The organism is Pseudobutyrivibrio sp. UC1225, from assembly GCF_900115215.1.
Classification (GTDB): Bacteria; Bacillota; Clostridia; order Lachnospirales; family Lachnospiraceae; genus Pseudobutyrivibrio.
In genome coordinates, this window is the sequence record NZ_FOVQ01000018.1 from 1 (window position 1) to 43,300 (window position 43,300).

General features: G+C 39.3%; 40 protein-coding genes. 4 read left to right on the forward strand and 36 right to left on the reverse strand.

Going from position 1 to position 43,300, the window contains the following annotated elements; all coding sequences use genetic code 11:
* The first annotated feature begins 154 nt into the window (after positions 1-154).
* Complete coding sequence (gene istA, locus BMZ41_RS14420; protein ID WP_090529170.1) at positions 155-1,720, forward strand: IS21 family transposase; 1,566 nt, start codon at positions 155-157, stop codon at positions 1,718-1,720.
* Positions 1,721-1,734: 14 nt separating this feature from the next.
* A complete protein-coding gene (gene istB, locus BMZ41_RS14425; protein WP_177184204.1) occupies positions 1,735-2,526 on the forward strand; it encodes an IS21-like element helper ATPase IstB in 792 nt (263 codons plus the stop codon).
* A gap of 44 nt (positions 2,527-2,570) precedes the next feature.
* Here the strand turns inward: istB and BMZ41_RS14430 are convergent, their stop codons facing one another.
* Genes BMZ41_RS14430 through BMZ41_RS14450 form a run of 5 tightly spaced genes read right to left on the reverse strand, consistent with a single transcriptional unit; the run spans position 2,571 to position 6,162 of the window.
* Entirely contained in the window at positions 2,571-2,795 is a 225-nt protein-coding gene (locus BMZ41_RS14430) for a PqqD family peptide modification chaperone (protein ID WP_090530938.1), read from the reverse strand.
* Between the two features lie 16 nt (positions 2,796-2,811).
* Positions 2,812-3,612, reverse strand: a complete 801-nt coding sequence (locus BMZ41_RS14435; protein WP_177184255.1) for an ABC transporter permease — start codon at positions 3,610-3,612, stop codon at positions 2,812-2,814.
* A complete protein-coding gene (locus BMZ41_RS14440; protein ID WP_090530943.1) occupies positions 3,612-4,577 on the reverse strand; it encodes an ABC transporter ATP-binding protein in 966 nt (321 codons plus the stop codon). The genes BMZ41_RS14435 and BMZ41_RS14440 overlap by 1 nt, the downstream gene beginning before the upstream one ends.
* Before the next feature lie 15 nt (positions 4,578-4,592).
* Positions 4,593-5,426, reverse strand: a complete 834-nt coding sequence (locus BMZ41_RS14445; protein ID WP_177184256.1) for an ABC transporter permease — start codon at positions 5,424-5,426, stop codon at positions 4,593-4,595.
* The gene (locus tag BMZ41_RS14450) at positions 5,413-6,162 is read right to left on the reverse strand and encodes a CPBP family intramembrane glutamic endopeptidase (protein ID WP_090530949.1); all 750 of its coding nucleotides are present in this window, start codon (positions 6,160-6,162) and stop codon (positions 5,413-5,415) included. Before BMZ41_RS14450 ends, BMZ41_RS14445 begins: the two co-directional genes overlap by 14 nt.
* Positions 6,163-6,410: 248 nt before the next feature.
* Here BMZ41_RS14450 and BMZ41_RS14455 point away from each other — a divergent pair, with 248 nt between their 5' ends.
* A complete protein-coding gene (locus tag BMZ41_RS14455) occupies positions 6,411-6,866 on the forward strand; it encodes a CYTH domain-containing protein (protein ID WP_090530951.1) in 456 nt (151 codons plus the stop codon).
* 52 nt (positions 6,867-6,918) lie between these two features.
* On the opposite strand, the gene BMZ41_RS14460 is transcribed toward BMZ41_RS14455, so the two are convergent.
* The 4 genes from BMZ41_RS14460 to BMZ41_RS14475 all read right to left on the reverse strand — a co-directional run bounded on the left by BMZ41_RS14460 (position 6,919) and on the right by BMZ41_RS14475 (position 11,341).
* A complete protein-coding gene (locus BMZ41_RS14460) occupies positions 6,919-7,935 on the reverse strand; it encodes a substrate-binding domain-containing protein (protein WP_090530953.1) in 1,017 nt (338 codons plus the stop codon).
* Positions 7,925-9,946, reverse strand: coding sequence for a methyl-accepting chemotaxis protein (locus tag BMZ41_RS14465; protein ID WP_090170704.1), 2,022 nt, complete (start codon positions 9,944-9,946; stop codon positions 7,925-7,927). The genes BMZ41_RS14460 and BMZ41_RS14465 overlap by 11 nt, the downstream gene beginning before the upstream one ends.
* 113 nt (positions 9,947-10,059) lie before the next feature.
* A complete protein-coding gene (locus BMZ41_RS14470) occupies positions 10,060-10,308 on the reverse strand; it encodes a hypothetical protein (protein ID WP_090170710.1) in 249 nt (82 codons plus the stop codon).
* A 19-nt stretch (positions 10,309-10,327) separates the two neighbouring features.
* Positions 10,328-11,341 carry a phosphatidylinositol-specific phospholipase C domain-containing protein gene (locus tag BMZ41_RS14475; RefSeq protein ID WP_090530956.1) on the reverse strand — a complete coding sequence of 338 codons (1,014 nt, stop codon included), beginning with the start codon at positions 11,339-11,341 and terminating at the stop codon, positions 10,328-10,330.
* A gap of 125 nt (positions 11,342-11,466) precedes the next feature.
* Here BMZ41_RS14475 and BMZ41_RS14480 point away from each other — a divergent pair, with 125 nt between their 5' ends.
* Complete coding sequence (locus BMZ41_RS14480; protein ID WP_090170718.1) at positions 11,467-11,727, forward strand: hypothetical protein; 261 nt, start codon at positions 11,467-11,469, stop codon at positions 11,725-11,727.
* On the opposite strand, the gene BMZ41_RS14485 is transcribed toward BMZ41_RS14480, so the two are convergent.
* The 27 genes from BMZ41_RS14485 to BMZ41_RS14615 form a co-directional block, all read right to left on the reverse strand.
* The gene (locus tag BMZ41_RS14485) at positions 11,724-13,325 is read right to left on the reverse strand and encodes a GGDEF domain-containing protein (protein ID WP_090530959.1); all 1,602 of its coding nucleotides are present in this window, start codon (positions 13,323-13,325) and stop codon (positions 11,724-11,726) included. The two genes, BMZ41_RS14480 and BMZ41_RS14485, sit on opposite strands and share 4 nt — an antisense overlap.
* A 114-nt stretch (positions 13,326-13,439) precedes the next feature.
* A complete protein-coding gene (locus tag BMZ41_RS14490; RefSeq protein ID WP_090170723.1) occupies positions 13,440-14,099 on the reverse strand; it encodes an alpha/beta fold hydrolase in 660 nt (219 codons plus the stop codon).
* An 18-nt stretch (positions 14,100-14,117) separates the two neighbouring features.
* On the reverse strand, positions 14,118-14,879 hold the full coding sequence (dapB, locus tag BMZ41_RS14495; RefSeq protein WP_090170726.1) for a 4-hydroxy-tetrahydrodipicolinate reductase: 762 nt from the start codon (positions 14,877-14,879) through the stop codon (positions 14,118-14,120).
* Between the two features lie 101 nt (positions 14,880-14,980).
* On the reverse strand, positions 14,981-15,460 hold the full coding sequence (locus tag BMZ41_RS14500; RefSeq protein ID WP_090170729.1) for a cob(I)yrinic acid a,c-diamide adenosyltransferase: 480 nt from the start codon (positions 15,458-15,460) through the stop codon (positions 14,981-14,983).
* 8 nt (positions 15,461-15,468) lie between these two features.
* The gene (gene typA, locus BMZ41_RS14505) at positions 15,469-17,301 is read right to left on the reverse strand and encodes a translational GTPase TypA (protein WP_090170732.1); all 1,833 of its coding nucleotides are present in this window, start codon (positions 17,299-17,301) and stop codon (positions 15,469-15,471) included.
* A gap of 101 nt (positions 17,302-17,402) precedes the next feature.
* Complete coding sequence (serS, locus tag BMZ41_RS14510) at positions 17,403-18,692, reverse strand: serine--tRNA ligase (protein ID WP_090530962.1); 1,290 nt, start codon at positions 18,690-18,692, stop codon at positions 17,403-17,405.
* Between the two features lie 22 nt (positions 18,693-18,714).
* Positions 18,715-20,985, reverse strand: a complete 2,271-nt coding sequence (gene secD / locus BMZ41_RS14515; protein WP_090170738.1) for a protein translocase subunit SecD — start codon at positions 20,983-20,985, stop codon at positions 18,715-18,717.
* Positions 20,986-21,036: 51 nt separating this feature from the next.
* Positions 21,037-22,422: a thioether cross-link-forming SCIFF peptide maturase gene (scfB, locus tag BMZ41_RS14520; protein ID WP_090530964.1), complete on the reverse strand. Its 1,386-nt coding sequence runs from the start codon at positions 22,420-22,422 to the stop codon at positions 21,037-21,039.
* Between the two features lie 98 nt (positions 22,423-22,520).
* On the reverse strand, positions 22,521-22,664 hold the full coding sequence (gene scfA / locus BMZ41_RS14525; protein ID WP_015548727.1) for a six-cysteine ranthipeptide SCIFF: 144 nt from the start codon (positions 22,662-22,664) through the stop codon (positions 22,521-22,523).
* A gap of 95 nt (positions 22,665-22,759) precedes the next feature.
* Positions 22,760-23,932, reverse strand: a complete 1,173-nt coding sequence (locus BMZ41_RS14530) for an FKBP-type peptidyl-prolyl cis-trans isomerase (protein WP_090170743.1) — start codon at positions 23,930-23,932, stop codon at positions 22,760-22,762.
* 73 nt (positions 23,933-24,005) lie between these two features.
* On the reverse strand, positions 24,006-25,520 hold the full coding sequence (gene malQ, locus BMZ41_RS14535; RefSeq protein WP_090530966.1) for a 4-alpha-glucanotransferase: 1,515 nt from the start codon (positions 25,518-25,520) through the stop codon (positions 24,006-24,008).
* A gap of 19 nt (positions 25,521-25,539) precedes the next feature.
* Entirely contained in the window at positions 25,540-26,382 is an 843-nt protein-coding gene (locus tag BMZ41_RS14540; protein ID WP_090530971.1) for a carbohydrate ABC transporter permease, read from the reverse strand.
* Positions 26,382-27,233: a carbohydrate ABC transporter permease gene (locus BMZ41_RS14545; RefSeq protein ID WP_090170751.1), complete on the reverse strand. Its 852-nt coding sequence runs from the start codon at positions 27,231-27,233 to the stop codon at positions 26,382-26,384. Before BMZ41_RS14545 ends, BMZ41_RS14540 begins: the two co-directional genes overlap by 1 nt.
* 189 nt (positions 27,234-27,422) lie before the next feature.
* Positions 27,423-28,733, reverse strand: a complete 1,311-nt coding sequence (locus BMZ41_RS14550; RefSeq protein ID WP_090530974.1) for an ABC transporter substrate-binding protein — start codon at positions 28,731-28,733, stop codon at positions 27,423-27,425.
* A gap of 78 nt (positions 28,734-28,811) precedes the next feature.
* Positions 28,812-29,822 (reverse strand): LacI family DNA-binding transcriptional regulator, encoded by a 1,011-nt coding sequence (locus BMZ41_RS14555; protein ID WP_176754578.1) that lies wholly within the window; start codon positions 29,820-29,822, stop codon positions 28,812-28,814.
* 196 nt (positions 29,823-30,018) lie between these two features.
* Entirely contained in the window at positions 30,019-31,608 is a 1,590-nt protein-coding gene (locus BMZ41_RS14560; RefSeq protein WP_090170761.1) for a DUF5722 domain-containing protein, read from the reverse strand.
* A gap of 90 nt (positions 31,609-31,698) precedes the next feature.
* Positions 31,699-33,234 carry a DUF5722 domain-containing protein gene (locus BMZ41_RS14565; RefSeq protein ID WP_090530977.1) on the reverse strand — a complete coding sequence of 512 codons (1,536 nt, stop codon included), beginning with the start codon at positions 33,232-33,234 and terminating at the stop codon, positions 31,699-31,701.
* A gap of 231 nt (positions 33,235-33,465) precedes the next feature.
* Positions 33,466-34,137: a hydrogenase nickel incorporation protein HypB gene (hypB, locus tag BMZ41_RS14570; protein ID WP_090530980.1), complete on the reverse strand. Its 672-nt coding sequence runs from the start codon at positions 34,135-34,137 to the stop codon at positions 33,466-33,468.
* A gap of 386 nt (positions 34,138-34,523) precedes the next feature.
* Positions 34,524-35,288, reverse strand: a complete 765-nt coding sequence (locus tag BMZ41_RS14575; RefSeq protein ID WP_090170772.1) for a class I SAM-dependent methyltransferase — start codon at positions 35,286-35,288, stop codon at positions 34,524-34,526.
* Positions 35,289-35,290: 2 nt separating this feature from the next.
* Positions 35,291-36,094 (reverse strand): class I SAM-dependent methyltransferase, encoded by an 804-nt coding sequence (locus tag BMZ41_RS14580; protein WP_242942078.1) that lies wholly within the window; start codon positions 36,092-36,094, stop codon positions 35,291-35,293.
* Between the two features lie 15 nt (positions 36,095-36,109).
* Positions 36,110-36,868: an ABC transporter ATP-binding protein gene (locus BMZ41_RS14585; protein WP_090530984.1), complete on the reverse strand. Its 759-nt coding sequence runs from the start codon at positions 36,866-36,868 to the stop codon at positions 36,110-36,112.
* The gene (locus BMZ41_RS14590; RefSeq protein WP_090170778.1) at positions 36,868-37,662 is read right to left on the reverse strand and encodes an ABC transporter ATP-binding protein; all 795 of its coding nucleotides are present in this window, start codon (positions 37,660-37,662) and stop codon (positions 36,868-36,870) included. Before BMZ41_RS14590 ends, BMZ41_RS14585 begins: the two co-directional genes overlap by 1 nt.
* Before the next feature lies 1 nt (position 37,663).
* Positions 37,664-39,238, reverse strand: coding sequence for an ABC transporter substrate-binding protein (locus BMZ41_RS14595; protein WP_090530988.1), 1,575 nt, complete (start codon positions 39,236-39,238; stop codon positions 37,664-37,666).
* Positions 39,239-39,268: 30 nt separating this feature from the next.
* Positions 39,269-40,075: a nickel transporter permease gene (gene nikC, locus BMZ41_RS14600; protein WP_090530991.1), complete on the reverse strand. Its 807-nt coding sequence runs from the start codon at positions 40,073-40,075 to the stop codon at positions 39,269-39,271.
* Entirely contained in the window at positions 40,068-41,012 is a 945-nt protein-coding gene (gene nikB / locus BMZ41_RS14605; protein WP_176754579.1) for a nickel ABC transporter permease, read from the reverse strand. Before nikB ends, nikC begins: the two co-directional genes overlap by 8 nt.
* 128 nt (positions 41,013-41,140) lie before the next feature.
* Positions 41,141-42,826, reverse strand: a complete 1,686-nt coding sequence (locus BMZ41_RS14610) for a DUF2207 domain-containing protein (RefSeq protein ID WP_090530994.1) — start codon at positions 42,824-42,826, stop codon at positions 41,141-41,143.
* A 213-nt stretch (positions 42,827-43,039) separates the two neighbouring features.
* The coding region (locus tag BMZ41_RS14615; RefSeq protein WP_442960249.1) for a transposase at positions 43,040-43,300 on the reverse strand (261 nt) is incomplete at its 5' end.

Genomic DNA, 43,300 nt, shown 5'->3' on the forward strand with positions numbered 1-43,300 from the left:
ATGATGATTCTTGTAACACTCGGACAGCATTCCTGTAACTCCCGGACAGCGTTCCTATAACACTCGGACAAGGTTCCTGAAACATCCGGACAAATGACATCGCAATTCTACTCACTTAGAATGTATGTAAATACATTCTAAGGAGGGTAATGAAATGAGGTGTCTACCAATGATGACTATTACTGAAATCCTTCGCTTGAAGGAAGAAATTCATCTAACTTGTCGTGAGATTGGAGAAGCAGCTGGCTGTTCAAAATCAACTGTTTCTGAAATTTTGTCACGCTGCAAAAAATGTGGGCTCACATACCAAGATGCTTTACAATTATCTCCTGCTAGAATTAATGAGCTCATTTATCCTGACGCTTTTGGGCGTAAGCAAACCAAAGAAGAACCTGACTGGGAGGTTTATCACAAGGAGTTACTTGATAATCCAAGAAGAAACCTCCAATACATTTGGCAGGAAGAATACCGTCCTGAGTATCCTGATGGATACAGTTACAGCAGATTCTGTGCCAAGTACAATGAGTGGAAAGACAACACTGGTAAAAATGTTGTCATGCCTCAGGAAAGAGAGCCAGGCAAGGAACTATTTATCGACTGGATTGGCGATACGCTTCCTTGTGTCGTGGATAACATCACAGGTGAAAAACATGAAGCTCATTTCTTTGTTACAACACTTGGTGACAGTTCGTATCCATTTGTTGAAGCTTTTCCTGATGAAACACAGCTTAACTGGAATCAGGCTCACATAGATGCCTTTGAGTGGTATGGTGGTTTGCCACGCATACTTGTTCCAGATAATTGCAAGACAGCTGTTGTGCATACAAACCTTTATGATCCAAAGATTAATGAGGCATACAATGCATTGGCTCGTCATTATCAGGTCGCTATTATCCCAGCAAGAGTGCGTAAGCCTCGTGATAAAGCCTCTGTTGAATCCGGTGTTGGCTGGCTTGAAACCTGGCTTCTAGAATGGCTTAAGGGACGAATCTATTACAGCTTTGAAGCTCTTAATCACGACATAAGAGAACGTGTCCTAGAGCTTGTTGAAGTAAAATTTAAGCATCGTCCTGGAACAAGAAAAAGTAACTTTATTGCTATAGATAAGCCAGCACTCAGGCCATTACCACAGGACCGTTTTGAAGCCTTTACAACTAGGAAAGTAAGCAAGGTGCCAAACAATTATCATGTAAAATTTGCTGATTTTTATTATTCTGTTCCGTATAGCTACTATAAGCGTAGTGTTGTAATTCATGCCTATGCTAAGAAGATTGAAATCTTCGATAGCGTTGGAAACAGAATCGCTATACACCAAAGAAGGTACGCAGGTCAGCGCTATGTAACCACTACAGAGCATATGCCTGATAATCATAAAGCCATTGCTGAATTCAATGGATTAAATGGTACTTACTACAAGCAAAAGGCTTTTAGGATTGGTCCAAACACCTTTAACTTTGTTGATAAGCTTTTAGCCTCTTATGAGTTTGAAGAGCAGGCTTATAAATCCTGCATGGCTGTAATAAACTTCAGCCATACTTATGGTGATACCAGAGTCGAGAATGCCTGTGAAAAAGCACTTAGTCTTAACTCTGTCACATATACAACCCTGAAAAACATTCTTAAGAATGGTCAGGATATGTTACCAATTAAGCAAAGCAGTTCCGATGCGGACACTCCAACTCCACACCATGAAAATCTCCGTATCGGAGAATGGATGTAAAGGAGGTGCCCATCATGAATTATCAAACTGCCGAGCAATTATCAGCCATGAAGCTGCATGCAATGCGTCTTGAGTATGCAAGACAGGATGAGTTACCAGCATCAGAAGATTTACCTTTTGATGAGAGGATGGCAATGATTGTCACTGCTCAGTACGACGCAAGGCAACGGGCAAAAACTGACAGACTTATAAAACTAGCTTCTCTCAGAGAGCCAACGGCAACGCTAGAGAACATCGATTTTGATTCCATCAGAAAACTCAAGAAAGCTGATGTGGCAAGGCTGTCTGATTGCCAGTGGATTAAAAATGGCAATAACCTAATAATCACAGGCGCCACTGGTGTGGGTAAGACCTACTTGTTATCAGCCTTTGGTAGAGCGGCCTGCATCTTTGGCTATTCGGTTAGATGTTATAGAACTACAAGACTTCTAACTGACTTAACCATAGGCAAGGGCGATGGCTCCTACAATAAGCTGATGCGTGACTTGGTAAAACCTGATTTGCTCATTCTGGATGATTTTGGAATGAAACAACTGGACTTGCCAATGACTCAGGATTTCCTTGAGGTTGTAGAAGAACGTTACCATCATCAAAGAGCTATCGCTATTTCAGCACAGCTTCCAGTGAAGGAGTGGCCTTCGGTTTTCAAGGATCCAACTATTGCAGATGCGGTACTTGACAGAATAGTGCGAAACGCATATCGTTTCGACCTAAAAGGTCCATCAAGAAGACCTACGGTGGAACATCAGCCAGCTGACGCTGGAGATGACAGTTCCAACGCAAACAATTATACTGAAGGAAAATAGATGTCATCTTGTCAACTTGGTACAGGAATCCTGTCCGGATGTTATTAGAACCGTTGTCCGGATAATACAGGAACCATTGTCCGAATGTTACAGGATGCTTGTACCAAATTGGCAAGAATAATCATAGAATTCTTCCCATTACATAAATCCAAAATCCTAGCGCCTATTTCATTCATTTCGTATGTATTGTAATCATACACAACGTAATATTTACCTTCGATTCTATCTAATAAAACCCCTGTGTTTTTTTTTAAATATTTTTTTTCCATAATTGCCTCCTAACAACTAATATAATTGTAAATTTCCCGTTTCCCTATTATTTATTTCTCCCTTTCGTAAGATTAAGATTGTTATTGCTACAACAATCAAATTGACTATTATATATTTAATACATGCCGACACACTTAATTCATCTTCATAAATAATAATCCCCCTTATTAAATCTAGACAAAATGTTAGCGGAAATATTACAGATAACCACCTAATGCAAACAGGTATTACCGAAATAGGCATTGACACTCCTGATAAAAATTTCATTGGATCCTCACATAATGTAAACCAAAACCCAATATCTCTAGATAAAGTGAATATTGCATTAATCAACCCGCCCCATATAGTTGAACTTATAATAATAATTAAATAAACCAACGGAAGTTTTATTATTGTTATTATTATTTTTTCTTTTTCAAGTAAAAACAAAACAACAGAATATAATAATATTATCCATGTACTTTGAAATAACGCCCCCAGGGCTCTTCCGTACATTATCGCTAAACGAGGTGCTGGTGATAGAAAGACCGTTTCTAATGTTCCATTCTCTCTTTCTGAATGCATAAATAGACCGCTTTGCACCATTGTAAAAAAGCAATTAAAACATAAAAAACCAGTTATAATAAATACAGATAAATCATTTCTACTATTAATCCCATAAATTTTTAATGGTTCGATATCAAAACTCTTATATGAATAAATACATGTTATAATTGTCAAAATTGGCCATATTAATAGCGAAATATATGTCGAAATGGAATTAAAATAGTTTAATCTTTGCTTTGTAATTTCTCCAATACATACTTTAAAAAACACTATGATACCCCTTCCAGCATTTCATATAATGCATCTTCAAGCGTAAACTCACTTTTACCAATTGATTCTATCTTTATATTATTTATATTCAATACTTCCATTATTTCATTAAAATCAAGATTATCTGCCTTTATATTTAACCCATCCATATCATTAGCCAGCTTTACTTCAGCCTTTCCATCATAAATTCTCTGGATGGCATTTATTTGGTTTTCTTCTAATTCTGTAGTTTTTATGTTATATACTTGCTTATGTGTATAGAGTTCTTTAATTTGTTCAGATGTCCCTTCCGCAATAATCCTACCATGATCAATCACGTAAATATAATCACATATATCCTCCGCTTCATGAATGTAATGTGTTGTTATTAAAATGCCTTTATTCTCTTCATGCGCTAGTTTTTTTATATATTCATGAATACTTTTTGTTATCATAATATCCAAGCCCAGCGTAGGTTCATCCATAAATAAATAATCAGGATTATTAATTAAACCTCTTGCAATTTGGAGTCTCTGCTTCATTCCTTTTGAATATTTTTCTACTGGTATATCTTTAACATCTTCGAGATCAACAATTTTTAGCACTTTCTCTACTTGATTATTTAAATCTATTTTTGAAAGCCCATACAAACTTCCAAAATAATTTAAATTTTCTTTTGCTGATAATCTCCAATAAATATTACGTTCTCCACCAGTGATAAGATTTATTTTCTTTTTAGCCTCCATATGCTTATCAATAGCATTCACTTCATCTATAAGAATTGATCCATGTGTTGGAGATAACATAGTTGTAAGCATTTTAATTGTCGTTGTCTTGCCAGCTCCATTTACTCCAAGCAATCCCACAATAGAGCCCTTCTTGATATTTAAAGAAACATCATTAACTGCTATTTTCTTATCATATTTTTTTTTCAATATACCTCTTTTTAAGATATATTCTTTATATAAATTGTTTGCTATTATCATTTTTTCTCCTATTATTTACGCCAAAACATCTTCAATTAGTTTTTTTTCATGTATTCTAAAACCGTAGTACCCTAATAAAAAGTATAGGAAACTTAGAGCAACCAACTTCACTATTGGGTCAAAATATGCCTGAATTTGTATTATTCCAAGCGAACAAAGTCTTGTTATTTTTATCGCATATGTTAACGGGAATATATCAGAGAGCAACTGCAACCCTTTTGGAAGATATTCAATAGGAAAAGCCACTCCACATATACAGCTCATTAATAAATAAAATGTATTTTGTACTAAATATGTATCCCTAGTGTATATCATGATAGTAGAAACCATAATGGACATTGAAAAAAAGGTTAGTGAAGAAAAAAATATACAAAGAAGAATAATCGGGATTGAATCAAATGGTATTCTTGCACCAACTATCACTCCAAATAAAACTACAAACGCTGATTCAAATATAGATCTTCCAAATTGTTCTATGTAAGTGCCCACAAAATAACCAACTCTAGACACCGGTGATAGCAAGATATTATCTAGTGTTCCTTCTCTTTGTTCCGTAATAAGGCATCGTCCAACACTCATTAACGTGGAAAACGATAATACATTAAGAACCTGCCCAATCATAAGATACGTTAAATAATCACACCCGTGCGCATATTTTATAAAAGCACCTGACACTTCAGTATTAAATACTGAATAATAAAGCAGTATTGGAATCGCCATAGAAAAAATTCCACCAATTATTCTGCTTGTAACAAACGTCCATGGATAAGCACGTTTAACAATCAACCGATTCTTTATAATTACAGCTTTTATCCCAGAAATCATTTTCACTCCTCTATTCATAATCATTGAACAAAACCACGTTATCAATTTTCCCATTTAACAAGAATTTTTTCAGCAATAAATAAAAATCAGAGCTGTTATAAATCACATGTAAAAAAATTGAAAAAAACAAGTCATTTGTATAGTAAAAAACAACGCCTTTTATAATTCCCAAAACAAAAATAAAATAATAATCTTTTAACTTAAACATGCTGCTTGACCATCTATTTAAGTAATGCGAAAAAGAAAAAACCAAACCACTCAAAAAGACTGAAACTATAATTCCATATCCATGAAGTATGTTAATAAGAAAGGCAGTGAAAAAGATTTCCTCCGAAACAACCGCTAAAAACGATATCACGAACTCTTTTACAAATTGATTCTTCGCTATTGCAATCTTATTAATTGGACTTCTTGCAATATTTTTTATATCAGCAGCGCGTAATATTAATAGAAAACAAGTTGTAACAATTCCAATTACCCTAGCATTCATTTGAAAGTGAATTTTAAAAATCAAATTATTTTCTATCAAGTAAACTATCCAGATATACATCGTGAAATAATATATAAATGCATGAATTATGTCTGAATACTCAAATTCTCTTTTCAAAGAAGGAACAAAGCAAATATTTAATACTACACAAAAGAGACCAAATATCCCCATAAAAATTGCATCTTTCAAAAATAGTATTGAATAAAACACTAAAATATTTAGCAATATAGCAACTGTTATAATCTGCCTCAAATGTATATACTTGCACATATATATCCTCGTTTCAATTATTTTGTAGATAACAATACAAAAGCGGGCCACATACGTTTGTGTCCCGCTTATAATACTTCCTACTCAGGCTTCACATTGATGTTGCTCATACTTTATTGCTTTACTATGTTAATGTCAAGAATTTCCAAAAAAATATTCATTTTTGTCTCATACTTATCACAACAGACTTTCAATACATATATATTTATGGTACTATCACGTAAAAATATAATAATATGGAGCGATTTATGGAAATCGAAAGAAAATTTTTATTAAAAGAATTACCTGATATATCAGAATATGAGTATGTAGACATTGAACAAGGTTATTTATCTATTAAACCTACTATCAGAATCAGGAAAAAAAATGATAAATATATTTTAACGTACAAAGGTATCGGCCTTATGGTTAGAGAAGAACTAGAAGTACATATTAATTCTGAGACTTATAATCACCTTATGGAAAAAATAGACGGCCACCCTATTACAAAGCGTCGTTATTTTATTCCACTAGATTCTTATACTATCGAATTAGACATCTTTTCTGGACACATGGAAGGTCTCATCATGGCAGAGGTTGAATTCCCATCAGTTGAAGAGGCAGACGCCTTTACACCACCGCCATGGTTTGGCGATGATGTTACAAGAGATATTCGATACCAGAATTCCAGTATGATATACTCAAATCCTTTCAAAATTCTGTAATCAAAAAGGCGAGCCAACAAACGTTGACTCGCCTTTTAAATATCACTTCATTTTACTTTGGATATTCGCTTGCATTAGATGCATCTACTGGCTCGAATGGAACCCAGATATAAAATCCATCTTCTGATAATCCTTCTATTCCATCTGCTGTACCACCGCTTGCCAATGCCTTTGTTAACTGAATAGCCTTTTGAGCCTGGCCATCTGCTGACTGATAAACTGTAAACTGCATCTCGCCTTTTGCAATAGATTCGCATCCTGCAACAGTTGCATCTACACCTACTACAGGGTATTTATCCAAATCATAGCCAGCTTCTTTTAAAGCCTCTACAGCACCAAGTGCCATATCATCATTATTACAGAAAATAGCATCGAAGCTTTGATTTGTTTTCTGGAAAATATGGAACAAATCCTTTGCCTGTTCAGTGCTCCAATTTGCTGTATCATCGAACACAACATTAACCGCAACCCCTTGGCTTCTCAGCCAGTTCTTTACTGATACTGAACGAGCTACTGCTGCATTATGGGTAGCCTCGCCACGGAAAATAATAATGTTCATTGAGCTTGGCTTACCCAGCTTGTTGTAAACATACTCAGCCTGATATTCTCCAGCATTCATCTCATAACTGCTAACAGACATGTATTTATTTGGCTTTAAGAACTGCTCATCAGGACATGCATTAACATAAATAATTGGTTTATCCCCAGCTGCAATTTCAAGCTGCAATGCAGTCGCTCTATCCACTGGCAAGCAGATGATGGCATCATATCCATCAGCTACTGCTTTTTGAATCTGCTCCACCTGATCATTTGTAGAAGCACAAGCTTCTCCAATTGTAAGATCTATACCTTCACTTGGGGCATATTCTGCAAGCTTATCCATCAGCATCTGCTTAAAGGTATCTGTACCAGGGCCAGAATAAATCGCCTTAATTCCTCCAGAACTACTAGAACTACCGGAATTACCTGAACCTCCCGAGTTTCCACAGCCTGTTAGAATCAATCCTAAGGACATTATAATTGTTAGAAGAAGTACCGTAAGGTTTCTACATTTTCTGCTAACCTTCATAATCACTTACCTCCTCATCAATCTTAAATTTCTGAACATAATCCGTAAGCTTCTGAGATGTATTTGCCAACTCGTGAGAATTGTCTGCTACATCCTGGCTGCTCTGGCTAATACTATTGGCCTGTTCAACCATATTCTGAGATGTTTCAAGAATTTCATCAGCACTAGCTGCCTGCTCCTCAGATATTGCAGCAACATTGTTTGCAACATCATCAACCTTCTGAATATTATCAAGCATCAATTCAATCAGTTCATTAGATTTTTCTATGTTAAGATAAATCTGATCAAAGGTTTCAAGTGCTGTACCAATTCTCTCTGAGTTTTGTTCAATTTCCTCTGCACTTGTCTGAGCCTGCTCTACAACACTGTCTATTGCTCTACCTACCTCATTGATAAGGTTCGAAATATTCTCGGCACTAGACGCAGAATTTTGAGCAAGCTTTCCGATTTCTGTTGCAACTACAGCAAATCCCTTACCTGCTTCACCAGCACGGGCCGCCTCAATAGACGCATTTAACGAAAGCAGATTTGTTTCGTCTGCAATATCCTTTATCAAACTAACAATCTTTGTAATCTCTTCAGATACTTTTCCAACCTCGTTGATTGATTCAACAAGCTGGTCATTACTACTCTTAATTCCTTCCATAGCAACGGAAAGCTGTTCCATATCAGCCTTACCCTTCTTACTGATTTCAACAGTTTCCTTCATGCTATCATTAGCTTCATTTGAATTATCTCTTGTGTCTGCTACTACCATAGCAAGAGTAGTTGCATTTTCAGCGATTTCATTAACAGCTATAGCCAGCTGATCTACTGTAGCATTCAGATTCTGCATAGCATCCGCCTGAGAACGAGATGCATCAAACATATCCTTTGATACCCTATCAGAGTTATCCGACTGCTCTTTTAATCTTTCAGATTCGTTATTAATTTCAGAAAGCATTCCTCGCATTGACTGAACGAACTCACTTACCTTGCGTCCCATAAGTCCAATTTCGTCATTGCTCTCCTGCTTAACCTTAATTGTAAAGTCTCCAGCAGACATATCTGAAATATGCTTTGTAATATTTCCTATAGGTGCGATTACTCTGCTTACAAGCACATTAATTAGAATGACAATGATAATAATAGCTACTACACCTATTATTGCCAAAAGCTGTATCAATTTATTTACGTCCTGCAAAATTACACTATTGCTTATATATGAAACAAGATACCATTCTGTTCCTGCAATATTTCTAAATGCTACCTGATAGCCTTCTATTTCGGTGGTTGTATAATCACGTTCAGCAAACTTTTTTGCTATACCTGCCATAAGCTTATCTGAATCATCTTCACCAAGAACTGTGAATATTCTAGAGGCATCTCTATGAGCCAATATAGTGCCATCAAAAGAATCAATAAGGAAGGAAGTTGCCTGATCCATTTTTACACCAGAATTAACGATGATACTAATTTGGTCAAGTGTAACATCAGCTGCAAAAACTTTAAGTTCGTCGCTTCCATCATTAAGAATACCTGATGCACTTATAACGGAATCACCATTTGCATTTTTATAAGCCCCACCATAATTTAGGCGCACTCTAGTAATGCCCTGCTTATACCACTCTTCATCCTTTGGATTAGAAACGGTCTTAGAGGACTCACTAGCTTTCATAAATTTTCCTGATTCGCTGGCAATATAAAATCCGTCAGTACAATAGGTGTTGTAGCCATAGAATGCATCCAAAAGAGACTGCAGAGCCTCATCGTCAGGCTTCTGAGTCTCAATAACCTGCTTGGCTGTTGAGAAATTCTCGAGATTTTTCTGTAACCAGGATTCGATATTATCGCCCTGGTTTGAGATAGAAGAATCAAGCTGAGCTGTCGCCATCTTTTTCAAACTCTGGCTAGAAATATAACCAGAAATAACAACCAGTAGTATCACCTGAAGCAATACTACTGGCATCAATAACGCAATCAGCTTATTCTTTATTTTTGCGTGCTTTTCTGAAGATTTTGTATTGGCCATGGTATTCTCCTTAACTAAGAAAAATGTATCCCTTACACACTACATTAAAATTATTTTAATACCACAGCCACATTATTTGTTGTTTTTCACCAAATCTTCATGCATATTTAACATTAACGTCTAAAACGTAATGTTTCGTATTTAGAACGTGTTCTAACACAGTTCTTTAAATCCTGAACTCTAGTCTCAATATCTCCATCCTCAACAACTACATCAATAGAAGATGCCATATTATCTATCAGGAGATTATCGAAATCCATAATAGGTGTTGCCACCAAAATCTTATATTTCTCCTCAAAATCATCTGTATCCAAAAACTCTAAGAGAATTGGATTGACTTCTCCATCATAATTTCTTTCCATAATTTATATTGCTCCTAACTTAAAAATTCGAATAATAAATATGTCTAGCCAAATCAGCTGTACCAAAATCTACGATAATAATACCATAGCTGGTCTCAGATTTAAGCTCATACTCCATAAGTAGAGTATTTAAGGCATTTGCATATCCCTTTGGATGTCCAAATTTACCATCGCCAGCAGTACTAACGAAATTTAGGAAAAAGGTAGTCTCGTCAGCCTCGCAATTTTCCAAACCATCTACCACTGACTCATATTTATCCTCTACAGAATATTTATATCTATCCTGCACCCAGAATCTGTAATCTGAGTTAACATAAAGCTCATATGGAATATCTGCAGGTACTCTATTATCCTGCTCCTCCCATATCATATTCAGACCAGTAACATCAGATGCAAGCTCATCATTAAATCTTGTAGCAAGGATAATTCGACCTCTGACATCACCGAGAGTAGGTATCTCATTTTCTGTGTACCAGTAATCCTTATTAGCTTTTACCTGCTCCAGTAATAGCTTCTGAATATCAGCTGTTGAGTAATCCTCGTCCTCGATTTTAATATTTACAATAACAGTCTCACTTTCGTGATTCTGAAGGAATTTATATATATCTGCAACGACATCATCAAAATAAAGAAAATCTGAGAAAAGATTTCCATCTGTGTGACAGCTGGCAAAATTATGCACAAGCTTTAACTTATCTCCGTCCTCAGTCTCTTCGATGGCAACTCTGAAATCCAAATATCGATAACCATCTTCAAGCTGCTGTGCAATTGATGTCTCCTGACATCTCATAACATAGCCCAACGCAACATTCTGAGCGCCTGAGTTGTGAGCTCCTGGTATGGTAATCTGTGAAATATAGGTATCATCGGATATGTTCTCCATCCAGCTGGCAGTGTCCGAATATTCCTTCGTCATATCCACACTGAACTCCGAGGCAGTATCATCATCGCTGACAAACAGAATAACAAGAATACCCACGATGATTGCTATCATTACTCCACAAATAATTCTAAAAAGCCGTCCCTTATCCATAAGCACGTCCCCCGTATTTAGGCTTTAACATTATTCTATATAAATATATTACCATTCTTTAGTGACAAAGTCTTTCAAAATCGGTACTATTGAATAGAAATATATCTGATTTATGGAGGATAACTATGATAGATAGAGGCAGACTCTTATCTTTAGGATATTATAAAAAAGCTCCCTCTTTTACAGGGAGCGATAAAAATAAATGTTATAAAATTGAGCGCTTCCGCGAGGAGGATTCTGAGGTAGATATGTTCAAAGCCACAATCTGGCCTGGCCCATTCAGCTCAGAAAACACTCCTGAGGAATCCAAGCAATCCAAGCTTGCTCCTTTTACCGAAGACGGCTTACAGGAGCTGGTAGATTGGATGAACAGTCTGGATATCTAAACTGTCTTGGATGCTTTCTTATTTTCGTACATTGACTCATCTGCGCGCTTCACAAGTGCGCGGAAGTCTTTGTCGAGCTCAGAGTCAAACATCGCAGCTCCGATGGCAACTCCAATTGAGTACTGGTACTTTCCTTCAAGATTCGCAGTATAAATCTTTGTCATAAAGAGCTTCTTTAATCGCTCCATATTAACTGCTTTGCTTGAAGGGATGATACAACAGAACTCATCTCCACCTGTACGGTAGCAAGTTCCATATCTTCCAAATACGCCGTTGAAAATTTCTGCCACAAGGGTAATATACTCATCACCAGCCTCGTGACCATAAGTATCATTACATGCTTTAAGACCATTGGCATCTGCAACAACAGCGATTATGCCATCAAGCTTTCTATCCGACTCAGCCTGACTTTCAAATGCATTTCTATTATAAAGGCCTGTCATACTATCTGTAAGAGCAAATATCTCAAGCTGTCTAGCACGACGTCCCTTTTCAATAAGTTCGTTAGTTCCTCGAATCAAATCCCATGCAAGGAGTAATACGAATATAAGAACCATGTAACGACCGAGTCTGTCAGCATCACCAATTATTCTGTAATAATTGATAACATCTACAACCATTGCAATAAGGAATAAAGATACACCGATAGTACAAATTATTACCTGACGTGAAAAATCACGGTGTAAAAGCTGTAGGATAATAGCACCTACAACATATGCCACGGCAACGGTTATCATAAGCTGTACAAACATCAGATTTTCTCTAAATTCTCGTATCTTAAGGAAATGCATAGATGTAACAGTAATAAATTCCACCATTGATGCCCAAAGAATTATTTTCTTTATAATCTTTCCGTTAATTCCTAAGTAAGAATCAAAGAAAAGAACAAATGGCGGAACTGAAAGCATTAAGCATATATAAGGAATTATCGAATCAAATATCCTATTTTCGGATACCAAAGTCCATGCAATAGTTTCATTTGTTGACCACACGCCAATAAACAACGAGAAATAACCAAGATAAATAAGGTCTTTTCCTAAATTAAGTCGCTTATTCATGAAAATATAGTATGCAAATAGTGTCAAACTAAAAATAACTATAAAGATACTGGCTATAAGCCTAGGAATAGAGTCACGAAGAAACTCAGAATATATCTGATACGTATTTCCTATGTAAAACTCAGGTACCTTTTCGCTAACAATATCATAAGCTGGAGTTAATATAACTGCCACATTTTGCATTTTCTCATTTATAGAAACAAAATTGTATTTAGCTCCTGGTGTAGAACCCCAAAAACCGCCAGTTTTTGTAAATGAGTAAATCTCATGCCCGGCATTATATACGGTAACTGACTGATGCGCGGTAAAAAACACCAATCCAGAGTACTGACTATCATAGCTAGATAAATCGATAAAGTATTCCTTAGAGCCATCTTCTAAAAGCGCAACTTGATATGGCTCAATTCTAGAGGTAGACGTCTCATCTTTTTTTACATCTCTTGTCATCATGTAACAAATGATAAGACCCACTATCGCTATAACAAGCATCACATTATTCAATTTTCTATGAAAACTAAATATATTCTTTCCTTGCTTCATAAAAAAACCAATCCAGACATTTTTCAAACATCATTACAAAAATAAATAATTTCATAAAAACTTCACATTTTATAACGATTATACAATCTAAATGTTGGATTGGCAACTAAAATATTATCTAATAAAGTTATAGATATGTGGATATAATGTATCTTTTTCCACAATATAACTGCTATGATTTTCCCCAGAAAGGATTTTTAATACTGAATTGGGGATACTTTGAGCTATCTTTTCTGTTTCTTTTTGCTTCACGCAGTCATCTTCTCCAGCAAATATCATTGCTGGAACAGTTATATTCTTCAAATCCTCTGGATTTATATCAGGTTCCTGAAGCATCATCAAAGTTCTAGGATCATTATACTTTTTATAATCCTTCTTCATTTCCCTTAAATCTCTGTGATGAAGCCCTGCCGGACTAAGATTTGCACCGCAGCACACTATTCCGGATAACAACTCACTTGCCTGCATGGCAACCAATAAAGAAATAATACCGCCATCTGAATATCCAATGAGATATGGCTTTTCAATATCTAATCCTTTAATTAAGTTAATTACATCATTCGCCATATCACTATAATGATATTCCTTCGGCGTGGCACTCTCACCATGACCTCTTGAATCCATAGCATAAACGACATTGTATTTGCTGAGACGCTCTACCAATGGATCGAAGATATGATGATCTTCTCTATTTCCATGTATGAGAATAACCGGGGTGCCCTGATCCCCGGTCCTTTCATAGCATATGATTTGTGAGTTAAGTTGAATATACATATACGCCCTCGGCTATAATTATTTTTCTGCGATTACTTCTTTCATATCGTAAAGGCCAGCTGACTTACCAGCAAGGAACTTAGCAGCTTCTACTGCTCCCTTTGCAAATACACTCTTTGAATATGCTGTATGCTTGATTGTAATAACCTCATCAAGTCCTGCAAAGATTACCTCGTGCTCGCCTACAATATTTCCACCACGAACTGCAGAAATACCAATTTCATTCTTTGGTCTCTTCTCTCTTCTGTCAGCTCTGGCATAGCAATACTCATACTTTTCATCTAAAGCATCGTTGCAGGCATCTGCAAGAGCGAGTGCTGTTCCACTAGGTGCATCAAGCTTTTGATTGTGATGCTTCTCAACAATTTCAATATCAAAACCAGCATCAGCAAAAATCTGAGTAGCCTTCTTACATAAATCAAATAATGTATTTATTCCTAATGACATGTTAGCAGAGCGAAGGATAGCAACCTTTTTGCTAGCTGCATCTACATGTGCAAGCTGATTATCATCAAGTCCTGTAGTGCAAAGAACAACTGGCTTTCCAGTCTTCTCACAAACATCAAGCAAACCATCTACTGCAGCTGCTGTAGAGAAATCAATTACAACATCGTAATCTACATCAACCTCTTCAAGAGAATCGAATACAGGATAATCATTATCTATGCCTTTGAACTTATCTACTCCTGCAACAATAGTAGCCGCTGAATCATTCATGCATAAATCTGTGATAACTCTTCCCATGTGTCCGTTGCAACCGTGCATAACAATTTTTGTCATTATTCTTACCTCTTTTTCGTACATGCCAATAATATGTTTTATTTTATTATATAAAAGAACTGCCATAGAGACCATAAAAAGTCCATGGCAGTCCTATGAAATTACTTTTCAGGTTTAAGATTTAAAACACTGTCAGCAATTTCAAATATTCCTCTTGTTATATTTAATCCTGTCAAAATAACATTAGTCGAATATGAACGACCTTCCAAAGCGCATAAAATATCCTGCTCTGAAACGATTCCTTCATCAACTACACCAAGAATCTCATCAAGAATAACTAAATCACTTTCGCCTGTGCCGAGAACCTTTTTAGCATAATTAAGGCCATTTTGAATATTCAAAATCTCCTCCTGCTTCTGCTCATCTGTAAGATCAGAAAAGCTTTCCTTTGAGCGCTCAAATCTAAAAAGCTTAATCTCTGGCTCAAGCTTACTTAAATACTCAGTATTTGTCTCAGATTTAAGGAACTGGATAATTGTCGTGGTGCGCCCCTGAGATGCATTACGCACAGCAAGGCCTAGTGCTGCTGCCGACTTTCCCTGTCCTGTTCCATAATATACTTGAACAATTCCCTTTTCCATAAGTCTCCTTATTTCTTAAAGCTAGCTCTCTTTCTAAGTGTTGGATCAAGAATTCTCTTTCTAATTCTAAGAGATTCTGGAGTAACCTCCAAAAGCTCATCTACATCAATGAAATCAAGTGCCTGCTCAAGGCTAAGAACTCTTGGTGGAACAAGTGTAAGCGCCTCATCAGCTGAAGATGAACGAGTATTTGTAAGATGTTTTTTCTTACATACATTAAGCTCAACATCCTCTGCACGAGAGCACTGGCCAATAACCATACCAGAATAAACCTTCTCACCTGGTCCGATGAAAAGTGTACCACGGTCCTGTGCTGAGAAAAGTCCGTATGTAACTGACTCACCTGTCTCGAAGGCAATAAGACTTCCAAGCTTACGATAAGAAATATCGCCCTTGTAAAGCTCATAACCATCAAAAATTGTATTGATTATACCATTTCCCTTTGTATCTGTCATGAATTCTCCACGATATCCGATAAGACCACGTGAAGGAATCTTAAATTCGATACGAGTATATCCACCTGCGATAGGTGTCATGTTCTGAAGCTCACCCTTTCTCTGAGAAAGCTTCTCGATAACTGCTCCTGTAAACTCGTCTGGAACATCTACATAAGCACGCTCCATTGGCTCGAGCTTGTGTCCCTTTTCATCTTCCTTATAAAGAACCTCAGCCTTTGATACAGCAAACTCAAAACCTTCGCGACGCATGTTCTCGATAAGAACTGAAAGGTGAAGCTCACCACGACCAGAAACTTTAAGTGAATCTGGTGAATCTGTATCCTCTACACGAAGTGAAACGTCGGTGTTAAGCTCCTTCATAAGACGCTCACGAATGTGACGTGAAGTAACGAACTTACCTTCCTGACCAGCAAGTGGGCTATCATTTACAATGAAGTTCATTGAAATAGTAGGCTCAGAAATCTTCTGGAATGGAATTGGATTTGGAGCGTCTGGTGCACAAATTGTATCTCCAATGTGAATATCTGAAATACCAGAAATAGCAACAATTGAACCAATCTGAGCCTCAGTAACGTCTACTTTATTAAGTCCATCATACTCAAAAAGCTTTGAGATACGAACCTTATTATTCTTGCTCTCATCGTGAGCATTAACTACGATAGCATCCTGGTTAACCTTGATTGAACCATTCTCTACCTTACCGATACCGATACGTCCAACGTACTCGTTGTAATCGATTGTAGAGATAAGTACCTGTGTAGGAGCCTCTGGGTCACCCTTTGGAGCTGGAATGTAATCTACGATAGTCTCGAAGAGTGCTGTCATATCCTTATGCTCTTCGTTAAGATCTCTGATAGCGAAACCTTCCTTAGCAGAAGCATAGATAAATGGACAATCAAGCTGCTCATCTGAAGCATCAAGATCCATGAAAAGCTCTAATACTTCATCGATAACCTCGTCTGGACGAGCCTCTGGTCTATCAATCTTATTGATACATACGATAACTGGTAAATCAAGATCAAGTGCCTTCATAAGAACGAACTTAGTCTGTGGCATTGCACCCTCAAATGCATCTACTACAAGTACAACACCGTTTACCATCTTAAGTACACGCTCTACCTCACCACCGAAATCAGCATGTCCTGGTGTATCGATGATGTTAATCTTTGTGTTCTTATAATATACTGCTGTGTTCTTTGAAAGAATAGTGATACCACGCTCACGCTCAATATCATTTGAGTCCATGACACGCTCAGCAACTTCCTGATTCTCTCTAAATACACCTGACTGCTTTAAAAGCTCATCTACAAGTGTAGTCTTACCATGATCAACGTGTGCGATGATGGCAATATTTCTAATATCTTCTCTACTCTGAATTGACATAAATTTCTCTTTTCTTAATTCTTACAATAAACTACATTGTAAAAACCTACCCCTAAATATCAAGCAGTTCCCAAAAATGAGAACTGCTTGATTTTACATTGTTATTTCGTTGGTGTCAACTCACTCTTTCCACCCATGTATGGACGGAGTGCTTCTGGGATAGCAACTGAGCCATCCTCACGTAAGTTGTTCTCAAGGAATGCGATAAGCATACGTGGTGGAGCAACTACTGTATTGTTAAGTGTATGAGCGAAGTACTTGTTACCATTCTCATCCTTAACACGAATCTTAAGACGTCTAGCCTGAGCGTCACCAAGGTTAGAGCAAGAACCTACCTCAAAATACTTCTTCTGACGTGGTGACCATGCCTCTACGTCACAAGACTTAACCTTAAGATCTGCCAAATCTCCTGAACAGCACTCAAGTGTACGAACAGGAATATCTAAGCTGCGGAATAAATCAACTGTGTTGTTCCAAAGGATATCATAGTACTTCTTTGACTCCTCTGGCTTACAAACTACGATCATCTCCTGCTTCTCGAACTGGTGGATACGGTAAACACCACGCTCTTCAATACCGTGTGCACCCTTCTCCTTACGGAAGCATGGGCTATAGCTTGTAAGTGTATATGGAAGATTAGCTTCGTCATTGAGTGTATCAATGAACTTACCAATCATAGAGTGCTCTGATGTACCGATGAGGTAAAGATCCTCGCCCTCGATTTTGTACATCATGGCATCCATCTCTTCGAATGACATAACACCAGTTACTACGTTTGAACGAATCATGAAAGGTGGGATGCAATATGTAAATCCTCTATCGATCATGAAATCACGAGCATATGAGATAACTGCTGAGTGAAGACGAGCAATGTCTCCCATGAGGTAATAGAAGCCGTTACCAGCAACCTTACCAGCAGCATCCAAATCGATACCATTGAATCTCTCCATGATATCTGTGTGATAAGGAATCTCAAAATCAGGTACAACTGGCTCACCAAACTTTTCGATTTCTACGTTGCAGGAATCATCTGGACCAATTGGAACTGAAGGGTCGATAATGTTAGGAATCTTCATCATGATTTCCTCAACCTTATCAGCAAGCTCCTTCTCAACTGGCTCTAAGTCCTTAATGCGCTGCTTGAGCTCTGCTACCTCAGCCTTAGCCTTCTCAGCCTCTTCCTTCTTGCCCTGACCCATAAGAGCACCAATTTCCTTTGATGCCTTATTCATCTGAGCACGGAGGTCGTCAGCTTCCTGCTGAGCAGCACGTCTCTTGTCATCAAGCTCGATGACCTCGTCTACGAGGCCAAGCTTGTGCTCCTGAAACTTCTTTTTAATATTTTCCTTAACTGCGTCTGGATTCTCACGTAAAAACTTAATGTCTATCATGTTTTTTCTCCTAGTTCTAATCTTAATTCTTTGAAGCAAACTTAAGCTTAAGGATGTACCAAAGCTGTGTTGCGATAAAGATTGATGAATATGTACCAGCAATTACACCAGCAAGAAGTGGTAATGCGAACTCTCTGATTGATGAAACACCAAGGATAAGAAGCATAAGTACCATGATAGCTGTTGTGATTGATGTTGAAATAGAACGTGAAAGTGTCTGAGCAAGTGACTCGTTACAAAGTGCCTTAAGTGTCTCAGCATTTTCTGTTCTAACTGCCTTGTGGTTCTCACGGATACGGTCGAATACGACGATTGTATCGTTGACTGAGTAACCGATAACTGTAAGCATACATGCGATGAATGCAGCGCCTACTGAAATTCTTGCGAATGCATAAAGTGCAAGTACTACAAGAACGTCATGTACAAGGGCGATGATTGCTGAAGAAGCAAATCTGATGTCCTTGAATCTGAACCAAATATATACGAGCATGCAGAGAACTGCAACAAGTACTGCGATTGTAGACTGGCTACGCATCTCTCCTGAGATTGTAGAACCAATTGTCTGCTGAGTGATTGAAGTGTCCTTAACCTGGAACTGGCTTTCAAACATCTCATTTAATGACTCTCTCTCTTCAAGAGTAAGATTTCTTGTCTTGAAGATTGCCTGGTTGCTTCCATCTACTGTTGTAGTCTGGATGCTTCCCTCGCTAACACCGATTGTGCTTGCAATCTGAGGAACTACCTTTGCATCTAAATCTGCAAGTGAATATGTCTCGTTGAAATCAACTGTTGTTGATGTACCACCAAGGAACTCAAGTGAGTAGTTAAGACCTGAACCAGTCTTAGCCTTCATAGCTCCCATTGTGATAAAACCAGCTGCAATAATTGCAACTGAAATTGTAATGAAGATTGCCTTCTTGCCAACGAAGTCGAACTTTGAAGGCTCCTTAGCCTTTCCATAGAACTTAGCATCACGAACGCCAAGTGCATAGAAAGAATTAATAAGAATTCTTGTAATAACAAGAGCTGTAAACATTGATAAAACAACACCGAGTGCAAGAGTAATTGCGAATCCCTTTACAGAACCTGAACCAAGGATACCAAGTACTGCTGCTGCGATAAGTGTTGTGATGTTACCATCAAGGATTGCTGAAAGTGCCTTAGAGAAACCAGCCTCAATAGATGAAACTACTGGACGACCATTCTTGATTTCCTCACGTACACGAGCGAATACGATAACGTTAGCATCAACCGCCATACCGATTGAAAGAATCATACCTGCGATACCAGGAAGTGTAAGTGTAATATCAAATGCCTTAAGAATGCCGATAAGCATTGCTGTGTAAAGAGCAAGTGCAAGTGATGAAACAAGACCAGGTACAAGGTACATAACAATAAGGAATATCATTACGAGACCAAGACCAATACCTGCTGCGATAAGTGATGTTCTAAGAGCATCAGCACCAAGCTGAGCACCTACAACCTGTGACTCTAACTCCTGAAGCTCGATATCAAGACCACCGATACGGATGTAAGAAGCAAGCTTTTCTGCTTCATCCATAGAAGACATACCAGAAATCTCACAGTTACCTGTTGTGATTGCTTCGTTTACCTTTGGAACTGAAACGAACTTACCATCATAGTAGATACCAATTGTCTCGCCTGCAACTGCTGCTACTGTTGTAGCATCACCGAAAGCCTTTGTTCCTTCGTCGTTGAACTGAAGTGTTACAACGTACTTTGTAGCGCTAGTAGTCTTATCCTGCTCGGCTCTTCCCTGAGCTGCTGTAACTTCTTTACCTGTACAAATAACTGAACCATTTTCTGTGAGTGTCTCGATATCGTAGTTGAGCTCGTATCCGTTCTCACCGTAGCTGTAGTTCTCATTTCCTTCGCTATCCTTCTGAGCGATGAAGTAAAGTGTACCAGGAGTACCTAACTCCTCCAATAATGCATTTGCATCTGAAACGCCAGGAATCTCAACTGTGATTCTGTCATCGCCTACTCGATAAACATTTGCTTCTGTAGTTGCGCTTTCCTCGCCAAGGTCATTTTCAATACGCTGCTGGAGCTTAAGGATTGTGTCTGCCATCTGCTCATCTGTAGGCTTGTCTCCAACTGCTTCATATGTAATGCTGACACCTCCATCAAGGTCGAGACCAAGCTTTAAGCTGTCATCATTCTCTTTAATTGTGCCTGTGATAACTGTTGCTGCATAGTATCCAAGTAAACCAAGAATAACTACAAATGCAACGAGCCAGGCAATCCCCTGTCCTTTTTTTAAACGTTTCATTATTTATTCTCCTATCTTGTAATTTATAACTGCTGTGCAGTCTAAAGAGGACTATGCCTCTTTTGTTTCGTTAATCTCTGCATTGTGCACCTTTAATGCAATTGCACATTCAACACGCTTCTTCTGAAGCTCACATCCTACATGGTAATTACCAAGAATGCTTCCTGTGAAGTTAAATGCATTTGCTGCACATCCGCCGCTGCAGTAGAATCTTGCAAAACAATTCTTGCATTCTTCTTTTGCGTAAACATTGCAATGCTTGAACTGATTTACAACTTCTTTGTTCTTCACCCCGCCCCATACGTCACCGAGACAGAAATCTGTGTTTCCAACGAACTGATGGCAAGGATAAAGCTCACCAGTAGGTGTAACTGCCATATACTCTGTTCCTGAACCGCATCCTGAAAGACGCTTGTAAACACAAGGACCACCCTCTAAATCAATCATGAAGTGGAAGAAATTGAAATCCTTGTCTGTTCCCTGACGACGCATCATCTCTGCACAAAGTGAATCGTACTCTTCAAAGAGCTTTGGTAAATCCTCTTCACGAAGAGCATAATCATCTGTTTCCTGTGCAACTACTGGCTCAACGGAAATCTGCTTGAATCCTTCATTAGCAAGATGAATAACATCCTTAGAGAAATCAAGATTGTTACGTGTGAATGTACCACGGATATAATATCTGTCCTGATTACGTGAATCAGCAAGCTTTTTGAACTTTGGCATTACGATATCGTAGCTGCCTGCTCCCTTCTTGAATGGGCGCATAAGATCATGAATCTCTGGACGACCATCGCAGCTAAGAACTACGTTAGCCATCTCCTTATTTGCAAATTCCTGAATCTCGTCATTTAACAATACACCGTTAGTGGTGAGTGTAAATCTAAAGTTTTTATTGTATTCCTTCTCAAGAGAACGACCGTAGGCAACTAAATCCTTAACTACCTGCCAGTTCATAAGTGGCTCGCCACCGAAGAAATCAACCTCAAGGTTTCTTCTGCTGCCTGAATTAGCAACGAGGAAATCAAGAGCCTGCTTACCAACCTCGTAGGTCATAAGCTCGCGCTTTCCTGTATGATATTCTCCCTCTTCTGCGAAGCAGTACTTGCAGGCAAGGTTGCAATCGTGGGTTATATGTAAGCAAAGAGCCTTTACAACTGTAGGACGTGCTGTAAAATCAGCAATCCTTGGCTCGTAATTGTCTTCTGTAAATAATGCGCCATCAGCAATAAGCTGCTCAATTTCTGACTGAATCTCTGTAAGCTCTGCCTCAGAAACCTCAGGATGGCTTATCTTCATCTGTGAAAGCGCTGCATCCTTTCCCTGCTCCTGCCAGAGACCAAGAAAATCGTATGTGACTTCATCTACTACGTGGATGGCACCGCTATTGATATCAATAACAATGTTATAACCGTTGTTTTTAAACTGGTGAATCACTAAAAAAATGTCCTTTCATAAACGCACAATAGACCGTTCCCCACCAAAACTGGTGAGGTCCGGTCTGCGTTAAATATTACTTCTTTAAAAATGAGCTATTACTTAGAGTGCTCACAGCTCTGGTTTCCAACTGTGCAAGAAGTCTTGCAAGCTGACTGGCATGATGTCTGGCACTCGCCACATCCGCCTTCCTTTACAGTGTTCTGTAATCTTGCAGTATTTAATGTTTTGATGTGTTCCATAATGAATATCTCCTTTTCTTTAAACAGCTACTACTCATAGTAACCCTAAGATTAATTGATTATACTATAAATCGGCTAAAATATAAAGCGTTTTCCTATTCTGCTACCGCAGGTGCTCCTGTGTAACTTGCATTATCAATACAGAAATCAAGCGCCTTCTGTGTGAGATATGCCTGACGGAAATATCTCTCACCTGTATAGCCATCTACGTCATATACTTCATAGAAGCTTGTCTCGTCTGATGCTCCTGAAGATGAAAGGATGCCCTGGATGAACTCCTTATATCCATCCTCATCGATTTCGATGCCCTCAGCCTTTGCAATAGCTTCAAGGATGAGCTCTGTCTCTGTAGACTCCTGAATGCTTGTCTTCATGCTTTCAACATAAGCATCGTAATCCTGTCCCATAGACTCAAAATATTCTTTTGCAGTAGTGCCATATGACTGATACTGCTTTTCATATACATTAAGGTACATGTCTACTCTTGCCTGAAGAAGATCCTCAGGAACCTTTGATACCTTACTGTTGTTTAAAACTGCGTTTAATACTGTTGTCTGCTTGTCGCTCTTAAGATTGTTCTCAAGGCTTGCTGTGTATTTATCCTTAAGTGAATCAATGTAAGCATCAACTGTATCATAGCCAAACTTATCAGATACAATATCATCTGTAAGTGCCTTCTTAGAATCGATAGCCTTTGCAATGTAATTAACCTGGAAAGTGAAGATAACTGTCTGTCCAGCTAAATCTGCGTTGCCATAATCATCTGGGAACTTAACCTCGTAAGCAACTTCCTCACCTACCTTATGACCTACAAGACCAGCAGTAAATCCCTCGATATATCCGCCGCCTGTAGCAGAGCTGTTGTTTCCTACATCGATAAGCTGATCCTCTGCAGAACCGCCATCAAAAGCTACCCCATCCTGAGAACCTACGTAATCAACATTTACGATAGAATCCTCTTTGATCTCCTTTGCGCTGCTATCCTCAACATAGATAGCTGCCTCAGAAATAGTCTTTGAAACGTACTCATCAAAGCCCTTGTCTGTGTACTCATATTCACCATCAAGAGTGATGTCTAAGCCCTTATAATCACCCAATGTAACAAGCTCATCCACATCATATTCTATAGGCTTTGCGTCAGATTTCTTCTCCGTATCTGCTGACTGCTCAGTCTTTGTTTCTGCTTTATCCTCTTCTTTGCTGCCACAGGCTGTAAAAGAAAAAGCCAATGTGCCAACTAAAAGCAATGCTAAAAATCTATTTTTCATTTGTGTAATCCCTCCTAGAAAAGTCTGAATTAGTTTACCACAAATTCAATTTTTAGGCAAAGAAAAAGCTCGCTTACTTGCGAGCCTTTTTCTTAGCTTTAGGGGGTTTTTTAGTTCTGTCGTACATAACCGACATATCAAAAATCTTCTTTGCCAATTCAGGAGTAGGTTCTTTGGCAAGGAGACGCCACTGCCAGTTACCGCTTTCTGTTCCTGGCACGTTGATTCTGTTGTATTTTCCAAGTCCAAGGAAGTCCTGCATCTGAGCCACAAATAAAACAGAAACTGAGCTCATTCCGCCACGAATCATTCCCCAGTTAAAGCCCTCAGCCTTTGAGATACCAAGGTACTTGCTGGCATATTCCTTGTCCTTTTTATCTGCTTCTTCATACCAGCCCATGATAGTAGCATTGTCATGGGTTCCAGTGTAGCAGATACAGTTTTTATCGTAGGTGTGAGGCTGATAATTGTTAGGCTCACCTGAATCAAAAGCAAATTCAAGTACCTTCATGCCTGGCCAGCCACTATCCTGAAGAAGCTTAACAACAGTAGGTGAAGGTTCTCCCAAATCCTCAGCAATAAATTCTATGCTTGGGAAAGTCTTTGTAAGAAGGCCAACAAGATCCATTCCTGGTCCTTTTTTCCACTTACCATTCTTTGCTGTCTTCTCCTTTGCAGGAACAGCCCAGTACTCATCAAAGCCTCTGAAATGATCAATTCTAAGAACATCATAGAGCTTTGCAGCACCTTCAATTCTTCGAATCCACCACTTATAACCATCCTTTTTCAAGGCCTTCCAGTCATAGCATGGGTTGCCCCAGAACTGTCCGTCCTCGCTGAAATAATCTGGTGGCACACCAGCCACCTCTACTGGATAATTATCCTCATCAAGGCTGAAAAACTCTGGTTCAGCCCAAACATCGCAGGAATCCAGTGCAACATATATAGGAAGATCTCCAATTACCTCAATGCCAAGACTATTGATATAAGTCTTAAGCTTTGCCCACTGCTTAAAGAATAAATACTGAATGTAAACAAAAAATTCAATATCCTCTTCCAGCTTCTTGGTGTACTTCTCAACAGCCTTTGCCTCGTGAAGACGAATGTCTTCCTCTGGCCACTCCTGCCAGCTAAGCTGACCAAAATGCTTCTTTATTGCCATGAAAAGCGCATAATTTTCCACCCAGGCATTTTTCTTTCTAAAATGAGAAATCTCACCGAGAGAATCTTTGTATCCTCTCTCCTTTGCCTTTTCAAGAATCTTGAAACGACTTTCGTAAATCTGGCCATAATCCACATAACGTGGGTTAGTTCCCCAGTTTTCAGCCTCCACTTCTTCCTTTGTAAGAAGGCCTTCCTCTATAAGCATTTCAAGATCAATGAAATAGGGGTTTCCGGCAAAGGTAGAAAAGCTCTGATATGGGCTGTCTCCGTAACTAGTTGGACCTAATGGTAATACCTGCCAGTACTTTTGACCGGCAGCCTTCAGAAAATCCGCAAAGTCATATGCGGCTTTTCCAAAGGTACCTATTCCATAAGGTGAAGGTAATGAAGATATAGGGAGCAAAATTCCACTACTTCTTTTCATAATTTTTAGTCTCCTTAAATTAGCCTTTTACAGCTCCTGCAATAACGCCTTTAATAATGTATTTCTGTAAGCAAATATACATAATTATGATTGGCAATACAGTCATCATAATACATGCCATCATTGGTCCCATCTCAACGTGTCCGTAGCTTCCACGGAAGTACTGAATGAGAATAGGAATTGTCATATATTTCTTTCTGTCGAGAACAAGGTATGGCAAAAGGTAATCATTCCAAAGCCACATTGTTTCGAGAATAGCAACTGATATAAGTGTTGGCTTCAAAATTGGAAGCACAATCTGGAAAAATGTCTGGATTGGGTTGCAACCATCAATCATGGCTGCCTCTTCAATTTCAAGTGGAATTGACTTCATAAATCCTGTGAACATAAATACCGCAAGACCAGCGCCAAAACCAAGGTAAATAATGCAAATATTATATGGTGTATCCAGGTCCATTCTGTCAGCTGTTGATGCAAGTGTGAACATCAGCATCTGGAAAGGAACTACCATTGAAAATACAAATAAAGCATAGCATACCTTTGAGAGAATTCCGTGAACTCTGGTGATGTACCAGGCGCACATTGAAGTACAAATCAAAATCAAAATTGCTGAAGAAACAGTGATTACCAAACTGTATCCAAAGGCTGCTGCAAATCCCTTAGATGAAAGTGCATCAAGATAATTGCTGAAGCCTACAAAGCTCTTTGCATCTGGAAGGGTAAATACGCTGTTAGTGCTGATGAAAGCATCACCCTTAAGTGAGTTAATCAAAATCATAAACACTGGATAAATCCAGCAAACTGCCAGAAGGCACAATACCATGAACACGATAAGACGTGCAACCTGTTCTTTTGCTTTCATTACTGCTGTACCTCCTTTGATTTAGTAATCTTAAGCTGAATCATGGAGATAAGAATAACCATAATACAGAAAATAACTGCCTTTGCCTGACCATAACCCTTCCACTGTGGGCCTGTACGGCTGTAGAAGGTATTGTAGATGTTAAGGGCAAGCATCTCTGATGCGTGAGCAGGCTCACCACCTGTTAATGCAAGGTTCTGATCAAAGAGCTTGAAGCCGTTTGTAATTGTCAGGAACGAACAGATTGTAATAGATGGCATTACATTTGGAATCTTTATCTTGAAAAGAATCTGTCCTGTTGTAGCACCATCAATCTTTGCAGCCTCGATGTAATCGTCTGGGATAGACTGAAGACCAGCGATATAAATGATCATCATGTATCCAATCTGCTGCCAGCACATAAGGATTGTTAAACCTATAAATCCATATGTAGCATTAAGTGCAAGAAGTGGCTTTTCCAAAAGCGAAAGCACACAGTTGATAAGAATCTGCCAAATGTATCCAAGAACGATTCCGCCGATAAGGTTTGGCATGAAGAATACTGTTCTGAAGAAATTTGAACCTTTAATCTTATTTGTAAGTGCAAGGGCAATAGCAAAAGCTATTACATTTATAAGTACTGTTGATACCACAGTAAAAAGCGCTGTGAACCAGAACGAATGCCAGAAATCAGCATCTGTAATGGCATACGCATAATTTCCGAATCCAATGAATGTAGATTTCTTTATAGTAGTAAATTTACAAAATGATAAATATAAGCCCTGAACAAAGGGATAAATAAATCCAACCGAGAATGCAGCCAATGTTGGCAACACAAAAACTGGCCAGTATTTTCTTATTGCTTTTTCCATAATTATTCCTTTTTGAGTATTATTTACAGTGAAACTTTCCAAAATTATGGAGGGCGTTAGGCCTCGCCCTCCAATGTTAGTTATCCGCGTTTTATGCCGTAGCAAGAACCACGAATTGGGAAGAAAAACTCTTCTATGTGAACTGCCCTAAGAGAATGGTTGATTCGGACAGTTTACATCAATATAAAATTAGTGACTTGCAGCGTACTCTGAAGCCCATCCATCAACGAATGCTGAAACAACATCGTCCCATGAACCTGTACCAGCTGCATAAGCTGTAAGAGCTGAACCTACACCGTTCTTCCACTCCTCAGATGGCATTGTTGTGAAGTTCCAAGAAACTGGAGTCTTGCCTGCCTCTGTGTAAGCTCTATCGTTAAGAACGAAAAGGTTTGTTGTATCTGCTGCCTTCTTGAAAGGAATAACACCAATCTGCTCTGAAAGCATCTTTGTACCTGCATCAGATGTTACCATCCATGTAAGGAAATCAATTGTTGCCTGAATATCTTCCTCAGAAGCCTCTGAATTTACACACCAGTAGTTTTCTGTACCTGTGCAAAGTCCCTGATTCTTTTCGTCGCCAGCACCAACATAAATTGGAATCATAGCAAGCTCATCATCAGTCATACCCTTCTTTGTAAGGTTTGCATATTCCCAAGAACCATTCTGATAGAATACTGCCTGTCTGTCAGCAAACTCGTTCTCAGCATCATCGCCTGTCTTTCCAGCAAGATCTGCTGGCTTGCAAGTAGCATTGTTGATGTAGAGATCCCAAATCTGCTTATAGTTGTCGAGGTATGTTCCCTCGATAGCGTCTGTAGAATCGATACCCTTCTCCTGATACTCGAAGTAGATTGGAAGGTTTGCAAGGTGTGTCTTGAATCTCCAGTCAGAAGAACCATCCATACCTGCTGATGTAAATGCTGCGAATCCAAGCTCATCCTTGCGAGCTGTGATATCCTCAGCAACTTTCTTTAAATCATCAAAGCTCTGAATATCTTCTGTTGTGTAACCAGCCTTCTCAAGAAGCTTTGTGTTTGTGATGATACCGTATGACTCGATAACGTATGCGATACCTGCAACTGCATCATCATTGTAAAGTGCGAATGAATCGCTTGTTAACTCGTTGTAAAGTGAAGAACCCTTAAGGTCGTAGCAGTAATCTGCCCAGTTTGCGAGACCTACAGGACCATTTACCTGGAATAATGTAGGAGCCTCATCCTTAACGATTTCAGATGAAAGTGTCTCCTCGTATGTACCAGAAGCTGCTGTGATAACAGTTACAGGAACACCTGTCTCTTCTGTGTACTGCTTAGCAATCTCCTGCCAAGCCTCATCTGCCTCTGGCTTGAAGTTAAGGTAATAAACCTTTCCACTTGCTCCATCAGCTGATGCTGAATCCCCTGCTGAATCTCCTGAAGCGCTTGAACCACAACCTGCAAATGTTGCAGCTGCCATCATTGCGATTAACCCCAGTGCCAATACTCTCTTTCTCTTCATTTCTTACACTCTCCTTTTTGAAGTTTAAAATTTTATGTTTCTCATCCCTATATTCGATAGGAATGTTAAAACCAATTCTTAAACTTCTCGGAAGGACTCACCTTCTCGTAATGTGGTGGACAGTAGTATGTGCTTATGATTCTTCTTTCCTTTAATGATATCAACCACAAGCTTTACTGCCTCATCACCCATTTCTTCCATAGGCTGACAGAGAGTGCTCAAAACCGGATTCATGTACTCAGAAGCCTCAATACCATCGATGCCAATTACTGCTACATCCTTTGGTATTGATTTTCCAGCCTCTCTAAGGGCCTTCATTGCGCCCATAGCCATGTTATCCGAGATGGCAAATACTGCCGAAAAGTCGTTATTCTTTTTTAACCATGCTTTCATGCCTTCATAGGCATCAGCAATGTTGTAACTATTTATAGGAATGATGAGATTCTCATCAAGTTCTATACCAAAATCATTGAGAGCTCTTTCATAACCGGCGAATCTCACCTGACTGACTGAGCCATCATCTGGACCAGAAAGAAGAACTGCAATTCTTCTGTGCCCCTCTTTATAAAGATACTCAACTGCTTCATAGGCAGCCTGATTATCATCTATGCAAACACTTGAATAATCTGATTTATCCAGTGTTCCGTACTGATTATTAAAAGTACAGCAAACAAATGGCACATTTATAGCTGAAACCTGCTCCTTTGTATAATTAAGTCTTCCTCCAAGGAAGATAAGACCAAGAAGCCTCTTATCTCTTTCCATTCTGGCTGCTGCTAAGATTTCATCATCTGATGTGCCAATCTGCTGCATCACCATTGTGTATCCAGCTTTTTCGATCTTGTCAGAAATCTCAGTAATAATCTTTGTATAGAATGGGTTCGAGATACCTCTTACCACCAGTCCAATGTTATCTGAAGATGATTTTCCCAAATCTCTTGCACTGGTATTTGGTATGTAATTGTATTCGTTTACTACAGCAAGGACCTTTTCCTTTGCTGATTCACTGACATCCGGGTGATCATTAAGCACGCGCGAAACCGTGCTAACGCTGACCCCTGCCAGCTTAGCTATGTCTTTGATTGTCATTTGTTTTCCTTCCATTGCATATAAATGCTTTTTTACATGGGGCCTAATCCATGTTATTTGGAAACGTTTCTGGTAACGTTTCCAGTTCATGATTAAATCATAGCCTATCGACTAATCTCAGTCAATAGGCTACAATTTTTTCGCTTTTTACGACAAAAATGCACGACACGTGTCGTGCATTTTTTACAAAATTAATTTATCTAGGTGCGATAAGAGAATTTAAATCTAATCCAATCATTTCGCTGGCCTTTGCTGTGTATTCAGGCTCTCCAGCATGCTTGTAGTAATCATAAGATAGCTTATGTGTGTTGTTATCTCTCATAAGTCCAAAGGCAAGTCCCTGTGGAACCTCGATATATGGATCATCCTTCTCACGTGAAAGAATAAATCCATCGATGTGGCTGTTGTTGTTTACAACCAGCATTGCAAATGTGATAGCTGCGCACTGGATTTCTTCACCCTGTGAGGAAGTGTAGCCCTGCTCAGAAAGCTTAACTGTACGAACTGCACCTGATGGTGAAAGTAATTCTGGCTGGCTAAGGAAATCAGTTACAACATCAATATTATAAATTGAAACGAACTTTGTATTCTGGTTACGCTGAACATTTGCTGTAGGTACCCAAGGTGTAGCTGACTTTAATGGATAGTCATAAGCGTGGAAAGCAAGTCTCCAGTCAATATTCCCCTGTGCTCTGATGTAATTGTTGAACTGAGTAATGAATGCCTTTGCACCATGTGTATTCTTTGTATTAACTGCCCACTGGTGATCTGTACAAATGTAAACATTTGCGTTTGCATTCTCAGATTTGATTGCATTAAAGAGAACGCGGAAGGCATTAGCATACTCCTGAGCATATAATGAAAGATTTCCACCACAGCTCATGTAGTTCCACTCATTCCATGCATTTACCTCATTACCAATAATGAAGTTATCAACACGTGCATTCATTCCAAAATAAGAATGAGACATCCATCTTGAAGCTATGAAAGAGCCTGCTGCTGCAAGTAATTCGATACCTTCAGTAGTTGTTGCATTAAGTCCGTAGTAATTGTGCTTTCCAAGGCCATTAAGTGCGTATGGGCTGATAAATTCACCCTGTGAAGCCTGGTCTACTAAAAGAATCATAGTAACCTGAACACCCTGTGCATTAAGACGTCCAAGATAATTATCAAAAGCAGCTATGTATCTTGTATCAAAGTTATAAGTCTTTCCATTGTAAACATATGGAACACCACTACCACCTGAAATCTTTGAAAGTGGAAGTGAAACTGTAGCCTGCTTTACACCAAGGTCAGCAAGTGTACGCATACCAAGGTTATCTGTGCTGGCATCTGTAAGAATACCCTTCTTACCGTTGTCCATTCTTGCAATGGCACGTGAACCGCATGCCTCTGGATTTGTAATGTACATGCTGTTTGAAGCTGCTGTAAGAGCTCCGCCTTTCATTACACATACAGTAAACTTCTTAAAAAGAACTGACTCAGCTGAGTTCTTATTTAATGGGAAAGTGAAGTTTGCAGCTGCTGCAACTGGTGCCTGTGCAACCTCCTTACCTGTGTTACCTGCCTGATTTGGGTCAGATGCAATAAGATGATAAATACCATCCTCTGAAGCTGTCTGTCCTGAAGCAGCAACTACTACATTGCCACCTTCAATAACTGCGCCTCCAATTGCTACGCCACTAGTGCCCTTTGCCTCTGCTGTGAGGCTTGGCGCCCCAGCAAACATTGTTACAATAAGTGCCAAAGCAATTACACCGCTGGCAATCTTCTTGAAAACTTTCATAAATCCTATAAATCCTTCCTATATTTATCTATCACTCATCATAAAGCTACTCATGGATTTTGTTCCATGAGTAGCCTATAAACTATTTAATTATCTAGCTGTGATTAATGATGTAAGATCAACACCTGCTATTGCGCTAGCCTGTGCGATAATATCTGCGCTTGATGCATTCTGATAGAAGCTAAATCCCATCTTCTGCGAACCATCCATATTGCACATTCCATAAGAAAGTCCCTGTGCAAGCTCTTCTGGATGATCAACCTCTCTGGTAACTATCAAACCATCGATATATCTATTGTTCTCAGCCACAAGGTAAGCGTAAACAAGTGATGCTGCCTGAAGCTCTTCACCTTCATGACTTACATAACCAACCTCTGACATCTTTACAGATCTAACTGCTCCTGTTGATGAAAGCATCTCTGATGAGCATAAGAAATCTGTTAAAACATCTATATTAGCAACTGTAACGTAAGGAGTGCTCTGGCTGTGTGAAACGTTCTTTGAAGTCTCCCATGCTCTTGGAGCATAAAGTGGAGCATTGTATGGATGAACTGCTACTCTCCAATCAACATTTCCTTCGCTCTTAATAATGCTGTTGAGCTTTGTAAGGAATTCCTTACCTGAAATATAGTAAGAAGCCTCTGCTCTTGACCACTGGTGATCAATACATGTATATACGTTTGCGTTTGCATTCTCAGACTTGATTCCGTTGTACATAATACGGAAAGCCTTTGCATATTCCTGCATAAAAGCATCGTTTGAACCACAGTTCATGTAGTTCCAAAGCCACCAAGCGTTAACCTCATTACCAATGATAAAGTTATCTACCTGACCATGACCTGTACCTGCATAATGCTTTGCAAGGTAAGATGCAGCGTTCTGAAGTGCAGCAATACCCTCTGCTGTGTTAGCGTTCATTCCATAATAATTGTGAGCGCCTAAACCATCATATGCATATGGATTAAAGAATTCCTGTGAAGCATTACCATCAACAAGGATAATTACGTTAACCTGCATTCCAAGCTTGTTGTACTTCATAACTGAATAATCGTATCCAGCAAGTCTGTTAATCTGAGAAAGAGGGATATTTAAGTTAACCTGCTTTGCGCCAAGTGCTGCTGGCTGATTCTTATCAGCTACAGACTTTAATAACTCAGGAAGAACACCCTTCTTTCCAAAATCCATACGACCTGGAGCAAGTGATGCACATGCCTCTGGATTTGTAATATACATACTGTTTGATACGGCCTTTAAAGCGCCACCTGACATTACACAAACAGTAAACTTCTTATATAACATAGAATTTGCAGTATCCTTTGCGAGAGGAACTGAAAAAGTTGCTGCTGCAGCTACTGCTGTCTGAGCTACGTCTGTTCCAGCAGGTGCAACCTGATTTACATCAGAAGCAACAAGATGATACATACCATCGTCAGAACCTGCGGTTCCCTGTGCAGTAATATTAACATTACCACCCTGTATTAAAACGCTACCAATTGCAACTCCAGCTGCAGTGCTGGCTGTCTTAGCAGTCTTAGCCTCGGCGGTAAGGCTTGGTGCTGCTGCAAAGGTAGCAACCATTAGTGTCAAAACAAGTGCGATACTAGCAATCTTTCTAAAAAACTTCATATACCAATACTCCTTTCACAGTCGATAGTACTTAACCGTGCCCCATATATGGGGAGTGTAAACACTATACAATATAATTATAAAAATTATGTGAAAACTAATTGCCAAAACGAAATATAACACATAGAATTCACATTTGAAAAGATGTTTTCCTGTGAAATCTTTGTGAAAAACAAAAAAGCCTGTGGATATACCACAGGCCTACATAGTCTATTGTTTATTTACTTTTAATTATGCCTTTGCTCTAGCAATCTCATCTTCGAGCCAAGCGATTACATCCTCCAAGCCTTCTCCAGTCTTGCCGCTAACAAAGAAAATCTTTGCATTTGGATTAAGCTTTAAGATTCTTTCAGTAACCTTTTCCTTGCTAAAATCAAAATAATCAAGTGTATCTATCTTATTAATAAGAACAACATCACTTATTTCAAACATAAGTGGATACTTAAGTGGCTTATCATCTCCCTCTGGGACAGATAAAAGCATAAGGTTCTTATTAGCTCCAACATCGAACTCAGCTGGGCACACAAGATTTCCAATATTCTCTAATATAAGAAGGTCGAAATCTTTTGTATCATACTCCATAAGAGCTCGACTGGTCATATCTGCATCGATATGGCACAGACCCATGTTGTGAATTTGGATAGACTGAACACCAGTGGCATCAGCTACACGCTGTGCATCGATGCTGGTCTCGATATCCACATCCATCTCACCAATCTTATATTTATCCTTCATTCTGTTGATGATGGCAGAAAGTGTTGTAGTCTTTCCTGAACCTGGGCCAGACATTACATTAACAAAAAATGTACCCTGGTCTTTCATCTGCTGGCGGATAGCAGCAGCAGCTGCCTCATTCTCAGCAAATACACTTTCGCCTATTTCAATTACTTTAACTTCACCCATTTATTTATACTCCTTATCTATACTACATTATACAATCCGCCAGTTACACTAACAAGCCTTAGTATTTCTCCGCTCATCTAACACGATTCGCTTGAGAAATCTAAGAGCTTGTTTGTTACTGGCTAGGTTGTGAAATAAAAAAAGCCAGCGACTATACGCTGGCATTGTTATCGGGGAGTGCGACCAAAGTTGCCCTTGGTCGCTGAGTTATGAAAAATTTGGTATTAGCTTTTCGCTAGTACGATAAGTACTATAACATGTAGAAACCGTTTCCGCAAGATGTTTTTTCATATTTTTTTCACAAAATTGTATTTTTCTTGTATTTGGGGCTTACTTTTTCTAACCTAATACACAGGGTGTGTATTATTGTCTAGAAACCAGCAATATCAAGCCTTGCAACCAGTTATGCAAAACATTTTATCTGGTATGTAAAACTCATCATGTTCGACGAAAATGCGGCTTCCAAATTCGACGTCAAATGTAACATTTTTGTAACCAAGCTGTAACAATATTTCTTTATCCCATTGTGGTCTATCAAGAGTACTGATTGTCAGCATGTGATAAATATCATGACATTCATCTTTCATGCTATCTGGAATCTTGCTGTGAGCAAGATTCTCAGGGCTCTTAAGATTGTGGGCGCCTTTAGCGTATTCAGCATCGAAATTAATGAGAATACCGCCCTTTTTAAGCACTCTAAGCCAATCACGATAAGCATCGACTGGATGTGGAAGTGTCCATGTGAGATTTCGTGTAATAACCACGTCAAAAGTCTCATCCTCAAAATCCAGACTCTCTGCATCACCAGTAACGGCTGTAGCCTGAGCAGAAGACAATCCATACATACGAATCATCTCATTGGCCTTAGTAATCATCTCCTCTGTAAGATCGATTCCTGTAACCTGATGGCCCAGCTTTCCAAGAATAACCTCGAAAAAGCCTGCTCCACAGCCTACATCCAATATCTTAAGGCTCTTCCCCTGTGGCAGAAGCTTCTCAATCTCTCCTGTCCAGCGGGCGGCTTTATTACTTTCTATTTCATCATGACGAAGATCGAAAAAGCTGTCAGCACGCTTTGTCCAATAGCCTTCTACTTTCTCTTTAATATTCTCTGCCTCTTCTTCGAAGGCAATATGATGTAACTCACCCATTTTTATTTCCTAACTAACTTCACCATAAAAAGCGGTGTAGATTTATAATTTACTAATTCCTTTTGCGAATAAACCAGCTGGCCTACATCCTCCTGAACGGTCACCTGGCCTGCCTGTAGCTCTGTGAGATATTCCAAATCCCACTGTGGACGAAGCTTTGCTGTAAGTGGCATCTTGCCTGCGATAACTTCCATCTTGTCGAAATCATCTCCGATATTGTAGTCGCCATAGCCTTCCTCAGCCACGTGCTGACGATCCTCATCATAGGCCGCCTTCTTATCTTCATCTATAAGATATCTGTACCAGTTGGCATCAAAAACCATCATAAGCCCATTTGAACGCAATACTCTTGTCCAATGCAGATAAGCCTTTGCCGGGTCTGGAAGATTCCAGGTAAGATTTCTGGAGATGACCACATCAAAGCTGCCATCCTCAAAATCAAGATTCATGGCATCTCCCTGAACAAACTGAATCTGCTTTGCAAGCTCGCCAGCATTAGCCTTTGCCTCTTCTATCATAGTCTCTGCAAAATCAAAGGCTGTGACCTTGTAGCCTGCCTCTGCAAGAATGATAGAAAGGAATCCTGGGCCTGCGCCAATATCAATAATGCTGATATCAGCTGGCTCTCTGTCAGGGAAGGCTGTTGCAATCTCCTTAGTCAAAAAAGACGTCCAATTTTTTCTTTGGACGCCTGATAATTCTTCTCTATTAACTTCCGAATAACCTGCTGCGCGCTTAAGCCAGTAGGCCTTGTTTTCTTTTGTTAAATCTGCGTTCATATCTGTAACTATACCACACCTGTCCATTATTCCAAACCACAGTTACAGGATTGAGTCAACTAAAGACTTAGTGTACTCAGCCTGTGGATTATTGATGATATCATCCGGTTTGCCCTGCTCTACAATCTGCCCATCATAAAGCACTAAAACTCTGTCGCAAAAGCTCTGTACCAAGGCAAGGTTGTGACAGATAAAAATAATGCTTAAATCCCTGGTTTTACGGAGCTCATCCAAAAGCTCGATTATCTGTTTCTGCACTGTTACATCCAGAGCACTTGTTGCTTCATCACAAACAAGAATGTTTGGCTCCACCGCAAGAGCTCTTGCAATCGCAGCTCTCTGGCACTGTCCACCACTAACCTGATGAGGATATTTGGTGGCAAACTCAGGTGTAAGCCCTACCTTTTCTAATAACTGCGCCACCATTGTCGCTGCATCGGATGCTGAAACACCTCTATTTCGCAAAGCTTCGCCTATGCTATAGCCAAGAGTTTTTCTTGGATTAAAAGACTCTATAGGATTTTGGAAAACCATCTGTATTTTGCTGTAAAGCCCCAACGGATTCTCACGTTTCTGGCTTTGAATATCATTATCGCATATACGAATTTCTCCAGCAGTTGGAGCAATCAGGCCTGTAATCAGTCTTGCCACAGTACTTTTTCCACTTCCTGATTCGCCTACGATACCAAGAGTCTCACCTCGTTCAAGAGAGAAGGAAACTCCCTTGACTGCAAGTGTGTCAGAGTTTCCACGACTTATGAAATTTTTACTCACGTTATTAACAGTAATCATCTCATCCATTAGACAATCTCCTGACGCCTCTTAAGTCTTGGCACTGCTGACAGTAGCATCTTAGTGTAATCATTACTTGGATTATGAAGTATTTCCTTTGCCGGACCATACTCCATCATATATCCATCCTTTAAAACAAGGACGGTGTCAGCCATGGCAGCTGCCACGCTGATGTCATGTGTAACAATAATTATGGCTGTTCCAAATAGTTCTCGAAGAGCAAGCATCTCCTCCACCACCTGCTTTTGAACTGCCACGTCCAAAGCGCTGGTAGGTTCATCTGCCAAAAGAATAGATGGATTTAAAAGCATTGTAATTGCAATGGCTGCTCTTTGGTTCATTCCTCCGGAAAGCTCAAATGGATAACTGTTCCACAGCTTTTCTGAGTCTTTGAAATTTAACTTTTCAAATAACTCTAATGCTTTCGCCTTTGCTTCATCCTTGTTTATCTTTCTATGGGCAGACATGCTTTCCAGTATCTGATCTCCGATAGTTCTGATTGGGCAAAGTGAACCTTTTGCATCCTGAAAAATCATTCCGATTTCTGCGCCACGAATTTGACGCATCTCTTTTTCACGGAGGGATAAAAGATTTGTGCCTTTGTAGCTAATCTCTCCTTTGGTCACTTTCCCATTATCATTTAAAAGCCCCAAGGCGGAGCGAATCAGGGTGCTTTTTCCACTACCTGATTCGCCCACCAGAGCCAGTATTTCTCCCTCATGTAAAGAGAAGCTAATGTCGTGAACAACGGGAAGCTTCTCGAAGGAAATATCTACATTTTCGTAAGTTAATAATGAATCCATATTATTCGATATCTAAATCTGCTGTGAACTCATAGTAATCACTTGGATGTGCTACAAGTCCTGTTACGTTTGACTTTGTAATCATGCTCATACGAAGGAATGAACAGAATACAAATGCATTGTCATCGAGAATCTGCTGCTGCATCTTGATTGCAATATCACCTCTTGCATCTGCATCAAAGGTAGCGTTCATCTCATCAGCTAGCTTCTGAATCTCGTCACTGTGATATCCGCCACGGTTCTTTGATGAATCATCTAAGCAGTGAGTTGTGAAGAAGTACATTGGATCGCCAATTCCGCAAGTAACGAAAGCTGCTGCATATACATCCCATGTGTCCTTCTCTGCTACGATTGTTCCGTGGTCTGCTGTAACATTAAGCTGAATATCAAAACCGATATCTTTAAGAGTTGCCTGTGCAGACTCAGCAAGGAGTGGAAGCTCCTGACGGCTTGGATAACTAATCCATCTGATAGTAAGAGTCTGTCCATCCTTCTCACGGATTCCATCTCCATCTGTATCTACCCAGCCTGCTTCCTCAAGAAGAGTCTTTGCAGCTTCTGGGTCATAGCTGTCTGTCTTAACTACATCTCCACCAAATGTGAAGTTATCTGGGAAGGCGCCAATACCAACATAGCCGTAGCCATTTAATAACGTATTTACGAATCCCTCTTTATCGATACCCATAGCAAGTGCCTGGCGAACTGCATCATCCTTGATTACAGGTGAATTGTAGTTCATCTGGCAATAGAAAGCACGGCTTGTAGGTGTGCCTGTAAATACATAATCATCATTTTCAAATAATGGATAGTTTGCATATGCCATTCCATAGGCTGCATCAATGTCACCATTCTGAAGTGCAAGAGCAAGTGTATCACCATCAGAGATTGTGATGACCTTTGCCTCGTCAATCTTTACTTCACCGTTCCAGTAATTCTCATTCTTTACAAGATTAAGGTGGTCACTTGTAACAAGCTCTGTACATACAAATGGTCCTGTGCCCACAACGATACCATCAGCATTTCCTTCCTCAACATCTATTACGCATCCATAAGGATCGCAAAGGTAATTAATAAGTGTAGGCTTTGGTGTAGTTGTCTTAATTGTAAGAGTCTGACCATCAGCCTCTATTGTATCAATAGCAAGATCTCCTGCTGCTCTTTCATGAACAGCTACAAGATCCTCGATGCAAGCCTTTACAGCTGCTGCATCAACATTCTTGCCATTTGAGAAGGTTACACCATCCTTAATAACAATCTGCCATGTAAGCTCATCTATATTTTCATAGCTCTCTGCCACCCATGGCTCAAGCTCCATATTGTCGTTGAATTTAAATAATGTCTCTCCAATGCCGTAACGGATGCATGCCCATCCACAATAAGTATCGTGTGGGTCGATGTTTGCCTCCTCGTTTTCTGCATTAAATGTTGTGTCTCCAAATGTGAAGGTCTTCTTGCCATCTGTTACCTGCGCTGTATCTGAGCCTGACTCAGACTTTGCTGCACCGCAACCTGTAAATGCGGCGACTGTAAGCGCCATTGCAAGACATACTGCAATTGACTTCTTTAATCCTTTCATATTTCATACTCCTTTCTCTATATGGCGCGGTTACTTAGGATCCAAATAATCCCTAACCGTATCACCCAACAAATTAAAAATTACTACCGAGACGAAAATTGCAAATCCCGGTGAAAGTACCACCCATGGATAGGTCTGAAGCATGCTTCGTCCGTTTGACATCATGCTTCCCCACTCTGCTATTGGTGGCTGGGCTCCAAGTCCTAAAAAGGAAAGGCCTGCAAGCTCCATCATCATTGTTCCTATATCAAGCATTGATGTAACCAAAATTGGTCCCGTGATATTAGGCAATATATGGCGAATAATAATCTGTACTGGACTATCTCCTGCCAGCCTTGCTGCCTGGATGAAGGACAATGCCTTCACGGATAATGTCTGGCTTCTGGCAACTCGCGAATACTTCGGCCAGCTTATGACCGCCAGGGCTATTACCGCGTTAACGATTCCTCCACCTAAAAGGGCTGCCACAGCAAGGGCGAATACAAGCCCAGGAAAGGCTAGGAAGAAATCTGATATACGCATTACCACCGAATCTACTTTGCCTCCGCAATAGCCGCATATAACGCCTACAGCGGTACCAAATATTGTAATGATAGCAACCAGCGCTAAGGTTGATAAAATACTGGCTCTTGCACCGATGATTATTCTGGAAAACATGTCTCGGCCATAAGTATCTGTACCCATTAGATGGGCCGCTGATGGAGCATTATAGCTCTGGGCCAAATCCTGTGCATATGGATCAAAAGGACATAAGCTTTCAGCAAATATGGACACCAAAATCAGGGTCGATGCCAATATCGTAAATACGATAAGTTTTTTCCTTGGCTTCTTATTCATTGCTTGTGTCCTCCAATCTGATTCGTGGGTCTAACAGCCTGTAGGATAAATCCGTAATCAGATTAACTGTCACATAAATAATAGCCATCCACATTACATAAGCCTGTATGATTGGATAGTCACGCATGTTGATGGCATCCACAGCCATCTTGCCAACGCCATCCCACATAAAGATGGATTCTACGATGGCAGTACCGCCAAGAAGGCTTCCTATTGAAAGTGCAAGCAGAGTAATGATAGTTACCAGACACTCTCTCATAACACTCTTCCATAGAATCACAGAAAACTTCACGCCACGTGATTTCGCTCCCAAAATATAATCCTTGCTCAGCTCATCAAGAACTGTAGCTCTTACCTGACGAAGATACTTTGCGCTCATGGCGATAGCTAATGTGAAAGTAGGCATAGCTACAGCCGATAAACTCATATCCTTGGAAATGATTGGGAACCACCCTAATCGAATACCAAGGAAATACATCAGCACAAGGGATACGAAAAAGTTTGGCATACTGTTGCCAATAAAGCTGATGAATCTGATTAAATAATCCCAAAATTTATTTTTGTAAACTGCAGAAATGATGCCTAAAGGGATTGATATTACTATGGTAAGTAAAATAGATGTAACTGTAAGAAATAGTGTAGCTGGTAGCTTTGAAATAAATGTCTCGAAAACATCCTTTCCTGACACATAGCTCACACCCATGTCACCATGGAGAAGCTTTCCAAACCACACAAAATATTGAACTAAGAAAGGCTTATCCAATCCAAGCTCTGCCTTCGCAGCCTGAAGCTGCGCCTCTGAAACTACCTGCCCGGTGTTCAGCATTTTTTGCTCTACAACATCGGACCCAGCCAGTCGCATCATAGCAAAAGACAAAAACGTGATTGCAATAAGTATTGGAATCAATTGTAAAATGCGTTTTATACTATATTTCAAAAAAGAATACCTCTCAAACTAACTAAATAGAGACAGTTTAGTTTACATCCTAAAATCCGCCCTATCAAGATAGTTGAGAGGTATTTATTATTCATATATTGAATTGTGGTATTCCACTATGGAATGTTTCACCAAGCACCGCCACCGCCGCCTGAGTCTCCGCCGCCCGAGAAATCACAGCTTGAGCCGCAATCAGAATTATCGGCATACGACCACCAGTGAGAATTGTCAGCTTCTCTTGTTGTTCGCTTTGAGTAGCCTCTTGAATCGTATGGCACATAATCATGCTTACCTGTCAGAGATTCCTTGAAGCGTTTCGCAAAAGGACGTCTTGCGAATTTTCTATTACCGCGTCTAATCATTCTATCAAGCTCTTTATTCAGCTGCTGAATAGTCATAAGGTCAAGACCTTTAAACCACTCAACCTTTGGAACATTGATATCATGCTTTTCAAAATGCTTTTTCCACTGTTTTTCCAAACCAAATGCATAAGCATATGGCAGAATAACATAGTAGTAATTTGGATTTTCTGCCACAAGCTCTTTAAGCTTTTCAGGCTGAGGAAATCTAATAAATTCATATAAGCCGCATACCTTATTACGGATTTCTGTGCTCTTTCTAGTTTTCCAATTAGCAGAATAATGACTTGTGAAAAAGCTTAAGGATTCAACAGCGCGATAAAACTCTTTTTTCTGCAACCCCTTCTCTGTAATTACTCCGCCAGCTCTCATGCCCTTAAACATTCCAAGAAGAATTTCCTTTTCGTCAAAGGTGCATTTTTTGTAGTCGTCCTTCTTTAACGTAAATGCGAATATATTGTCTTCTTTTATACTGATATCAAAAAAGCCTTTATTTGCCAGATATGGAATCATAACCAGAACTTTATCTGTCCTGCGCATTGTACGAATTACCTCTGCCTCACGTGGTGAAATCCCATCTGGTGGATAATACATCTGCTTACAATTCTTATATCTCTTAGGAATTCTTTTTATAAGCTTTACAATGCCCTTTATTAAGAGAACTATCAGGACTACCAGAAGGATTTCAGCTAACATTAAGCAGAATATATAAATCCCACCAATAATCTTCCCATAATCAATTTGCTTTTTTGCTGGTGGCACATATTTAAAATAACCCTCCGGCAATGAAGCCCTCACTGTGAATGCCTCTCCCGGCTTAAGTTCATGATGATAACTTCCAGAAATAGTTCGTCCATTCACCGACGCTTCAAATGGATTATCAAGCTTGGAATACTCTACTTTAGATGAATCGAAATCTTTAGGAAGATTAATCTCCCAGCTTACATTCTCAATGTAGCAATCCCAGCCTTTACCAATAATGTTAAAGACGAATTCATCCTCATCTGGAAGCGGATCCTCAGATTCCACCACATAATCATAATTAAATGTGTAAGTATGCTCATCATCATATTTATAATACTTAACACCAACCTTTACTGTTCGTGTGGAATTGCCCCAGCTTGAGTCCGATTCATCATATGATATAAAGCTATTTGCAGTATCACTTTCTACATTAAGATTTTCTACCTTTGCCTTTATCCTACTCTTACTTCCATCAGGACGGACTCTTTTATGATTCTCACTGAAAACCCTCACCGGACCATGATGAGGCTTTACAAAGTTGTAATCGATTGTCTCTGTAACAGAAAACACATTGTTTTCTTGAACATCCACCTTTAAATCAATTGACTCGATGTAATAATCTTTCTTTGATGCTGCATCAGCTGTCAGCGGGGTAAGTAGTCCTAATGCTGTACACAATACCAGCACTAAAATTCTTAAGTTCTTTTTCATATATCTTCTTCCAAATCTAAATAACTGATGTGGGCTATTCTACTATTTTTTCCCAGACTAGTAAATGTGGATATGTAACAAAAAAGACAGCAGGTAATTGCTTACCTGCTGTCTCAGAGTGTAGACAAAGAGGATGCTGCAAAACCAAGTTTTGCAGCATCCTTTCCTTTTTTCTAAGATTCTATTTTTATTTTTGTGTAAAAAGACCTGTTTTTAGGCCATTTTCAATTCCCATTCTTGCTGTATTTTTGCTAGCTTCTTTAAATTCATACACGCAAAGGTAAGCGCAACCTTCATTACCATGCGCGCCTTACCATACATCTGTGTATATCTGAAACCATGATTCTCTTTAGCTGTCCCAAAGATTCTTTCAATGGTTTCTTTTCTGTGAGAGTATAAATCTTTCATACCTAAGGTCTGTCTTATATCTTCACATGCTTCCATGTATTCTTCCCAGACATGACGAGTTACAAT

What these genes read in the sequence shown, in the direction of transcription:
- BMZ41_RS14530 (WP_090170743.1), bottom strand. Translation starts at nt 23,932, where the DNA reads ATGAAAAATAGATTTTTAGCATTGCTTTTAGTTGGCACATTGGCTTTT.
- BMZ41_RS14440 (WP_090530943.1), bottom strand. Translation starts at nt 4,577, where the DNA reads ATGATAATAGCAAACAATTTATATAAAGAATATATCTTAAAAAGAGGT.
- BMZ41_RS14540 (WP_090530971.1), bottom strand. Translation starts at nt 26,382, where the DNA reads ATGAAAGCAAAAGAACAGGTTGCACGTCTTATCGTGTTCATGGTATTG.
- BMZ41_RS14470 (WP_090170710.1), bottom strand. Translation starts at nt 10,308, where the DNA reads ATGGAAAGAAATTATGATGGAGAAGTCAATCCAATTCTCTTAGAGTTT.
- BMZ41_RS14550 (WP_090530974.1), bottom strand. Translation starts at nt 28,733, where the DNA reads ATGAAGAGAAAGAGAGTATTGGCACTGGGGTTAATCGCAATGATGGCA.
- istA (WP_090529170.1), top strand. Translation starts at nt 155, where the DNA reads ATGAGGTGTCTACCAATGATGACTATTACTGAAATCCTTCGCTTGAAG.
- scfA (WP_015548727.1), bottom strand. Translation starts at nt 22,664, where the DNA reads ATGGAACACATCAAAACATTAAATACTGCAAGATTACAGAACACTGTA.
- BMZ41_RS14610 (WP_090530994.1), bottom strand. Translation starts at nt 42,826, where the DNA reads ATGAAAAAGAACTTAAGAATTTTAGTGCTGGTATTGTGTACAGCATTA.
- BMZ41_RS14490 (WP_090170723.1), bottom strand. Translation starts at nt 14,099, where the DNA reads ATGTATATTCAACTTAACTCACAAATCATATGCTATGAAAGGACCGGG.
- BMZ41_RS14580 (WP_242942078.1), bottom strand. Translation starts at nt 36,094, where the DNA reads ATGGACAGGTGTGGTATAGTTACAGATATGAACGCAGATTTAACAAAA.
- BMZ41_RS14480 (WP_090170718.1), top strand. Translation starts at nt 11,467, where the DNA reads ATGATAGATAGAGGCAGACTCTTATCTTTAGGATATTATAAAAAAGCT.
- BMZ41_RS14565 (WP_090530977.1), bottom strand. Translation starts at nt 33,234, where the DNA reads ATGAAGTTTTTTAGAAAGATTGCTAGTATCGCACTTGTTTTGACACTA.
- BMZ41_RS14560 (WP_090170761.1), bottom strand. Translation starts at nt 31,608, where the DNA reads ATGAAAGTTTTCAAGAAGATTGCCAGCGGTGTAATTGCTTTGGCACTT.
- istB (WP_177184204.1), top strand. Translation starts at nt 1,735, where the DNA reads ATGAATTATCAAACTGCCGAGCAATTATCAGCCATGAAGCTGCATGCA.
- BMZ41_RS14445 (WP_177184256.1), bottom strand. Translation starts at nt 5,426, where the DNA reads ATGATTATGAATAGAGGAGTGAAAATGATTTCTGGGATAAAAGCTGTA.
- BMZ41_RS14585 (WP_090530984.1), bottom strand. Translation starts at nt 36,868, where the DNA reads ATGGATGAGATGATTACTGTTAATAACGTGAGTAAAAATTTCATAAGT.
- hypB (WP_090530980.1), bottom strand. Translation starts at nt 34,137, where the DNA reads ATGGGTGAAGTTAAAGTAATTGAAATAGGCGAAAGTGTATTTGCTGAG.
- BMZ41_RS14500 (WP_090170729.1), bottom strand. Translation starts at nt 15,460, where the DNA reads ATGGAAAAGGGAATTGTTCAAGTATATTATGGAACAGGACAGGGAAAG.
- BMZ41_RS14465 (WP_090170704.1), bottom strand. Translation starts at nt 9,946, where the DNA reads ATGGCCAATACAAAATCTTCAGAAAAGCACGCAAAAATAAAGAATAAG.
- BMZ41_RS14590 (WP_090170778.1), bottom strand. Translation starts at nt 37,662, where the DNA reads ATGGATTCATTATTAACTTACGAAAATGTAGATATTTCCTTCGAGAAG.
- BMZ41_RS14485 (WP_090530959.1), bottom strand. Translation starts at nt 13,325, where the DNA reads ATGAAGCAAGGAAAGAATATATTTAGTTTTCATAGAAAATTGAATAAT.
- secD (WP_090170738.1), bottom strand. Translation starts at nt 20,985, where the DNA reads ATGAAACGTTTAAAAAAAGGACAGGGGATTGCCTGGCTCGTTGCATTT.
- BMZ41_RS14430 (WP_090530938.1), bottom strand. Translation starts at nt 2,795, where the DNA reads ATGGAAAAAAAATATTTAAAAAAAAACACAGGGGTTTTATTAGATAGA.
- BMZ41_RS14450 (WP_090530949.1), bottom strand. Translation starts at nt 6,162, where the DNA reads ATGTGCAAGTATATACATTTGAGGCAGATTATAACAGTTGCTATATTG.
- malQ (WP_090530966.1), bottom strand. Translation starts at nt 25,520, where the DNA reads ATGAAAAGAAGTAGTGGAATTTTGCTCCCTATATCTTCATTACCTTCA.
- BMZ41_RS14455 (WP_090530951.1), top strand. Translation starts at nt 6,411, where the DNA reads ATGGAAATCGAAAGAAAATTTTTATTAAAAGAATTACCTGATATATCA.
- typA (WP_090170732.1), bottom strand. Translation starts at nt 17,301, where the DNA reads ATGTCAATTCAGAGTAGAGAAGATATTAGAAATATTGCCATCATCGCA.
- BMZ41_RS14475 (WP_090530956.1), bottom strand. Translation starts at nt 11,341, where the DNA reads ATGGATAAGGGACGGCTTTTTAGAATTATTTGTGGAGTAATGATAGCA.
- serS (WP_090530962.1), bottom strand. Translation starts at nt 18,692, where the DNA reads ATGATAGACATTAAGTTTTTACGTGAGAATCCAGACGCAGTTAAGGAA.
- BMZ41_RS14595 (WP_090530988.1), bottom strand. Translation starts at nt 39,238, where the DNA reads ATGAAAGGATTAAAGAAGTCAATTGCAGTATGTCTTGCAATGGCGCTT.
- dapB (WP_090170726.1), bottom strand. Translation starts at nt 14,879, where the DNA reads ATGACAAAAATTGTTATGCACGGTTGCAACGGACACATGGGAAGAGTT.
- BMZ41_RS14545 (WP_090170751.1), bottom strand. Translation starts at nt 27,233, where the DNA reads ATGGAAAAAGCAATAAGAAAATACTGGCCAGTTTTTGTGTTGCCAACA.
- BMZ41_RS14460 (WP_090530953.1), bottom strand. Translation starts at nt 7,935, where the DNA reads ATGAAGGTTAGCAGAAAATGTAGAAACCTTACGGTACTTCTTCTAACA.
- BMZ41_RS14555 (WP_176754578.1), bottom strand. Translation starts at nt 29,822, where the DNA reads ATGACAATCAAAGACATAGCTAAGCTGGCAGGGGTCAGCGTTAGCACG.
- BMZ41_RS14575 (WP_090170772.1), bottom strand. Translation starts at nt 35,288, where the DNA reads ATGGGTGAGTTACATCATATTGCCTTCGAAGAAGAGGCAGAGAATATT.
- nikC (WP_090530991.1), bottom strand. Translation starts at nt 40,075, where the DNA reads ATGAATAAGAAGCCAAGGAAAAAACTTATCGTATTTACGATATTGGCA.